The following is a 55,756-nucleotide window of genomic DNA, read 5'->3' on the forward strand; positions in this document are numbered from 1 at the left end:
GCGGCCAGTCTGGCGGCGGGCGGCCGGCTGATCTATGCGGCGGCGGGCAGTTCGGGGCTAATGGCGCTGGCCGATGCGTCGGAACTGCCGGGCACGTTCGGCATTGCGGGCGAGCGGATCGTGGTGCTGCTGGCGGGCGGGCTGGCGAGCCTGCCGGCACTGCCCGGCGGGCCCGAGGACGACGCCGAGGCGGCGCGGGCGGCAATTGCTGCCAGCAATGTCGGCCCGCATGATTGCATCATCGCCCTGACGGCGAGCGGCCATACGCCCTACCCGCTGGCGGCGGCAGCGGCCGGGCGCGCCGCCGGGGCGCGGACCATCGGCATCGCCAACAATGCCGGGGCGGCGCTGTTCGGGCAGGTCGACATCGCCATCTGCCTCGCCACGCCGCCCGAGGTGATTGCCGGCTCGACCCGCATGGGCGCGGGCACGGCGCAAAAGATCGCGCTCAACATGCTTTCCACCATGGTGGCGGTGCATCTGGGCCATGTGCATGACGGCTTCATGGTCAATCTGGTCGCCGACAATGCCAAGCTGCGCGAGCGGGCGCGGCGCATCGTGATGAGCGTGGCCGGGCTGCCCGAGGAACAGGCAGCCCAGTGGCTGGAGCGCGCCGATGGCTCGGTGAAGCTGGCGATCATGCTGGCGGCTGGTGCCGACGACGTGCCGGGCGCCCGGCACCTGCTGGCCACCCACGACAACCGGCTGCGCCCGGCGCTGGAGGCGCTAGGGCGTTAGCAGCGCTTCGGCCACAGCAAGTTCGGCCATGGCCAGGGCAGCGTCCCGGGTCCTGGCGGCGGCGATGAAGCGGCCATTGTGGCAAAAGCTTGCGCCGGCGACGCCGCTGGCGGCCTCCAGGTCATCATTGGTGAGACCGGCCCAGGCGGCCGGCAGGTCGGCGCGCACGGCAAAGCCGTCATCGTCCTGCCGGATAGTGGTCAGGCACCAGTCCTCGCCGCGGGGATGCACGACAAACAGCAGGTGATCGGCACCCGCCTTGACCACTGAGGGCCGGAACGGCATGCCCATGGGCAGTTCCAGCACGCGCCCGGCCCCGGCATTTTCGATGGCCTGGTGCACCAGGCCCTCGGCGCGCACTTTGGCGGCGCTGCGGGCAATCCGCGCCTCAACGAAACTGCGGGCAATGGCAAGCGCGGCGTGAAACCCGCGATTCTCGGCCTCGGGGTCGGTTTCATCGAACACCGGCTTGAGTGTTTCGAGCAGAGCCGGCAGGGTCAGCCCAGCCAGCGGCCCGGCAATCGAGGGGCTGAGCGCACCATTATCCATCAGGTCGATGGGCAGCACAAAGCTGGTGTCAAAGCTGGCATGGATGGTCTCGACAGCGTCCGCCGGCACGCCCGAAGCCGCCAGATAGTCATGGCCGAAGTGCTTCCAGACCAGGCCGAACGAACTGAATGGCTGGCCATCATCGCGCAGCGGCGCGCCGCGCTGGTGGTGATCAAAGATCTGTGCCGCCGCGTCATAGGCGCCGCCCACATCGTAAATGATGCGATCCGCGCCGGGGGTGATCCATTCCGGCGCCCGGCTGCGCATGATGGCAGCCTGGGGGAACAACCGGGTCAGGATCACGCTGGACAGCAATTCATCGGCATGGAAGCCACCCGAATGGGTGACGAGATATTGGACAGTCATGCCGGGATGCGCCTTGTGGTTTGCGGAAGCGCCCCAGATAGCCATTGTGGCGGCTTAGCTCAACCCGCGATTTTCCGCTGGACCAGATAAATGTGGTCGCAGGCCAACACGGTTTCACCGCGCTGGTTGAGCACCCGCACCTGCTCGATGATGCGGCCATGATCGGGGCGCTTGGGGTCGGGCTCAAGCCCGGTAATGGTCAGTTCGGTGTGGATGGTATCGCCGATGAATACCGGCTTGGGAAAGCGCAACCGCTCATAGCCATAGGTGAAGGATAGCGGGTTGATCACGCTGGCCGTCAGGCCGATGCCGATGGCAAAGGTCATGGTGCCATGGGCTATTCGCTGGCCCCAGGGCGACTCCTTCATCGCCTCGGCATCCATGTGGTGGGGGAAGAAGTCCCCGGTATGGCCGGCATGAACCACGAAGTCGGTTTCGGTAATGGTGCGGCCATTGGTCTTGCGGACCTCGCCGAGAACATGATCGTCAAAATAGCGTGGCTGTTCCATCAGAAGCTCTCCTCAAACAGCGTATTGATCGCCGCGACGATGACCGCCGCGTCTTCATGGGCGCGCAGCCCGTGGTTGAGCCGGTGTGACGCGGCATCCTGAAACGCCATATAGCCGTCGTGCCGCGGCCGCAGCCAACCGCCTTCCAGCGTCGCCCGCGTGTCGCGGTAGAAATTGTCGACGGCAGCGTTGACGCCGTCATCCTCCCAGGCAAGGCCATGGCCCGGCTGCCCGCCCGCCGTGGCATAGAGGGAGCGCTGCACCTGCGGGCTGGCCACCCAATAGGCGTAGCCGATGGCCGCCTCGCGATGGGGCGAAAAGGCCGACACGGCAATGCCGGTGCCACCGACGGCCGAGCCGATTGGCCCCTTGCTGCCAGCGGCTGGAATATCGGCAAATTTCAGCCGATGCGGCCGGAAGCTGGCCAGCGCATAGCTGAGATAGCCATAACCCAGCGGCATCAACTGGTACTGATCGGTGCTGGCCATGGCTTCGGACGCCGCAATGGGGTCCATCTCATAGTGTTCGGGCGCGATATGGTCGGTGACCTGGCGCAGCGTCTCGATCACCTGCACGCCTGCGGCGGCAGCAATCAGCTCGGGGCCGCTGGTGGCGCAGGGCGTGCCCAGATTGGCGGCCAGGGTATAAAAACTCATCAGCGAATGGGGCGCCCGCATCGGCAGGATGACTTTGCCTTGCCGCGCCAGGGCCGCCGCCTCGGCCCAGCGCGTCACCGGACCATCGAGCAGGTCTGGCCGAAACGCCTGCACCTGGGCGGCGGCGTCGATCGGGAAGGCCCATTGGTGCCCGGCATAATCGTAGCTGACATAGGATGGCCCGACGCTGTGTGCCGCCAGTTCGGCGCGCTCGGCCTCGCGACCGGGCACATCAAGCGGCGCCAGGCAGTTCTGCGCGGTAATCTGCCCGACATGGGGGTGATCGATGACGATCAGATCATATTGCCGGGCCAGTTCCTCGACCGGAAAGGACTCAAAATCCTGCAGGCTCCGCTTGTCCCAGACGATCTTGACGCCGGTTTCGGTCAACCAGCGCGCCGAGGTCGCCAGCATGGGATCGTAGCCACGGGGGTGGTCCCAGGTCATGCCCTTGAGGGTGATCATAGTCCGAATTCAGCCCTGATTCTGGCACTTTGCTCACCGATCAGAGGCGCGGCACGATAGGTGCGGGCGCGCTGGCCATTGATGCGCAGCGGTGAGCGGGTGGTGGTGATCGACACATTGTCCTCGCGGGTGACGGTCTGCAGCATGTCGAGGGCCTTGAAGCCCTCGCTGGCCAGCAGTTCGGGCCAGTCGAGCACCTTGGCGCACCAGATGTCGGCAGGCTCGAGAATGGCCAGCCAGTGGGCAGTGGGCTGGGTGACCAGCCGGTCGGCAATGATCTGCTTGATGGCGTCACGCTGGGTGAACCAGCTTTTGGGGTCGCTGAACTGGCCGAGTTCTTCAAGCTCCAGCAGCGCCTGCAAGCGGGGCAGCGGCGTCATGGCGATGGCCAGATAGCCGTCCGCCGTCGGATAGGCGCCATAGGGCGCCGAGAGATAGGCATGGGCCGAGCGGAACTGGCTGCGCCTGGGCACGCGGCGGCCATCATTGAGATGGGTGGTGAGCACCTCGAACTGAAAATCCACCAGCACTTCAAGCAGGCTGGTCTCGATATGGGCGCCCTGCCCCTTGAGGCCGCGCCGCACCAGTGCCGCCAGAATACCCTGCGCCACGGCGGCGCCGGCCAGCATGTCGGCAATGGCCAGCCCGAAGGGCACCGGGCCCTGATGCTCATCGCCATTGAGCCACATCACGCCCGAACGGGCCTGTGCCAGCAGATCCTGGCCGGGGCGGTCGACCCAGGGGCCTTCCCCGCCATAGCCGGTGATCGAGGCATAGACGATGCCCGGATTGATCGCCTTGACCGCCTCGTAGTCCAGACCCAGCCGCTCGATGACGCCGGGACGAAAGTTCTGCAGCACCACATCGGCCTTGGCCAGCAGGGTACGCAAGGCGGTCACGTCAGCGGGATTTTTCAAATCCAGCGCCAGGCTTTCCTTGGACCGGTTGATGGCGTGGAAAATCGTCGAATCGCCACCAATTTCGGTGTCGCTGAGATAGAGCTGACGGCTGAGGTCGCCGCCATCGGGGCGTTCGATCTTGATCACCCGTGCCCCCAGATCCTGCAGGCGCAGGCTGGCATAGGGGCCGGAGAGGAACTGGCAGAGGTCGACGACGACAAGGCCGTCAAGCAGGGGCGTTTCGGTCATGGCACATATCTCACGGGAACTGCTCCCCTACCCCTTGCAGGGCGGGGGTGGGATGGGGGTCGTTGCAATATGGCGGCAGGCGGGGCGCGCCCCACCCCGGCCCTCCGCTCAAGGGGGAGGCGACGACGACAACTGGATCAACGTGCATCTGCCACCTCCGCGAAATCCTCGGGCCGGCGGTACTTCACCGTCTGGATATGTTCGCAGTACAGCACCAGTTCGCCCTCGCCCTTGAACACTTCATAGGACGCGCGGCACAGCCCGAGTTCCCGGTATTTCGGGTGTTTTTCGAGATTGGTGCGGATGGTGTAGATGGTGTCGCCGATAAAGGTCGGCTTGATGAAGCGCAGCTTGTCATAGCCATAGCTGAAGGCGTTGACGCAATTGGTCGCCACCAGGCCGAGACCGGCAGAAAACACGAAAGCGCCGGCCACCAGCCGCCGACCGAACTGGCCCTCGGTGGTGGCGAAAATCTCGTCGGCGACATAGGGGTGCATGTCGGTCACCAGCGCATTGAAGGCCATGCTTTCGCCTTCGGAAATGGTGCGGCGCAGCGAGCGGATCTGGTGGCCCACTTCCCAGTCTTCGTAGAACCAGTTCTCGCTGTTCCACACCGGAATCCCGGCATGGGCGGCAGGCATGGTGCTGGGGTGGGTCGAGGAGGTGCCGATGGTGCTCATGGCCTGGCCTTGATCGGGGTTGCCGGGGTGGCGGCTGACTGGAAGGCGGCTTCGACCAGCGCCATGGTGTGCCAGGCATCTTCGACGGAGGTCAGCAGCGTCTGGTCCTCGCCGGCAGCGAAGCGCTGCAGATTGCTCATGGTGCCGATAAAGGCATGGGGGAACCAGCCGCCGGTCAGGGCAATCTGTTGCCAGTCCTCGCCCTTTCTGACGATCCAGAGTTCGTCCGGCTCGCCTTGCGGATAGTTCAGCAGCAGGCCCAGCTTGACCATCGCGGCACCCTCGGTGCCCTCGAAACGGAAGCTGGCGTCCTGGAACCTGCGGCCGAAATCATGGTGGTGATTGATCGACAGCGTCGTGCGCACGCCAGCGGTAAAGTCGAGCAGCGCACTGGTGCGGGTCTGGGCCAGATCGGTCGAAGGATGGCCCATGGTGCGGACGTGCACGCCAGTGGGATTGCCGAGAAAGGCGCGGATCAGGTCGAGATAATGGATGGAATGCACGGCGATTTCGACGCGCGGCGTGCCTTTGAGAAACGGAAACAAATGCCAGGGCGTCACCAGATTGAGGTGCACCTCGGTGTCGATCAGTTCGCCCAGATATCCGCGCTGCAGCGCGTCGCGCACGGCCAGCATCATCGGGGCAAAGCGCAACTGGAAATTAACGGCGGCGACCAGGCGCTTGGCGCGGCACAACTGCAGGATGGCCGTGGCCTGGGCCAGATCGCTGCCCATCGGCTTTTGCAGTAGCACGGTGGCGCCATCGGGCAGTTGGGCCAGCACATCGAGATGGGCCGCCGGGGGCAACGCCAGGTCATAGACAGCGTCCGGCACGGCCAGGGCCGCGTCGAGTGTGGCAAAGGCGGCGATATCCCATTTGGCGGCCAGGGCGCGGGCCTTGGCTCCGTCGATATCGAACACGCCCGCCACCGTGAAACCGGCCAGGCGATAGGCCGGCAAATGGGCGTCGTTGACGATGCCGCCAGCGCCGATGATGACGATCGGACGCGGCGCGCCGGGTATGGGCCAGCTCTGCTGCAGATCGGAAAAATCGCTGGGCACGCCTGCCCTCCCCTCGCGACATGTTTGACATCATTCTTATGTGAATAATCTTTTCACATACGGGCGACGGAAGCAAGGGTGGTGTCGTGTCACAAGTGGCCCTGCACGGACAGGCCAGGGTGCAATGCGATGATTGCAGCGGCAAAGAACAAGAGGCCTGCCAGCAGGCTTGGCCGCATGCCGGCAGCGTGCTGCCCGCTCAGTCGAGGTGGAAAACTTCTTCGGTGGCGGCCCACCATTCGCCCTCGGTCCGGCTGTCGAGCGGCGCCTGCATCGGCATGCACAAGGCCCACCATTGCTGGGTGATCGGGTCGGCGGCCATGGCTGCCATGTCGGCGTCATGGTCAGTGCCGGTGTATTCGTAATAGGCAAACAGCAGGTTTTCCGGCTCGCGCAGGAAGATCGAGTAATTGGTAATGTTGCTGGCCTTAATCTGGGCCAGCACATCCGGCCAGACATCGGCGTGGACGCGCTTGTAGTCGGCGATCTGCTCGGGTTTGAGGCCGATCACGGCACCGTAGCGTTGCATTTGAAGTCCTCCTTGGTTCGTTGCCCCCACCCAACCTCCCCCTGACAGGGGAGGGGCAGATCCGGTGTGGGGCTTGATCTCGCCCAAACCACCGACCGGATTTCTTCCCCTTCAGGGAAGGTCATGCGGGGGTGGCGGATGGGCATTATGTAACTGCTAGACCTTGTAAATCCGCTCGGCATTGGCGTGCAGCAGCCTGGCCTTTTCATCCTCGCTGGCGCCCTGGATGATCTGGTGCGTCGCCTCGACCCAGCGGGTCAGCGAGCCGGTCAGGGTCACCACCGGGTGGTCGGAGCCCCAGACCACCCGGTCCCAGCCGAAACTCTCGATGATATGCTCGACATAGGGGCGGATGGTGTCGACGCTCCAGTCGGGCCCGGCATAGGCGACAATGCCGGAGATTTTGGCCACCATATTGGGCAGTTTGGCGATACTGCTGATGTGCTGGCGCCACGGATCGAGCCCGGCGCCGGTCACATCGGGCACGCCGCAGTGGTCGAGAATGAAGGTCACGTCGGGGGCGCGCTCGGCCAGCATCTGGCCGATGGGCAGCTGATCGGCGCGCACGCAGAGGTCAAAGCTCAGATCGTAATCGGGCAGATGGCGGATGTTTTCGACGAACAGATCGGACTGGCTGAGATCGTCCGGTGCCTGGTGCAGAATGCGGCGCACGCCGGTGATGTGCGGGTGCTGGCTGAGCTGCTCGATATGGTCGACAAAATTCATCGATTCGGGCCGACAGGCGGCGATGGCGCCGGCAATGCGCGGCAGGGTGACCATGAATTCGCTCTCGGCCATCATGTCGGCGTCGGCGACATCGACCTCCATGTGCAGCGCCGATTCAATGCCCAATGGCAGCGCTTCGGCGAAGTAGTTTTCCACCGTCCACGGCTGGTTGATGGCCGGGGCACCCGCCAGCCAGGGATAGGCAAAGCGTTCGGGATAGACCAGGTGGAGATGGGTATCGAGAATGCGCATGGCGAGATTTCCTCCTAGAAATTCAAGGACCTGATGGCGGGCTTGGGCAGGCTCACGATGCGGCCTGGTTGGCGGCAGGGACTGGCTCTCCTCCGGTCAGCGCTGCGAGATTTCCTTACCGGCCTGCTGCAACAGCTTGAGCACGGTGGGCATGGTCGGCGCATCGAGCTTATCGAGGCGCTGCGTATAGGGACAGGTCAGGACGGCAATGACGGTGCCGAGCGGGCCAAAGATCGGCACGGACAGGTTGGAAACCCCCGAGACCTGGGCGCTGGGCATCATTTCATAGCCCTGCTCGCGCACCCCGATCAGTCGCGCGTCGAGGCCCTTGGGCATTTGCTCGATACGGCCAAGATCCTGCTCCTCAAGCATCAGCAGCCGCTCCTCGGGCGTTGCAAAGGCCAGAAAGACGTGGCCGGAACCCGTGTTGACCAGGCTGATGCGGCTGCCGACGCGAATCGAGACGTTCCAGTAGCCGGGGCCATCGACCTGGGCGATGACCACCAGGATATTGCGGTCCTGCACCACCAGATGACAGGCCTGCTCGGCCTTGAGGGCAAAATTGCGCAGCACCGGCATCGCCTGGCTGATCAGCCGGTGCATGGGCGGGCGGGCATGGCCGAGCTCAAAGAGTTTGAGGGTGATTTCGTAGCGGTCTTCAGGGGTTCGGCGCACATAGTCGCGGCGCACCAGCCGGTCGAGCATGCGATAGATTTCATTGGGCGTGCGGTCGAGCGCCTTGGCGATCTCGGCCTGGCTCAGCCCGTCAGCGGAGCCGGCCAGCAGCTCGAGAATGTCGAGCCCCTTGTCCAGCGCCGGCGCCCGATAGCGCTCTGCATCATCATCAATCGTCACGTTCCACCGCCCTCCCGATCTCTCGCCACCACATGGCTTAAATGGCTAACAGACTGCTAACAAAAACCATCACCAGATGCCCGCTGCCGTGCACAATAAACCAGTACCCCAGTCTATTGACGCCGGGTTTACGTTTGTGCTTACCTACAAATAGACTTTTCACATATGGATGATCAAGCCACAATACGGGGCTGCATCGGAAAGGTTTTCTGGAGGAAAATAATGGCAAACAAGATTCTGGTCAGGGCACTCCTGGCATCATGCGCAGTGGTGGCCCTGTCGGGTGCCGCAGCCGCACAAGACTTCGACTATGGCTCGTTCCCCGACTACACCCTCAAGGTGAAGCTGATCGGCGGCACGCAGTATGAAAAGCTCTATACCCGCATTCCCGAATGGGAAGCGCTGACCGGCGCCAAGGTCGAAATCGTCTCGTCAAAGAACCACTTCGATCTCGATCGCGAGATCAAGCAGGACATCGCCACCGGCCAGATCACCTGGTGCGTCGGCTCCAACCACACCAGTTTCGCCCCGCAATATGGCGATCTGTATATCGACCTGGCGGAAGCAATACCGGCAGAAGAGCTGGCCAAATATGTTCCCGGCACGCTCAAGTCGTCGATGGTGGATGGCCGCCTGGTGCAGCTGCCGCGCGTCACCGATGTCTCCAATCTCTACTACCGCAAGGACCTCTATGAGGACCCGGCCAGGATGGAGGCCTACAAGGCCGAGTTCGGCACCGATCTGGCGCCAGCCAAGACCTATGAGGAACTCAAGCAGCAGATCATTTTCTTTGCTGATCCGCCGAACCTGTACGGCACCGCGTTTGCCGGCAAGGACGAAGGCATGTCGGGCCGGTTCATGGAAATCCTGCGCGCCAATGGCGGCGATCTGTTTGACGAGAACTGGAACCCGACCTTCAACTCGCCCGAAGGCGTGGCTGCGTTGAACTGGTTCAAGGAGATCTATGACGCCGGCGCAGTGCCGGCCGGTACGGTGAACTATACCTGGGACGATATCGGCCAGGCCATGGCTGCCGGTCAGTTGGCCGTCGATCTGGATTGGCCGGGCTTTGCCGGCTTCTACAGCGACCCAAGTGCGTCAAAGATCTCGGACGTGCTCGGCTTTGCCGTATCGCCGGTCGGCTCGGCCGGTGTGCGCGGTGGCTGGTCAGGCTCGCACTCGTTCTCGGTGACCGAGGCGTGCGACAACAAGGAAGCGGCAACCTCGTTCGCCGTGTTCCTGACCAATGACGAAAGCGCGATGATGGAAGCGGAAGCCGGCAATCTGCCGACCCGCAGCAAAACCTTCGATGACGTCATCAACTATTTCAACGAGAACGGCAAAACCGCGCTCGCCGAAATGTTCCCGATCTGGCAGGCCAGCCTGGCCGATGCACGGACGCCGCCATTGATCCCGCAGTGGATCGAAGTCAGCAACGTGCTGTGGCCACAGCTGCAGGCTGCCATTGTGGGTGAAAAGACCGCACAGGAAGCGCTCGACAAGGCTGCTGAAGACGCCCGCATCATTCTTGAAGATGCCGGTATTCTGTAAGGCTCAATGCCGCCGCAGTTAATTCGGCGGCACCCCCCGCCGGATGGTCCTGGCAATACGGTGCCGCGACCGCGCTGTTCTCCCTCGCCCCCCCAGGGGAGAGGGAGAACAGCGCATCTGACGGCATTCAGCCCAGGGAACCAAGCTGAGCTAGACCAAGGAATATCGTGACCACAACCACCGAACCACTTTCCCCGCCGGGCTTCATGGAGGGCGTTGCTGCCTTTTTCCGGTCGCCGCGCGCTGTGCCCTATCTGCTGCTGCTGCCGGCCATGATCGTCATTCTGGCGGTGGTGCTGGTGCCGCTGCTGGTGTCGTTCTGGACTAGTTTCACCAGCTACAACCTGACCAAGCCAGCGACGCTGTTCAACTTTGTCGGCCTGCGCAACTATCAGCGCCTGCTGGGCAATGAGGATTTCTGGTGGGCCTTTGGGCGCACCTTCATGTTCGTCACCATTACGCTGAACCTGGAAATGCTGCTGGGCTTGGGCCTGGCGCTGCTGATCAACAAGATCACCTGGGGCCAGCGCACCCTGCGCACCATCATGATGTTCCCGATGATGTTCTCGCCCATTCTGGTGGGCTTCCAGTTCAAATATATCTTCAATGACTCGATCGGCCTGGTGAACAATGCGCTGTTCGATCTCGGGCTGATCTCCCAGCCCATCCCCTGGCTGGTCGATGGCACGCTGGCCAATTTTTCCATCATATTTGCCGAAATCTGGATGTCGACCTCGATCTTCGCCATTCTGCTGCTGGCGGGACTGATGGCCTTGCCCAAGGATCCCATCGAGGCCGCCAAGGTCGATGGCTGCAATCCGCTGCAGGTGTTCCAGCACATCACCCTGCCCTTCCTGATGCCGTTTATCTACATCGCCATGACGATCCGCTCGCTCGATGTCGCCAGGGCCTATGACATGGTGCGCATCATGACCAATGGCGGCCCGGCGGGCCGTACGGAGCTGATCTGGACGCTGATGACCCGCACCGGGTACCAGAACAGCCAGATGGGCATGGCCAATGCCATGGGCTATATTTCGATCCTGCTCTCAATCGCCTTTACCGTGTTCTTCTTCCGCAAGCTCACCGCGGCACGCAGCTTTATGGGAGGCGCACAATGAGCCAGATGAGCATGGAAAAGCCCTGGCAGCGCTGGCTGATCCGGTTTGGCGTGTTTGTCGCCATGGTGATCCTGACCGTGCCGGGCCTGTGGGTGGTGCTGACCGCCTTCCGCCCCAATATCGAAGTGCTGGCGCGCCCTGCCGTCTGGATTCCCCAGCAGTGGACGCTGGACAATTTTGCCCGGCTGTTCGGGCAATCCGACGCCCAGCAGGGCTTGCCGGTGGCACAGTATTTCATCAACTCGCTGGTCATCTCGCTGACCTCGACCGTCATCGCGGTGGTGATCGGCATGGCCGGCGGCTACGCCTTTGCCCGCTACCGCTTCCGCGGCAAGGCGACGCTGTTTCTGGCCTTCATGCTGAGCCGCACCGTGCCGGGTGTGGCGCTGAGCCTGCCACTGTTCATCATCTGGGCGCGGCTGGGGATCATCGACACCAGTTTCGGGCTGATCGTGGTCTATCTGGCGGTCAATATTCCCTTCACCATCTGGCTGACCGACGGGTTCTTCCGGCAGATTCCGGTCGATCTGAGCGAAGCCGCCCAGATCGATGGCTGCACCGCCTGGCAGGCCTTCTGGAAGATCGAATTCCCGTTGGCCCGCTCCGGGCTGGCCTCGGCGGCGATCTTTGCCTTTCTCACCTCGTGGAACGAATATGCGCTGGCCAGCCAGCTGACCCGCACCACAGCGAGCAAGACCATGCCGGTCGGGCTCATGGACTTTACCGCCCAGTTCACCGTGGACTGGACCGGCATGAGCGCCATGGCCGTGCTCATCATCATTCCCGCCCTGGTTCTGACCTTCATCGTGCAAAAGCACCTGATTGCCGGTCTGACCTTTGGCGGCGTCAAATAAGGAAATTTCGGTGGCACAGGTTCGTCTGGACAAAGTCAGCAAGAGCTATGGCAAGCTGGAGACGGTGCATGGCATCGATCTCGAAATCGCCCATAACGAGTTCGTCGTGCTGGTGGGGCCCTCGGGCTGCGGCAAATCCACCACGCTGCGGATGATTGCCGGGCTCGAAGAAATCACCAGCGGCAAGATTTCGATCGGCGACCGCGTGGTCAATGATCTGCCGCCCCGGGCGCGCAATATCTCCATGGTGTTCCAGAGCTATGCGCTCTACCCGCATATGACGGTACGCGACAATCTCGGCTTCGGACTCAAGATCGCCAATATGGCCGAAGCGGAAATCACCAAGCGCGTCGATGAGGCCGCCGAAATCCTGGGGCTCGGGCCGTATATGGAGCGGCTGCCGGCGAACCTGTCGGGCGGGCAACGCCAGCGCGTTGCGATGGGTCGCGCCATAGTGCGCAATCCCGACGTGTTCCTGTTTGACGAGCCACTGTCCAATCTGGACGCCAAGCTGCGCGGCCAGATGCGGGTGGAAATCAAGAAGCTGCACCAGCGGGTCAAGACCACCGTGATCTATGTCACCCACGACCAGGTCGAGGCGATGACGCTGGCCGACCGCATCGTGATCATGCGCGATGGCCATATCGAGCAGATCGGCACGCCCTCGGACGTGTTCGAGCATCCGGTCAATATCTTCGTCGCCGGCTTCATCGGCAGCCCACCGATGAATTTGCTCGACGCCGTGGTCAGCAATGGCAAGGCGCGGCTGAGCGACGGCATTGAGGTGCCGCTGCCCGCCGGGATGGCGGTGCAGGAGAACCAGGAGATCGTGCTGGGGTTCCGGCCGGAGAGCCTGGCCCCCAAGGGCCATGCCCTGCATGGCGATGGCGCGGCGCTGACGCTGGAGCGCACCGTCGTCATCGCCGAGCCGCTGGGCACCGAGACCATTCTGTTTGTGGAAATGGGCGGCATGGATGTGCAGGCCAAAATGCTCAATCCACGCGTTGTGGCCCCCGGCGAAACGCTGGAATTCACCCTCGACCTGAGCCGGCTGCATGTCTTTGACAAGGCATCGGGCAAGCGCGTGACGGTGTAGGCATGGCCAAGATCGTTCGTATCGACCTGCTGATGGTCGACCTGGTACCCAAGGTCAAACGGGTCGACGCGATCCAGAGCTTTGTCTCCCAGGAGACCCCGTTTGTGCGCATCACCGATGCCGATGGCGTGGTTGGCACCGGCTATAGCTATACCATCGGCACAGGTGGGCCTTCGGTGATGGCCCTGCTGGAACGCACGCTGGGGCCGGCGATCATCGGGCGGGATGCCTATGACATCGAGGCGATCTGGCGCGACCTGCTGTTTTTGACCCATGCCACGACGGTGGGCGCGCTGACGGCCATCGCCATGGCGGCGATCGACACGGCGCTGTGGGATTTGAAGTGCCGCAAGCTGGGCCTGCCGCTGCATAAGCTCGCCGGCGGGGCGCAGCGCGAAATCGCGCTCTACACCACCGAGGGCGGCTGGCTGCACATCGAGCAGGCGGCGCTGGTGGAGGACGCCCTGCGGGCCAAGGAAGCCGGGTTTGGCGGCTGCAAGCTCAAGGTCGGGCGACCGATCCATGAGGATGTGGCGCGCATTGCTGCGGTCCGCGACGCCGTGGGGCCGGGCTTTGAGATTTTCACCGACGCCAACCAGGCCTTTGCGGTGGACGAAGCGATCCGCCGGGCCCGCGCCTATGAGTCGCTCGATATTGGCTGGCTGGAAGAGCCCCTGCCCGCCGACGACATTTCGGGCCATGTGCGGCTGAGCGAACATACCAGCCTGCCCATCGCGGTAGGCGAAAGCCTCTATTCGATCAGCCATTTCCGCGAGTATTTGCAGCGCCATGCCGCCAGCGTGATTCAGGTCGATGTCGGCCGGATTGGTGGCATTACCCCCTGGCTGAAGGTGGCGCATATGGCCGAGGCGTTCAATGTCGCGGTCTGCCCGCACTTCCTGATGGAACTGCATGTATCGCTGTGCGCGGCGGTGCCCAATGCCCGCTGGGTGGAGTACATTCCCCAGCTGGACGCCCTGACCACCCAGGGCATGAGCATCCAGAACGGCAAGGCCCGACCATCGGATGCGCCAGGGCTGGGTATTGAATGGGATTTTGACGCCATCAACCGCCTGGCGGTCGAGGGCAGTCGCACAACACTACAGTAGGAAATCAGGCATGGCCGATCTCACCGGGAAAATCGTTCTCATCACCGCTGCGGCGCAGGGCATTGGCCGGGCCTCGGTGGAGGCTTTCGTCAAGGCGGGCGCCAAGGTGATTGCCACCGATATCAATGCCGGCAAGCTGGCCGAACTCGAGGGCATGGCCGGCGTTACCACGCGGGTGCTCGACGTGCTGTCGGCCGAGGCGGTCAAGCAGGCGGTCGCCGAGATCGGCCAGATCGACGTGCTGTTCAACTGCGCCGGCGTGGTGCATTCGGGCAGCGTGCTGGAAATGCGCGATAGCGACCTCGACTTTGCGTTCGATCTCAATGTCAAAGCGCAGATCCGCACCATCCAGGCCGTGCTGCCACAAATGCTGGCGCGCCAGGACGGCGCCATCATCAACATGGCCACGGTCGCTTCTTCGGTGAAGGGCGTGCCCAACCGGGCCGCCTATACCATCTCCAAGGCTGCCGTGGTCGGACTGACCAAGTCGATTGCCGCCGATTTCACCACCCAGGGCATCAGGGTCAACGCCATCTGTCCGGGCACGGTGGATTCGCCCTCGCTGCATGAGCGCTGGCACGCCACAGGCGATTTTGAGGCGGCCAAAAAGGCGTTCATCGCCCGCCAGCCGATCGGCCGTATCGCCCGGCCCGAGGAAGTGGCCGACCTGGCCGTCTATCTGGCCGGGGCAACCTATACCACTGGCCAGGTTCACATCATCGATGGCGGCTGGACCGCCTGATCCCACCAGTACACTCTGGTACCGAGTATGCCATGACCAAGATTACCAGCCTGACCACCCACGATCTGCGCTTTGCCACCTCGGCTGCGCTGGACGGTTCGGACGCGATGAATCCGGACCCCGACTATTCAGCCGCCTATGTCATTGTGGGCACCGATGGCGCCCATGAGGGCCATGGGCTGACCTTCACCATCGGGCGCGGCAATGAAGTGGTGGTTGCGGCCATCGCCGCGCTGACCGAGCGCGTCGTGGGCCTCGATCTGGCATGGATCGTGGAGAATCCCGGCCGTTTCTGGCGGCACATTACCGGCGACAGCCAGCTGCGCTGGATCGGCCCGGACAAGGGGGCGATGCATCTGGCGACCGGGGCGGTGGTCAATGCGGTGTGGGACCTGATGGCCAAGGCGGCGGGCAAGCCGGTCTGGCAATTGGTGGCCGATATGAGCCCCGAACAGCTCGTCTCGATCATCGATTTCCGCTATCTCACCGACGCCATCACGCCCGCAGAGGCGCTGGCCATTTTCCAGCAGGCGGCCGTCGGCAAGGCCGAGCGGGTGGCGACGCTCAAGGCGGAAGGCTATCAGTGCTACACCACCTCGGCAGGCTGGCTGGGCTATTCGACCGACAAGCTGACGCGGCTGGCGAGCGAGGCGGTCGCAGCCGGCTTCCAGCACATCAAGATGAAGGTTGGCCGCGATCTGGATGACGATATCCGACGGCTCGAGATCGTGCGGTCGATCATGGGACCGGACCGCCATCTGCTGATCGACGCCAACCAGGTGTGGGAGGTCGATGAGGCGATCGACTGGGTCAGGCAATTGAGCCGCTTCAACCCCTATTTCATCGAGGAGCCGACCAGTCCGGACGATGTTTCGGGCCACCGGGCGATCCGCACGGCCATTGCGCCGGTCAAGGTGGCGACCGGCGAAATGTGCCAGAACCGCATCATGTTCAAGCAGTTCATCAAGGACGGCGCCATCGACATCGTGCAGATCGATGCCTGCCGGATTGGCGGGCTGAACGAAGTGCTCTCGGTGCTAGTGATGGCGGCGAAATACGGCTTGCCGGTATGGCCGCATGCCGGCGGCGTGGGGCTGTGCGAATATGTGCAGCACCTCAGCATGATCGATTATCTGGTGGTCTCGGGCAGCAAGGAAGGTCGCGTGATCGAATATGTCGATCATCTGCACGAGCACTTCATCGATCCCTGCGAGATCCGCAACGCCGCCTATATGCCGCCGACCCAGCCGGGTTTTTCGATCCAGATGAAGGCGGCCTCGATTGCCGACAACGCCTTCAAGGGCTGATTGCCGCCGGGCTGCCCAGAGCCAGCGTTACGCGATGGTAGCGCTGCGCATCTGACTGGCGTCATTGCCAAGAGCCATGCGGCAATGCTCGTAGTACCGGGTCCGGCTGACGAAGCCGGCGGGGGTGTGGGCCGAGGCGCGAGTGTCGGGGCCGTTTGGGTTTTGGCGGGAGGCGGATATCGCCCTGGCACGGGTCATCCCGGCGAAGGCCGGAATGGCATGGTCTGTGTTGCGCGTCCTTGGCTGGCTTTTCTGAACCCGAGCGCAGCGGCTTGCGGGCGGTGTCGCTGGCAGGATAGCGGCCCGGAATGTCTTCAGTGCGCCGGGTGGAAATGGCGGGCCACTTCCCTGAACAGGTTCAGATCCTCCAGTGAATCGGCTAGCGTGGTGCGGTTGGGTCGGCCCGTGGTGATGCTGTCGTGGAAGGCGTCGAGCTCGATGCGGAAGGGGTCTTCGTAGACCGGGCCGATGATTTCGGTGCCCGTATCGGTATCGCTCGACGATGTGATCTCGAGACGCGTCGGCAGGTTGCGGATATAGGGCGTGTCGTAGTTCAGCTTGAAATGCTGGCACTGGGTCAGCACTTCAATGCCGGCGTCAAAGCGGGAGACGTCGTCGATCACCGCCTCGTAGAGCGCGGTGAAGTGCCCGTAGTCAAACAGCGCGACCACGGTCTCGCCATTATGCTGCACCGCGTAGCGGACACCTTTGGGTGCGCCCAGCAGGTCGCGCATTGCCGAAAAGCTGTGCGAGGAGAGACCGGTCAGCACCTGATAGGCGCGCAAGGCATCGGGCGGGCAATCCTCACCCATGACAGCGCGCAGCATGGCCTGGGTGCGGCTGCGGCCAGCGGCGATGAGTTCGGGCGGAACGTCGCTGGGGCGAAGGATATTGCGGGTCTGGGCGACAAAGAAGGGCGCCTCGCGGATGATGTCGCGGATGCGGACATGGCGGATCTCGTCAAGCGGCGGCAGGCGCTGCTTGAGTTCGAGGAAAGGCCGCGAAAAACGCCGCATATAGCCCACGAACACCACCTGGCCGGAGCGCTGGGGCAGCTCGAGGATGGGGCGCAACTGGTCGGCGCTGAGGCAGGCCGGCTTTTCGATAAAGACATGCTTGCCCGAGGCGATCGCCTGCTCCAGCAATTCGGCATGCAGGTGATCGGGCGTCAGGATGAACACGGCGTCCAGCGCCGGATCAGCGATCAATGCCGCGGCATCGGCGTGGCGCGTCGGTACGCCATAGCGGGTGGCCACGTAATCGACGAGGCTCGGCGACACGTCGGTGACGGCGGCAATGGCAAAACGGCCATCGTCGGCCAGCAGCGGCAGGTGCATGAGCTGGGCGACTTCGCCGAGGCCGATCAGGCCGGTCTTGATGGGATGGGTCATGGAGCGATGGCATTCATGTAAGCGAGGTTGCGGGCGGCCAGTTGCAGCGGCGTTTCGGCCGCATCGGCGGCAATGTCCTGCTCGACAACGATGGGGCCGGTAAAGCCGCACTCGGCCAGCAGGCGCATGACGGCCTGGATATCGACCACCCCGTCGGGCAGCGGGCACATGACGCCGGCGCCATAGGAATCGGCAACCGAGAGCTGCCCGTCGAGCACGCGCTGGCGCACGGCGCCGTCGACGTTTTTCAGGTGCATATAGGCAATGCGGGGATAGACGCGCGCCATATAGGCCAGCGGGTCCTGATCCCAGAAGGCGTGGTGGCCGGTATCAAAGCACAGGTCGATGTCGGTTTGCTGCAGCAGCTGATCGATCTGGCTTTCGCGCTCCACGGCGGTGCCGATATGGGGATGAAAGCTGAGCTTGAGACCAAACCCGCCTTCGACCAAGTCCTGCGCATCGCGCACCATCTGCGTCAGACCATTCCAGCCTGCGGCGTCCAGCACTCCTTCCTGGCCCTTGGGGTACCAATTGCTCTCATCCATGAGGACAAGGTGCTCGGCGCCAAGCGACACCAGCAGCGGCGCCAGATCGCGCAGGGTCTGCATCAAGTGGGGCCCCGAAGCGCTGTCGCCGAAGGTGTGGACATGGGTCGCGCCGACCATGGTCAGGTTGCGCCGGGCCAGTTCGGCCTTGAGCAGGTCCGGATCCCCGGGCAGGAAGCCGAACGGCCCCAGTTCGGTACCGCGATAGCCGGCAGCGGCAACCTCATCGAGATATTGTTGCCAGCTATAGGCATTGCCGGTGGGATAGGTGATGCCCCAGGAGCAGGGTGCGTTGGCGATCAGCATGTGTGGTTCTCGATTCAGTCCAGATAGATCGGATTGCTCAGCGCCCGTCGGATGGGCTGGCTGCTGAGGTCGGCGCCCTTGAGTTGCCAGGGCAGTTCGTGGCCCTCGAGCGCGGCGGTGAAGTCGGCAACGAGCCGGTCGCGGCTGGCTGCGGCGACGATTTCGGCGCGCAGGAATTTCTGCGGGGAAGCCAGCGCGATACTGGCCTGCCAGTCATCCCTGTCGATGGCGAGATCGGCAATGGGGCCGCTGGCGTCAATGAGCACCAGCCGGTCGCCCGCCGCGCCGCGCGCCAGGGCGGTGATTGCGGCAGGATTCGAGACTGTGCCGCCCATCACCACATCGCCGACGGCAAGCTCGAGATGCGGGCCGGACGGGCTTTCGGTGACATAGCCCTGCCCTGCCCGCATTGCCGCGAGAATGGCGTCTTCGCTGAGTTCGCCCAACCACAGGACAGTGGTAGGCCGAGCCAGCACCAGTGGTCCTTCCGGCATGAGGCGGTCGGGCTGGTGAAAATCCGAGCCGCCAATGGCCGACAGGCGCATCCCCGAGGCCAGCCGCTGCTGATAGCGCTCAAGTGCGATCCAGTTCCAGGCCAGCCAGGTGGATTGCCAGACCTCCTGGCAATCGGCAGCGGGAAACTCGTAGTCCCAAGGAATGGTCGGCTTGTCGTGGTTGATCGAGAGCAGCCCGCCCTGATCATGCACCAGCGTGGCCAGGGTATGGGCGTCCGCGGGCCGGGTCATGCGGAAATCGATCCAGGCGTCTACGCCATAGACATTGGCGTGGCCTTCAGCCGTGGTCACTTCCATGGCGCGCACGAAGACCAGTTCGGGCGAGGATTGCGGGTGGAAATAGCGCCTTTGGGTCGTGGTATTGTGGTCGGCGATGGCGAGAAAATCGAGTCCGGCCTGGCGCGCGGCTGCATGCAGCAATTCGGGCGAGCCCTTCGCATCGGAATGGAAGGTGTGGCAGTGCAGATCGCCCCGGTACCAGCCGGCCTCTCGGCGCACCGGAAAAGTGCGGGCGGGCTGCGGCAGGATGGGGCGCGCAGCGCTGTCGAGCGCGATGGTCACGGTGACTTCGGCGCCCGCTTCGGGAAGCTTGTAGAGCCCCAGAATGACATTCCAGCGGCCCGCCGGGATGTCGCCATGGACATAGCCGGGCGTTGCGTCGTCAGTGGCGATGAAAAAGCGGTCGCGGGCGCCGCCGCTCCAGCCCCGAAAGCCCTGGGCGCTGGGATAGCCGGTGTCGCGCGGGTCGAAGGCGCCCAGATCAATGACGCAGTCGTCGGCCTTGGCGTAGGCCAGGGTGACATCGATCCGCGTCGTGCCGGCGGGGACCTCGAAAGGAATGTAGTAATAGGGATTGGCGGCCTGGTCGGCGCGGGTGATGCGGGCGGTGATGGTGTTCATGTCAGCAATGTCTCACAGGTGCCTGGTCCAGACGCTGAACGCCCCCCCTTGACGGGGGAGGCTGGGAGGGGGCGTTGGGAGCCCCGATATGCGGGCCAAACGCCCCCCACCCCTGATCCCTCCCCGCAAGGGGGAGGGTGTCGACTGGGGCAGTCGCGGTCGAGCAATGTTCAGACTGCTATTCCCCATCGGCGGGAATGCGGTTTCCCGCGCCGTCGAACAGGTGCACATGCTCGCGCGAGAAACCCAGCGTTACTGCGTCATTCAGCGCGATGTGGTCATCGGTAAAAATGCGTGCCGTGACGCGCGAGCCGTCCGGCCGCTCAATGGTGACCAGGCTTTCGGGCCCCATATTCTCATTGGCAAAGAGCTGGCCGGAAATGGTGTTGGGTGCGCCCGGCTCGGCAATGGCCAGATGTTCGGGGCGAACGCCCAGCGTCAGGGTCTTGCCGCCGCCAAGCGCCGCGCTGATGGCCGATGACATGGTCAGGCCATCCAGCGTTATGCCAATGGCTGAGAGCTGCAGCTGACCATCGCCGTGCACCGCGTCCACCGGCACCAGGTTCATCGGCGGATTGCCGACGAAATTGGCGACGAAGGTGGTGGCGGGGCGACGATAGATCTCGATGGGCGAGGCATATTGCACGATCTGGCCCTGGTCCATCACCGCGATGCGGGTGGCCAGCGCCATGGCCTCGGCCTGGTCGTGGGTGACGTAGACGGCTGTCATGCCCATGTCGCGCTGCAAATGGTTGAGGAAGCCGCGCGCCTCAAGGCGCAGCTTGGCGTCAAGATTGGAGAGCGGCTCGTCAAACAAATAGACCTGGCTCGGATAGACCAGCGCGCGGGCCAGCGAGGTGCGCTGCTGCTGGCCGCCCGAGATCTGGCTCGGCAGCCGGTCGAGCAGATGGCCGATCTTGAGCACATCGGCAACTTCCCTGGCGCGACCGTGCCGTTCGGTCACCGACTTGCCGCGCACCTTGAGCGGATAGGCGATATTGTCGGCCAGGTTCATGTGCGGATAGAGCGCATAATCCTGAAACACCATCGAGATCTGACGGTCCTTGGGGTGGTAGTGGGTGACGTCATCACCCCCTATCAGCACCTGACCGGCCGTCGGCGTCTCCAGCCCGGCGATCATGCGCAGACTGGTGGTCTTGCCACAGCCCGATGGGCCCAACAGGCAGACGAACTCGCCGTCGCCGATGGAAAAACTCACATCCGACACGGCATTGAAGCTGCCGAAGGTCTTGGTGACGTTGCGGAATTCTACTGATGCCATGAGGTTCAGGCCTTGATGCCGCCAAAGAACCGGAAGCCGAACTTCCAGCTGACGAAGAGATAAAGGGCGATGACGGGAAGCGAATAGATCAATGAATAGGCGGCCAACAGCGTCACGATCGGCGTGCCGGCCTCCGAATAGAACGAGTAGATGGCCACCGAGGCGGGCATGTTGGTGTCGCTGCGCAGCAGGATGAAGGGGATGAGGAAGCTGCCCCAGATATTGACGAAGCTCCACACCACCACGACCACGATGCCCGGCCGGATGACCGGCAGCGCCACATCGAAAAACGCCTGCACCGGCGAGGCGCCGGCCACCATGGCGCTTTCCTCATAGGACTTGGGAATGGAGTCGATGAAGTCGCGCAGGATGAACATGGCGGTGGGCAGCAGGCCGCCCGCAAAGGTGAGGATGACGGCCAGATGGGTATCCATCAGCCCGGCAGCCGAGACGATCAGAAAGATCGGCACCATGGCGGCCGACCCCGAAACCACCGAGGAAAACAGCAGCAGGATATAGGTGACGGCGCGCTTGCCGGGCAGCGCCGAGCGCGACAGTGCGTAAGCCGCCAGGGTTGCCGCCGCGCCCACCAGGATGACCCCGCCCACCGACTGGATCAGGCTGTTCCACAGCGCCCGCACGGCGAAATTGTTGCCAAACACCGTGACGAAATTGGCCAGCGTCCAGGGATCGGGCACGGCCAGACCCAGTTCGGCCCGCGCATTGAACGGCGCGAACAGGAACCACAGCAAGGGGAGCGCGAAGGCCGCGCCAATCAGCGCCGCCAGTGCCGAAAAGGCGATGCGGCCCAGAAAGGCGGAGAGGGTGAGCTTCATCGGGGTCAGCCCTTTCTCTTGCGGCCGAGGCTGAGATAGACCAGCGCGAACGCCAGATTGATCAGCATCATGATGACACCCACCGCGGCGCCCTTGCCGAACTGGAAGTCGTTGAAGGCGACGCGGTAATTGTAGATCGACACCAGCTCGGTGCGGTAGCTGGGCCCGCCATTGGTCAACAGGAACGGGGTGAAGGTATTGAAGGTCCACATGGTGATCAGGATCAGATCGGTGACGATGTGACCGCGGATCAGCGGCAGGCCGATATCGCGGAATTTCTGCCAGGAGGAGGCGCCGGCCACGTCGGCGGCCTGGAAATAGCTGGGCGGAATTGACGAGAAGGCCGAGCCGAACAGCATCATCGAGAAGGCTGCGCCGCGCCAGGTATTGAACACCACGATGACCCAGAAGGGTTGCTCGAGCAGGAAATCACCCTTGGGCAGGCCGACGCTGGTGAGCATGGCATTGAGCGTGCCCTGATCGCGATCAAGGAAAGCGAACCAGGCAAAGCCGATCACCACTTCGGGCAGGATCCAGGCGGCAATGACGAAGGTTTCGGTGATGCGCTTGACCCATGGCGGCACGGTCTGGATCAACCAGGCCAGGAGCAGGCCGAGCAGGGCCTGGCCGAACAGCGCCGAGGCCAGCACGAACTGGGTGGTCAGGATCAGCGAGAAGCCGAATTGGCCGCGTTGCAGGAAATTGGACGGGTCGAACAGCGTGAAATAATTGGCCAGCCCGACAAATTCGGGATTGAGCGCGGTCTTGCCCAGCAGCGTCCGGTTGGTGAAGGAAACAAAGATCACCCAGAAGAACGGCACGATGACGAAAACCGAAACCAGCAGGCCCGCCGGTGTCAGGAAGGCCGCGCCTGCCTTGTTGGACAGGAGCGCAAAGTTCCTGACCTTGCGTTTGGGTTTCGTCTCGATCTGTGTGGTGGTCATGCGCGCTTCCGGGTGGGGTTCCCCTCCCCGTGCGGGGAGAGAGGCGATGGGGCCGCGATTGCGCCCGGCATCCCGAAGGACGCCGGGCGCGGGAGGGAGACGGGCGGTCAGAGCAGGCTGACGGTGTTTTCTTCGCCGACAATGCCGATAACCGAGGCCTTGTACTGGGCCATGGCTTCTTCCGGTGACAGTTCGCCGGACACGACGGCTTCGGTCATGCGCTGGATCTCGGCCGAGACGGTATTGTAGTTTTCGTCATTCGGCCGCGCCGTGGTGAGTGGCAATAGCGTCTGGCTGGCCTCAGTCAGGAACGGATTGTTGGGGATCTCGATATCGGTCCGGGCGGTGATGCGCGGCTGGATCGCCTGGAAGGCGTTCTGCATGTCGGGCTCGTTCATGAACGAGAGCAGGGCCCAGGCTTCCTTGGGGGCGTCGGTGGCCGGATTGAGCACAAAGCCCGTGCCGCCCGAAATGGTCACGAAATCCTGGCCGCGAATGCCGGCGCCCGGCACCTTGGCCGGCACCTTGGCCCAGCCCATGACGGTGTCACGGTCGGCCACGGCGAATTCGGAGCCTTCGGCCGTTACCGAGCGGTAGAAATAGTCACCTTCAAACAGCAGGGACGTCACGCCGTCGCGGAAATTGGCGAAGGAGCGGTTGCGGCCATCAGCCAGCAATTGGGCGCGCTGGTCGCCGAGCTGTTCATCGACATAGATGGTCTTGTAGAGGTTGAGCGTATCGAGAATGCCCTGGCTGGCGACGATGTACTTGCCATTGTCGTCCATCACGGCTTCGCCGGTGCCCAGCAGCGCCAGCCAATAGCCCTGCATGGTGGTGGCTTCGCCCATGGCAACGCCGGCATTGAGCTGGATCGGGAAGCTGTCGGGCCTGACCTTCTTGATGGCGCGCCCAGCGTCCAGCACGTCTTCCCACGAGGTGGGCTGCCAGGTGTCGGCGTCAATGCCGGCTTCGGCCAGAATGTCCTTGCGCGTATGGATCATGCGCACATCGGTACCGAGCGGAATGCCGTAATACTGGCCCTGATACTGCATCAGCGCCCGCGAACCGTCCGACAGGGCCGCCCAGCCGGACCAGCCATCGACTTCGGCGCCGGCAACTTCGTTGAGCGGCTTGAGCAGCCCGCCTTCCACAAAGCTGGGAATCAGGAAGCCGTCAAAGGCGGTGACGTCGGGCCCCGCGCCGGTCGAGAAATCGAGTGCCAGCTGCTGGGTCAGCTGGGCGTCTTCGCCGCCGAACTGGTTGAGATTGACTTTGATGTCGGGATTGGCGGCTTCAAATGCCGGAATGACGTCGTTCTGGATCCATTCGGCGGTACCGGAATTGACGCCGCCAACAACGCAGCGGCAGGTGATGTCGAGATCCACGGCGACAGCAGGACCAACCAGGACAGTGGCGCCGATCAGGCTGAACGCAAGGCTACGCAGACGATTGCTCATCGCAAAACTCCTCCCAAGTGATGGCTCCGAATTCTCCGGTAGCCGCTATTGGCCTCCGCCATTCCGGGGAAGCCTGTGGAGAATGAACACGTTTTCATTTTTCGTCAATGCGGAGAATTCGCTGGCGAAAAACGCACCATTCCGATCGGGCGGAGCTTTGCCAGAGTTTTGCAACAAAGCCATGACAACGCTGGGATATATGGGCATGTGTGCGCATTCTCATTGTGCCCCCTGCCCTCACTATGGCTTGACAGTTCGCCGGTCCGGGGCCAGAGAATTGATCACGATTTCATTCATTGAGTGACGGGAGAGCGTGGTTGAGTGATGCGGGGGGAATGGGACGCGGACGGGCGACGGCCGAGATGGTGGCCCAGCGCGCCAATGTTTCGCGCATTTCGGTATCGCGCGCCTTCAACAGCCACACCTCGCTCAAGCCTGAAAAGCGTGCGCTGATCCTGCGCATCGCCGAGGAGCTCAACTACACGCCGGACCGGGCGGCCCGCGCCCTGGTCAGCGGCCGCTCCCATCTGATCGGGGTGATCGTGCCGGACGTATGCAGCCACTGGGAGAGCCAGGAGGTCGATGCCCTGACCACGGCGTTGCAGAATGAGGGCTTTGCCACGCTGCTGTTCAAGACCCGCACCGACTACAGCATGGACGAAAAGCTGCTGGCCTATATGCGCGGCTTCAACCCCGATTCGGTGATCGCCTTCGTGGAGAACGTCAAGCCGACCACCCTGGCCCAGTTTCTCGACCGCGCCGTGCCGATCTATGTGCACTATCCCCATCCGGGCGAGCCTGAACCCGCCGAGACCGGGCCGCTGCACGACCGGCTCAACGTGTTGCAGCGCCCTGGGATCGAGCAGGCCGTCGCGCTGCTGCAAGGCTATGGCGCCAAGCGGATCGCCTATGTCTCGGGCGTCGAACGATCGCAGGCCAATACGGCGCGTGAGCATATGCTACGTACCGTGATGGCCGAACGGGGCCTGGCGCCCCCGACCATTGCGGTTGGCGATTTCAGTTATGACGCCGCCTATGCGGCAACCATTGACCTGTTCCGGGTCGGGGATGGGGCCGACGCGATCTTTGCCGCCAATGACGTCGGCGCCTTCGGCGTGCTTGACGCGCTTCGTCACGAGCTTGGCCTGCGCGTGCCCGAGGATGTGCAGGTCGTTGGCTTTGACGACATCGCCCAGTCACACTGGAAAAGCTACAACCTGACCACGGTCAAGTTTGACCTCGAAGAGCGGGTGCGCGCGTTGGTGCGCCTGATCCTGCGGCGGCTGAAGACGCCCGACGCGCCGGCGCTGCACGAAACGCTGCAAACCCGGCTCGTCGTCCGCGGCACGGTAGGCTAGCGCTGCCGATGACCAAGCGACGCATTCATCTGGTGTTCAAGACCCATCTCGACATTGGCTTCACCGACCACGCAGCGCGCGTGCGCTCCCAGTATCACGAGCAGTTCATCCCCCAGGCCATCGCCACGGGTGAACATTTCTTTGCCGAAGATCCGGACCATCCCGCCTTCATCTGGACCACCGGCGCCTGGTTGATCTGGGATCATCTGCAGAGCCAGCCCGCTGCGCGGGTGAAGCGGCTGGAACGGGCAATCGAGCGCGGGCTGATCGCCTGGCACGCCCTGCCCTTCACCACCCATACCGAATTGATGTCGCCTGCGCTGTTCCGCGCGGGGCTGAGCTATGCGCAGGAACTCGACCAGCGCTTCGGCAAGATCAGTATCGCCGCCAAGATGACCGACGTGCCCGGCCACACGCTGGGCATGGTGCCGCTGCTGGCCGAAGCCGGGATCAAATTCCTGCATCTGGGCGTCAATACCGCCAGCCCGGTGCCCGATGTGCCGCCCATCTTCCGTTGGCGCGCGCCCGACCAGTCGGAAGTGGTGGTAATGTACCAGGCATCCTATGGCGCGACCGATTTTCCTGCCGGGCCTGATATCGGCCTGAGCTTTGCCCATACCAATGACAATATCGGCCCGCAGAGCGTCGGACAGACCGTTGAAGCCCTGCGCCATCTTCAGAACGCCCATCCCGACGCCAACATCACCGCCTCCACGCTTGATGCTTTCGGCGCACAGATGTGGGACCGGCGTGCCCAGTTCCCGGTACTTGAGCAGGAGATCGGCGACAGTTGGATCCATGGCGCGGCCAGTGATCCGGCCAAGCTGGCGCGCTTCCGCGCCCTGCAACGGCTTCATGATGGATTTGACGCCCCGACCCCGCAGCGTCTGGCCTTCGGGCGCGGGCTGACCATGGTGGCCGAACACACCTGGGGCGTCGACATCAAGACCTATCTGCGCGACGAGACGGCCTGGGACCGGACCGATTTCGACGCCGCGCGTCAGACCGACTATCGCTTTGCCTATACCGAGCAATCTTGGGCCGAGCAGCGCGGCTATCTCGATACGGCGCTGCAAGCCCTGGCGCCGGCAGACCGCTCCAGAGCCGACGCCGCGCTGGCTGAACTCATCCCGCCGGCGCCGGCCGCCCCCCTGCCCGGCACCGTGCTGCGCGACAAGGGCTGGACTGCCGAGCTCGACGCCAGCACCGGCGACATCGCCAGGCTAACCGCACCGGACGGTACCGTTGTCGCGGGCATGGCCGGCAGCCTGCTCGGCTATCGCCACGAAAGCTATGACAGCCATGAATTGCAGCGCCATCTCGACAGCTATCTGCAGCATCGCGAGGACTGGGCCATTCTCGATCACGACAAGCCCGGCCTCGAAACGGCGCGGACCGCGCGAACCGCCGCCTTCACCCCGGCCCATCTCGGTATCGCGCCGGATGGCCGCACCGCCATCGCCGAGTTGCCGGCTGAGGCGCGTGAACGGCTCGGCGGACCGAGCCGGCATGAGCTGGCGATCCGTGGCCTCGACGCCCAGCGCGTGGAAATCACGCTGGTACTGCGCGGCAAACCGGCCAGTCGCCTGCCCGAGGCCGGCTTTGTGTCGCTCACCCCAGCGGGCGCGCAGCACTGGCAATTGCACAAGCTCGGTATCTGGAACGATGGACACAACATTGCCCGTCGCGGCGGCGGTCAATTGCAGGCCGTCGCAGCAGTGCGCGCCCAACTGGGTGACTGGCAGCTGACGGCGACGCCGCTCGACAGCGCCCTGGTGGCGCCGGCCGCGGCGCCCTTCATGCCGTTCCAGCCGGCGGTGCCCGACTATGAGCTGGGTCTGCGGCTCAATCTCTACAACAACAAATGGGGCACCAATTTCCCCATGTGGTGGGAGGGCGAGCTGGTCTGCCGGGTGGTGATTGCACTGACGCGCCCTGAGGCCGAATGATGTTGCCGGTGCGCTAACGCGGTCGTGTTCCGCGCGCACCGAAGGCCCGTCCGCAACGCCCCCCTGGACGCGCTGCCGAGATCAGCTTGCCTGCCGCCGCAGAAAGGCGACGAACTCAGCCAGCCGGGCGGCACCAAAGGTGAGCACGGCTTCGTCGGTAATACGCCCATTGCTGGTTTTGTCGTTGGCGAAGGGTACCACGACCTCAAGCGAAGGGAACACCAGAGCGAGCATGCCATTGAGCATGTACTTCAAATGGCTCTGCGCCCGAACCCCGCCCAGGGCTCCCCCCGATACCGAAATTGCAAAGCACGGCTTGCTGAGGAACACCGAATTATAGGCCGGCCGCGACGCCCAATCGATGGCGTTCTTGAGCACGCCGGGGATGGAATAATTGTATTCCGGCGTTACAAAAACCACCCCGTCGGCCGCTCCGATCGCCGCGATCAGGGCACTGACATGGGGGTCATCGAGCGTATCGGCATTATAGTGAGGAAGGCTGCCGATCTCGGCAAAGCTCACCTCGGCGTCGTTTTCCAGCCGTTCGGCCATGGACTTGGCCATCGCCCTGGAGGCGGAGGCGGCGCGCAGGCTGCCCACCATAAACAGAAGTTTCGGCATCAGGTCTTTCTTCGATGTCATAGTCTGGGCAACCAGGTTGCGATGAGCGGGAAGGCAATGATGATCGCGATGGTGAAGAGCATGGCGATAACGAACGGAAATGCCCCGCGGAAGATCTCGCCGACCTTGAGTTGGGGGTCACTCAGTGCCGCCTTGATGGTGTAGACCGACAACCCGAAAGGCGGGGTCAGCAAGCCAATCTCGATAGCGATAACTGTGATGACGCCGAACCAGATCAGGTCAAAGCCCGCTGCGCCGGCGACGGGCAGAGCGATTGGCAGCATGATCAGCATGATGGAAATCGAATCGATCAGGAACCCCAGGATGATCAGCAGGCCGACATAGGCCAACAGAAACCCCCAGGGGCCGATCGGGCCATCGAGGAAGAACTCGGCCAGCGAACGCGGCATGCCCGACAGCGCCAGCATGCGGGAGAAAAAGCTCGCCGCCAGGATCAGGAACAGCACAGAAACGGTAATCTGGCCTGTTTCAACCAGCAGCTTCCAGAAAGTGCGGCGATTGAGCGAGCGACGCAGAATGGCAATCACCAGGGCACCAAAGGCGCCAGCAGCCCCGGCTTCGGTGGGGTTAAAAAAGCCGCCATACAAGCCGCCCAGCACCAGCGTGATCAAGGCAACGATCGGCGCGGCCATCTGCAGGATTGTCCAGGCGCTGGTTGGCTCCTGGTCAACAATCTCCTGCTCGGAATCAAACACGAATTTGGGCTGGGTCCTGGCCAGGAAAATAATGGTGGCGCAGAAGGCGATGGCCAGCACGATGCCGGGGCCGATGCCTGCGAGGAACATGCGGCCAACCGATTCTTCGGCCTGCACCGCATAGACAATGAACAGCAGCGATGGTGGGATCAGCATCCCCAGCACGGACGAGCCAGCCACGACGCCGGTCGCGAACTTTCTGGTATAGCCGTGCCGCACCATTTCGGGCACGGCAACACGGGCAAAGACCGTGGCCGAGGCGATCGAGATGCCGGTTATGGCCGCAAAAACAGCATTGGCGAATACCGTGGCGATGCCCAGACCGGCAGTAACGCGGTGCAACAGGCGCTGGAAAACATCGAAGGTGTCGCGGCCCACGCCCGATGCGGTGACCAGCAGCCCCATGAGCACGAACAGCGGCACCACGGCGTAGAGATATTCTTCGAGTGAATCGTTGGCGACCTGCCCCAGCATGCGCACCGCAACCATGTCACTGCGGATGAACATTACGCTGACGAATGAGGTGACCAGCATGCTGATGCCAATGGGCATGCCGACAACGATCAGCACGATCAGCGCCCCGATGGACAGCCAGCCAATGTCTATCGGACTCATGAGGGCTCTTTCGTGATGGAGAGTGTTTTGCCGAGATAGCGCACGCCCTTGAACAGAAACTCGGCGGCGGCAACGCTCATGCCGAGCGTGATCAGAGCGCGGAACGGCCAGGTGGGCAGCGTGCCCAGCCCGGGAATGCCGATGAAATCACTTGAGGTCCAATCGCCGTGCAAGATGCCGAAAGAGGCCCATGCCACGACGCCCAGGATCGCACAGCCCAGCAGGCAGAACACGGCATTGAGCAAGGCGGCCATGCGGGGCCGGCGAGCTTCGAGCGCGTCGATAATGATCTCCACCTGAGCAAGGCGACCCGCACTCACGGCGCTGGGCAGTTGCAGTGCGACGATGAGAACCACCATCATGGCGCCAAGCTCTGACACCAGCGGCAGCGAGCCGCCGAAACCGTTGCGCACCACAATGTCGGCACAGATGAGAACCATCAGGACGGCGATCAAGGCCGTGGCCAACACGGACAGCGCTTCCACCATGCGATTCCAGACCTGCTGGAGGCGGCGGTGCCCCCCGACGGGGGCACCCCTTAGTTGCGAGTCTGACATGGTGCCGGACAACCCCTAGAGTTCTTCGTCCCAGGCGCGCGAGGGCTCAACACCCTTGGCACGCAGCGCGGACATGTATTGCTTGACGAACTCGTTGGCAGGCACGCCCTGAGCTTCAAGCGCACCAGCCCACTCACCAGCCAGGTTCGGCAGCATGTCGACCCACTTCTGGCGCTCTTCCGCCGGCATGTTCACGATGGTGACCTTGGGGTCCTGGCCTGCGCCCAGCTCAACCATCGTGTTGAGGGCGACTTCATGCAGGGTGACCATTTCCTCGCCATGACTCTTGGTGTAGTAGCGCCCGGCCTCGATCATGGCGTTCTGCACTTCTTCAGGCAGCGTTTCCCAAACGTCGTTGTTGATGGCGATGGCACCGGAAAAGGCAGCAGCGGCATCAAACCGGTTGATGTAGGGGGCGACCTCGTAGAGCTTGATCGGCATGACACCCAGAGCCAGGCTCAGCGCCCCATCGGAGACGCCCGTCTGCACGTCGGTGTAGAATGTGGTCAATGCGCCATCGACGGCATTGGCGCCCGTGCCCCGCAGCCAGCTGCCGAGCACGCCGGGAGCCGACAATTTCATGCCGTTGATGTCCTCGATGCCCTGCAGCGGCTCTTTGGTGTAGATGTCATAAAGGTCCGTGGCGGTCAGACCGAGCACCTTGAGATTGTGGCCTTCCCATTCCTGTTTGAAGGCTTCGTTGCTGTCGAGCAGACCTTCCATGACTTCGAGAAGTGCGGGGACGTCTGTCACCGAAAACGGCGTGTTGGTGGACACCTGGCTCAGCGGCAATTGGGCCGGCTCGAGGAAGGAGAACACCCAGCCAATATCGGTGATGCCGTCTTCGACCGAAGAAAGCGTCGCGTTGGCCTTGTAGAGCTGGCCGCCAAATGCCTCGTTCCAGTCGAGCTGGTAGTTGCCGGTTTCGGCGAGCAGTTCGTCGGTCCGGGCCATGAAATGGGTTTTGATCATCCCCACCCACGGCACCACCGTGGGATGGCTCGACGCCACCGTCAGGCTGATGTGCTCCTGCGCAAAACTGGTTGTCGGCAGGACCAGTGCCGCTGCGGTCATCATTGCAAGAAACGCTTTCATTTTATTCCTCCCTTGAAGCGATTAGTTGACGTCGAAAGTCTGCGACGAGAAGTTGATGCGCACGGTCATCGACCCCTCATTGACCATCCAGGGCCGTATGCGGAACCTGCGTGCCCCGGCCTTGTGCATGGGATCCTGTTCGGCAATTGCGCGTGCTGCCGCAGCAGAAGCGGCCCGGACAATCACCATTCCTTCGCCTTGCCAGGACTGCTCATCGTCGCTCCACAGCGGGCCGGCGGCGAACATGATGCCCTGCTTTTCAAGGCCGACCTGAAACTCCAGATGCGCGTCCATATTGGCAAACACCGGCTCCAGACCGTCGGTCGGTGTGGTGAAGATGGCGTAGAACTGCTTTTGCAGCATCTGGCTGGAGGCATCGCGCACGGTCTGTGCCGGCACTGATGTCAGTCTATTGTCCTCAGTCATGCCTGCCTCCCATCCGAGCGGCCTGGCCAGCTTTGCCCTGGGCCAGTTCCGCACGAATATCTGTGCCATGTTCATCCAGTGTCGGGGGTGGCAAGACCTCCAGTTCGGCCTGCCCGTCGAAATTGTACGGCGCCCGCACCGTGGTGAAGGTGCCCATCACCGGGTGCTCGGCCGATATCTTGATCTGCAAATGCCGGGCCTGCGGATCCTCAAGGGCCTCGTCGGAGTCGTAAGCGGGCGAATAAGGCACTTCATGAGTTTCGAGCAGATCGCACCATGCGGCGCGGCTCTTTTGCGCGAAGACCGGTGCGAATACCTCGATCAGTTGTTCCTGATGCTCGATACGGGCCAGTCGTTCGGCGAAGCGGGGATCAGCGTTGAGGTGCTGCTGACCGGTTGCCTCGAGCAGGGAGTCCCAGAACTTGGTCGGCGATGACAGATGGAAAGCGATCCATTTCCCGTCGGCGCAGGCGAAGGTGTAGGATTGCGACACTTCCGGCCGGGACAGCGGCCCCATCACTTCGCCCACCGAATAGTAGTGGGTGAAGCTGTCGAGATTGAAATGCGTCATAGCCTCCAGCATGGAGATGTCGATGCGGCGACCGGGGCCGGTTTTGCCTCGTTCCAGCAGCGCCGCCAGGATGGCCATGGCAGCATATTGGCCGGTAATGGAATCGGCGATGGCCGGCCCGATGACCCGGGGTTTGTCTGGTGGCGTCAGCAGGCGCAGATAGCCACTGGCTGCCTGGGCGACCGTGTCATAGACGGGGCGATGGCTCGCCGGCCCGGTATTGCCGAGGCCCGAAATGGCGCAATAGATCAAGGACGGGTTGATCTGGCGGAGGTCATCCTCACCGGCCCCCAGCTTTTCGGCGACACCGGGACGGAAATTCTGGATGAAGACATCGGCGGAGCGGATCAGCTCGTGGAACACGGCGAGATCGTCATCCTGCCGGGTATCGAGCGCGATGGATCGCTTGTTGCGGTTATAGGTCTGATAGTGCGGCGAATAGAGGCCACCCTTGAAGGCCCGGAACGGATCACCGGACCCCGGTCGCTCGACCTTGATGACATCGGCCCCCAGATCGGCCAGATGCATGCCAGCGGCGGGGCCGGTAATGTAGGTGCCCAGCTCAATGACCCGCACGGCCTTCAGAATTTTTACCACGCAAAACTCCCTTGCATGCCCTTAGCGGGTCTTGGCTTCGTGGCCGGACAGCTTGCCGTCATAGGCGATGGCGAGGTCGGCCTGGTTGGACATGATGAAGCCGATCGAGCGCATGGATTCTTCGAACAGATGCGCCGACAGGCCGGCGGTACGGGCCAGCAGCGGCACGGCCTTGAGGGCCTCGAGCGGCCAGCCGGCATCGAGCATGACGGCGGGAATAGCGCCCGAAACATTGATCGGCAGCGGCCGCTGGATAATCCTGGGGGCATGCTCGGCCAGGGTCCGCAATGCCTCGACATATTTGCCGGAGACGCCGAGTTCATCGGCAATCTCGAGCAGCCGGTTTGCCCGGGGATCGCCATCGCTATGCTGGGGATGGCCGAGGCCGGGCACCTTCTTCTTGGCGGCCTTGAGGGTTTCCAGGCTCGCTATGGCTGCGTTCTGCAGATCGGTGCCGTCAGCATCGGCTTTGCGCAGCACCTCATCGAGGTAACGGCCGGACACTTCCGAACTGCCAGCCACGACGCTGCCCATGCCCAGCAGCCCCGCCGCCATGGCGCCCTGCCAGGCCTCGGGACCCGCGGCCAGAGTCATGCGTGCCGCCTGAACCGACGGCACCAGACCGTGTTCAGCAATCGCCACCAGGCAGGCGTCGAGCATGTGACGCTGCGCTGACGTGCACCGTTCGCCCAGCACCAGCAGCCAAAAATAGTCGGTGAAATTGATCTTGCCGATGAGGTCAGCGCACAGATCCTCGCCCCGCACGGTGATGGATTCAGCATCCGAGGTGGCGATTGCGGTCGTCGCATTGTCCTGCTTGCCGATGCGCATTCCTGTCCCTTTTTTTTCGCTAGCCGAAAATGTTTGCTCTTGCCGAAAAGGTAGACCTGACTTAGTCTGGCGTCAAGTTACGATCACGCTCGAGGTGAAGATGGCTCCCGGTCAGGTGATAGATATTAGCGGTCAGGCTGCCGATGAACGCCCGGCCGAGTTTGTCGAGGCGCTGGCAAAGGGCATCGGCATCCTCGAGAGCTTTGATGCAACGCACCCGGAAATGACGCTGAGCGAGGTCGCGCGTCGCGTCGGGTTGAGCCCGGCCGCGGCGCGCCGCAGCCTGATCACGCTGCAAACGCTCGGCTATGTCGGTCAGACCGAGCGGCGCTTTCACCTCCGGCCCAAGGTATTGACCCTGGGGTCCGCGCTGTTCTTCTCGGCGGGGATCGGGGAAGTATTGCAGCCCGATCTGCGCGAACTGGTCGAGCAATTTGGCGACGCATCATCCATCGGCACGCTCGAGGGCGAGGACGTCATCTATGTCGCGCACAGTTCGGTGCAACGGGCGCGCCGCGCCACCGCGACCATCGGCGCGCGCTATCCCGCCTACGCCACCTCGCTCGGCCGGGTACTGCTGGCGGGTCTGGATGACGCCGCGCTCGACGCCTATCTCGCCAAGGTCAGGCCGGTGGCCCTGACATCAAAGACGGTCATTGATGTGGCAGACCTGCGCCAGATCATCCTGGCGGTGCGCGCCGATGGCTATTCCACCACGGTCGATCAGCTCGACTACGGCATCACCGCCCTGGGTGTGGCGATCCGGGGGCCAGATGGCCGCACCGTCGCCGCGCTGAACAGCTCTGGCTATACCGGCATGGTGACGCCCGAAAAACTCATCGAGGAGCGGCTGCCGACCCTGCTCGCTGCCGCGTCGCGCATCGGCAACGCCATCACCCGCTATCCGATCCTGCAATCGGTCATGGGCCCGTAAGGGGTCCGAACATGCCTGTCGATACAGGCAGTTGAACACGCGAAAATGCTTTTGCCCTGCATCACTGGTGGCAGGCAAAACCATATCTGAGGAGGACGCATTGGCTGAACTTGTTGCCACACTGGCATCGACCCATCACCCGTTTTATCTGCGCGCCACGACAGCGCCGCCAGAACAGCAAATTCCGCAGGCGCCGGAGTGGAAGCGCAAGGTCGAAGCCTATCGCGAGACGCTGAGCAAGGCCAAGCCTGACATTCTCGTGATGATCGGCTCGGATCACTTCCACCAGATCTTCCTCGATAATTGCCCGCAGTTTCTGATCGGCAAGGCCGAGCGCTATGACGCGACATTCGGCAATGAAGAGCGCGAATTCGGCATTCCCAAATATGTGCTGGAGGGGGATATGGAAATGTCCCGCTTCATGCACCGCGATCTGATGGACCAGGGTTTCGACCTGGCATTTTCCAATGAACTGAAGATCGATCACTCGATCATCTGTCCGATCATTACCGTCCGGCCGGACAATGATCTGCCCGTGGTGCCGATCTACACCAACATCTTCGCGCCGCCCCTGCCCTCGCCGCGCCGCTTTTACGACCTTGGCCGAGCGATCCGCAAAGCGATCAACGCCTTTCCGTCTGACAAACGTGTCGCGGCCATCGGCACGGGCCATCTCTCGCTTGAGCTGGGCGGCCCCCGTCAGTTCATGGAAACCGGTCCCGACCCGGTGTTCGACCGCCAGGCCCTCGAGTGGTTTCGCAGCGGCGACATCGACGCCATCTTGGCCAATGTAACCCATCAGAGCATGGCCAAGAGCGGCAACGCGACCCATGGCTTCCTCAATTTCATCCTGATGATGGGCGTCGCCGGGCCGCAGGCTGCCGACTATGTCGATTATCTCGATCTCTTCCACACCATGGAAGCCTACGTGACCTGGTACCCCAGAACTGGCGCAGAGGAGCAGGCCGCATGAGCAAATACTACGTCAACAAATTCCTCTATCAGGTCGATCGCAACCCGGACTATCTCCGGCGCTACGCCGAAGACCCCAAGAACTTCGTCGCCACCTGGGAGCAGTCGATCGGCCCGCGCCTGAACGAGGTCGAACTGTCCACCGTCCACAGCCTGACTGATGCCGAGCGCAAGGCGCTGGTGGAGCATGACTTTGTCGCGCTGTTCGAAATGGGCGCGCATTTCTTCCTCAACCTGACGCTGTTCATCGGCATCTATGACGAGCCCTTCATGAAGGAAAACGGCCCACTCGCCTTTCAGCGCGAGTTTGCCAAGAAGGTCGGCCACTGGACGGGCAAGGACTATCCGGGCGTTGAATGCTGACGCCAGCCTGACCGGCATCACCGCGCAGACGGTGAGCCCCGCCTGAACCAACAGGGGCCGAAGGGAGGAGCCTTCGGCCCCTGACAACAATCGAGACGATGCGCATACAGGGAGGAAACCATGTGCAGACTTTGTGACTCAAACAAGCCGGAACTGGCGTGTCCAACACGACGCGACCTGCTCACCGCAACGGCGGTCGGCGGCGTCGCGCTGGCGGCCAGTGTCCTGCTGACCAGTAGTGTGGCAGCGCAACAGACCGCGCTGTCCACGCTGCCCGAGGGGATCGGCGAACAGGGGCGCAAGACGCTGATCAAGGGCGGTATCGTGCTTTCCGTTGACGACGAGGTCGGCAACTTTCCCGTTGGCGATGTACTGATCGAGAATGGTCGCATCGTCGCGGTTGCTGCCAATATTGATGCGGGCGACGCCGCCATCATCGATGCAACCGGCAAGATCGTCATGCCCGGGTTCATCGATACACACCACCATCAGTTCGAGACGGCGCTGCGCAGCCAGCTGGCGCACGGCATTCTGATCAATGACGGGCGCGCGGTGAATGCTGCCAATTACTACGATACCGTGCTGCAGAAGTTCTCCCTGGTTTACCGCCCGCAGGATGTCTACATCAATGAGCTGTTCGGCGGCATTTCTCAGCTTGATGCGGGGGTGACCACGGTGATGGATGTCAGCCAGATCCATCATAGTCCCGAGCACTCGGACGCGGCCATTGAAGGGCTGCGCGATGCGGGGCGGCGCGGCGTGTTCGGGTATTTCGAAGGCTGGGGCGAGGGTGCGCGCTATCCCGATGACGCGCGGCGTATCAAGGAACAGTATTTCTCCTCAAACGACCAGCTCACCACCATGATCATGGGCGGGGAAATTTACCTGCCCGGCTACGAAAAGGCCTGGGAAGTCGGCCGCGACCTGGGCCTGCCGATTGCGCTCCATGTCGTTGGCACCTTCGGCATGCAGCCGACCTTTGATGAACTGGGCGCCGCCGGCCTGTTCAGCGACGACAACATTTTCATCCACATGACCGGCATGTCCGACAATGGCTGGAAATATGCTGCGGACGCCGGCGCGCACATCTCGATGGCCGTGCCGATCGAAATGCACATGCGCCACGGCACCCCGCCGATCCAGCAGGCGATCGACTCGGGCATGGGCCTCTCGCTGTCTTCAGACGTCGAATGCACCATGACGGCGGATATGTTCACCCAGATGCGCGGCCTGATCACCCTGCAACGCATGTTCGCCAATGCCGCGGCGCTGGAGGGCGTGGCGGATTTTCCGACGCTGATGCAGCCCATGGATGCCATTCGTCACGCCACCATTGCCGGGGCTGAGGGCCTCAAGCTGGGCAAGGTGACGGGCAGCCTGACACCCGGCAAGGCCGCCGATATCGTGCTGCTCGATGCGCGGGCAATCAATGTGGCGCCGCTCAACAATGTCGCCGGCGCCGTGGTGACGCTGATGGAGCGGAGCAATGTCGACACCGTGATCGTCGACGGGCAAGTCAAGAAGTGGCAGGGCCAGCTCATCGGCTTCGACATTGACCGCCTGCGCACCGAACTCGAAGCCAGCCGCGACTATATCTTCGCGCAAGCCGGCGTCGCCGTCGACCTGTTCGGCGAGCCGGGATAAAGCACCCACTGGCATTTGCCTGCCATCGCAGGATGGCGGGCAAATGCTGGCCCGCCATCGGTCAGCACGTATAGGCGCCGTTGGCGAAGAAGCGTCACGCATACGATCTGGTGCTGGCACAGGCGAGGATACGTCTGGTTCGCGTATTTGCCGGTGACGAAAGGAACTTACAGTCAACGGCACAGCATCAGCTCTACTTTATGAAATCCTTATGCCGCCCTAGCCAGCCTGGTGGCATTCCTTAAATCCAAGACAGGCATGACAAGTCCGCTTTCAGGAGCGAGATCACAACCCCTAATTGAAGGGCTGCCCACCGCAGTGGCAGCTTGACTACCGAAAGCGGACTGACTAAAGGTTATAGAACTGGTTTTTTAGTTTTATATGTCTGGTGATAGCGCGCGTGGAACTTCTATGGTCTCCAAGATCACCCTTTGTCCGCAAGGTTACGATCCTTCTGCATGAAACAGGGCTGGTGGATCGAGTGCGAAATGTTCGCGCCGTAGCCTCCATGTCAAAGGTCAATCCTGAAATTGTGCGGCACAATCCCCTCGGGAAGATCCCGGTTCTCCTGACCGACGACCTGGGGCCGATCTTTGATTCAACTGTCATTTGCGCGTATCTGGACCGGCTGCATGATGGTCCACGCCTGCATCCTTCAGACGCGAGAGACTGGATCACCGCCCTGCGTCGTCAAGCGCTGGGCGACGGGGTGCTTGACGTTCTGCTTCTGATGCGAAACGAGGTGGCGCGGCCAGATGGCGCTCCATCGCCGACCTATCTGGCGGGCTTTGAGCAAAAGGTGGCCGCCTCCCTTGCCGTGCTTGAGGCGGAAGCGCCGGCCTTGGGCGATAGCGCTTTCAGTATCGGGCACATCGCCATCGGCTGTGCTCTGAGTTATCTCGATTTTCGTTTCAGTGATCGTGATTGGCGCCGCGGCCACCCGGCACTTGCCTCGTGGCATGCCGAGTTCGAGTTCCGCCCCTCCGTGATTGCGACAACTCCCGGCGACGAGAGTGTGGCATGAGTCAATCTCCGCTCTCCCATATCCGGGTTCTCGACCTCAGCCGCATCATGGCCGGCCCCTGGGCCAGCCAGATATTTGCCGATCTGGGTGCCGACGTCATCAAGGTCGAGCGGCAGGGCCGCGGCGACGACACCCGCAGCTGGGGCCCCCCGTTCCTCAAGGACCAGCAAGGCAATGACACAACCGAGGCCGGATATTTCCTCGCCGTCAACCGTGGCAAGCGCTCTATCACCCTCGACATCGCAACGGCCGAGGGGCAGCGCATCGTGCGCGAACTCGTCCAGCACAGCGATATCGTCATAGAGAATTTCAAGGTTGATACCCTGGACCGCTACGGTCTGGGCTATGAGGACCTGAAGGCGATCAAGTCCGATATCATCTATTGCTCAGTGACCGGGTTCGGCCAGACCGGGCCACGCCGCGACCAGCCAGCATATGACTTCATGATCCAGGCCATGGGCGGACTGATGAGCGTCACGGGTGAACCGGACGGCGCGCCTGGAGGCGGGCCGGAAAAAGTTGGCGTGCCTATCGTTGACATCATGACGGGCATGTATGCCGCTATCGCCACGCTGGGTGCGCTTGCCCATCGCAGCGTTACCGGAGCGGGTGACCATGTCGATATCGCCATGCTGGACGTGCAGGTGGGCTTTCTCGCCAATCAGGCGATGAACTATCTCGTTTCGGGCAAGCCGCCCCAGCGGGCAGGCAATGCACACCCCAATATCCAGCCGCAGGACGTGTTCCCCTGTCGCGATGGCCACCTGGTGCTGGTTGTTGGCAATGACGGACAGTTCGCCAAATTCTGCGAGGTCATCGGACAGCCCGAACTTGCGAGCGATGCGCGCTTTGCCGCCAATGCCGATCGCGTGCGCCACCGCATCATTCTGGGCGACATCATCCGCGCGGCGTTTTCCGAATCCGACATGGCCGAATGGCTGGCGCGCCTTGATGCAGCCGGCGTGCCATGCGGGCCGATCAATACGATACCCGCCGTGCTCGAAGACGCCCAGGTGCAGCATCGGGGCATGAAGATGCATATGGATCATCCGCTGGCCGGAGAGATCGATCTCATCGCCAGCCCGATGCGGTTCCGCAATGCGCAATTGCGTCGTGACAGGCCCCCGCCCCTGCTGGGCGAGCATACCGAAGAAATCCTTGCCGAATTTTCGATCCAAGCGCCAACCGTTGCCGGTGGCTCCCCTCACTCTTGACCGGAGCAGCGCCTATGCCGCGTATTCCAATCCTCTCGCCTGAGCAGATGAATTCAGAGCAGCGACGCATTCACGATGCTGTCGTGTCGGGCCCGCGGGGAATGCTGGTCGGCCCCTTGCGCGCCGCCATCCACCGGCCCGAACTGGCCGACAAGTGGCAGCAGTTCGGCGAATTGCTGCGCTACCGCACCAGCCTGCCGAGCCGGCTGAGCGAGCTGGCGATTTTGGTGACGGCACGCCACTGGGATTGCCAGGTGGAATGGCATCTGCACGAGCGCGACGCGATAAAGGCCGGGCTCGAGGCGCCCATCATGGCGGCGGTACAGCTGGGCGAGCGACCGGCGGAGATGGATGCCGACACTGCAGCCGCCCACGATTTCGGGGCTGAACTGCTGCGCGACCGGTTCGTGTCCGAGCCCACATACCAATTGGTTCTCGCGCGTTGGGGCGTGGTGGGCGTTATCGAACTGACGGCCATCATCGGCTATTACTCCATGGTCGCCATGACGCTGAACGCGCATGAACTGCCCCTGCCGGACGGCGTTGCGCCACCGCTCGAGGCAAGGGCGTGATGGAGCGGCTTGCCGTGCCACCGAGCCGGGCGCCGAAACGGGCGCTGCCTGCCAGCGCCTGCGACTGCCACACGCATGTGTTTGGTTCGGCAGAGGACTATCCTGTCGCCGCAACATCGGGATATCCCTTGCCCGATGCCGATGCGGGCAAACACCGGCAGATGCTGGCGGAAACAGGACTGTCGCGCGCTGTTCTGGTGCAGCCGGCGCCTTATGGGGACAATTGCCGCGCCATGACGGATGCCATTACCGAGGCGCCAGACATGCTGCGCGGGATCGGTACGGCATTTGCGGGGGCAAGCCGCGCTCAATTGTTGGATTTGCGGGAGGCTGGCGTGGTGGGCCTGCGTTTCGTCCACCTGCAATTGCCCGAGGGGCGGACGCGTTTTGCCGGTGCAGCAGGTCTCGACGATTTGTGGGCGCTCGCACCGGCGATGGCCGAAGTGGGGCTACACGCTCAGCTCTGGTGCGATGCCGCGACTTTTGCGGCGCACCGGCAGGAACTGGGGCGATTGGGCTTTCCCATAGTGCTCGAACACATGGCCCGTTTCGATATGGAAGAGGGCGTCAAGGGCGCGGCGTTCCAGACTGTTCTCGCCGCGCTTGCTGCCGATGAAATCTGGGTCAAGCTGGCACTCTGCCGCGCGTCACAGCAGTTTCCAGACTATCCCGATGCGCGACCCTTCCATGATGCATTGCTGGGGGCCAATCCAGCCATGCTGTTGTGGGCATCGGACTGGCCGCATGTGCGGCTGGTTGAGACGCGCCCCGATGTCGGGCATCTGCTCGATCTTTTTGCCCAATGGGCGAACGAGGACGACGCGCTCATTCGCCAGATTCTCGTCGACAATCCTGGGGCGCTTTACGGCTTTGAGCCCGCGCGCCTGAGTTAAGGAGCCCATTCATGACCGACATCAAGCTCGACATCGCCGATGGCGTCGCGGTGGTGACCATTGACCGGCCACCAGTCAACGCGCTGACCATGGCGCTCTATGGCCAGATCGCGGACCTGTTCGACAGCTTTGCCAATAGCAGCGACGTCCATTGCGTCGTGCTTGCCGCAGCGGGCAGCAAGGCCTTCTGCGCAGGGCTGGATCTGCACGAGTTCCTTGCGGCGTCGGCAGATGACGACGACGAGCGGGCGACGATTGTGCGCCGCTGCTTTGCGGCAGTCCGCCATTGCGCAGTTCCGGTGGTGGCTGTGGTCAACGGACCGGCCCTTGGGGCCGGATGCGTTCTGGCCTCGGTGGCCGATATTTGTCTGGCCAGTCCCAATGCGCGGTTCAGCCTGCCCGAGATCAATGTCGGGCGTTGTGGCGGGACGGCCCATCTCGGCCGTCACCTGCCGCAGGGTGTATTGCGGCACATGGTGTTCACAGGACTGCCGCTGGGCGTGGAAGATGCCTATCGCTTTGGCTTGGTGCAGGAGATCGTTGCTGCCGAGAGCTTGCATGAACGTGCCATGGAACTGGCGAAATTGATTGCCGGCAAGGCTCCGCTGGGCCTGCGCCTCGGCAAGCAGTCCATGAATGGTGCCGAGTTCCTGCCGGTCGAGGAGGGCTATGCGCTGGAGCAGACGTTCAGCACACGCCTGATGCACACTGCTGATGCGCGCGAGGCCACACGGGCCGTTGTCGAAAAGCGCGCGCCGGTGTGGAGCGGCCAGTGATGGGCGGGCCAGTGCACCTGCGCATGGACGGCGACGTCGCGGTCATCGTCATCGACAATCCACCGGTCAATGCCGGTTCCCTGTCCGTGCGGCAGGGCCTGCTCGCCAGGCTCGATGAAGTGGCGCACGGCAAGGCGCGTGCAACGGTCATCATCGGCGCGGGCAAGACGTTCGTGGCCGGCTCAGACATTCGCGAATTCGGCGCACCGCTGGAGGACCCGCAACTTCCCGCCGTTATCGCCGCCATTGAGGCTCTGCCGATACCTGTAGTTGCGGCCATTCATGGTGCCGCCCTGGGTGGGGGCTTTGAGCTGGCACTGGGCTGCGATGCAAGGGTCGCGACGCGTGGCGCGGTGGTGGGCCTGCCCGAGGTCAAGCTGGGCATGGTGCCGGGTGCCGGCGGTACCCAGCGGCTGGTGCGGCTGGTCGATATTGCGCGCGCTATTGAGCTCGTTTGTAGCGGAAGGCGGGTTCCGGGACCCGAGGCGCTTGAACTGGGGCTGGTCGACGCAATCGCCGAGGGTGATCTGCTCACCGCCGCTATCGCTCACGCCAAAACGCTCGGCGGTTTCAAGCGTCGTCTCAGCGAGACTCCTGTGAAGGCGGCCAGCGCGACCACGATCGATGCGGCGGCCGACAAGGCCATCCGCCGGGGCCGCCGGCGTCCCAACGTTCTTGCTGCCATTGACCTGCTGCGGAGCGCCGACACGGCGCCATTCCAAACCATGCTCGATCGCGAGCGGGCGGTGTTCCAGGAGTTGCGTGGAGGCGAAGACGCCGCAGCATTGCGCCACCTGTTCTTTGCCGAGCGCCAGGCGGGGCGGGTCGATGGACTGGGCGACGTCGTGCCTGGACCTGTCCGGCGGGTCAATGTGGTCGGCGCTGGCACAATGGGTGCTGGCATTGCGGTGTGCCTGCTCAATTCCGGGCTCGCCGTGCGTCTTGTCGAGCAGGACGACCCGGCGCTGGCCCGGGGAATAGAGCGGGTCGAGCAGACGCTTGCGGCCGATGTGGCGAGCGGACGCCTTGATCCCAAGGAAAGCGCCAGTCGGCGCGCAGCGCTTGGGGGCAGTGTTGAGCTGACCGACCTGGGCGATTGCGATGTTATCATCGAAGCCGCCTTTGAGGACCTTGCCGTCAAGCAGAACCTGTTTGCGCGGCTGGATGCCGTGGCGCGCCCCGACGCAATCCTTGCCACAAATACGTCCTATCTCGATATTGCGGCTATTGCCCGGGCGACAGGTCGCCCTGCCTCCGTGCTCGGGCTCCATTTTTTCAGCCCTGCCAATGTGATGAAACTGCTTGAGGTCGTCCGCACGCCGCTCACCTCGGACGAGGCGCTGGTTACCGGACTCAAGCTTGCCCGGCAGATGGGCAAGATTGCGATTGTCTCGGGCCTCGGCGAAGGTTTTATCGGCAACCGCATCTTTTCGGCCTACCGGCAGCAATGCGAGTTCATGGTCGATGAGGGAGCTGCACCCCAAGAGGTGGATGCGGCTCTGGTGGAGTTCGGCTTTGCCATGGGCCCCTTCGCCGTAGCCGATCTATCGGGACTTGATATTGCGTGGCGGACGCGTCAGCGGCTGTCTGCGACGCGCGACCCACGCCAGCGATATGTCACCATTGCCGACCGGTTATGCGAGGCGGGCCGGCTGGGCCGCAAGGTTGGGGCGGGCTGGTATCGCTATGACGAGCAGGGACGACGCATTGTCGATCCGGCAGTGGCAGCCATTATCAGCGCCAGTGCCAGCGTGCGGCCGCCCCGGGCCTTTGACGCGGCAGAAATCCAGAGACGCGCTTTGGCGGCGATGGTCAACGAGGCGCAGCTCGTGGTGCAAGACGGGGTCGCACAGCGGCCGGCGGACGTCGATGTTGCCCTGGTGCATGGCTATGGATTTCCGGCTTGGGAAGGCGGGCCATTGTTCTGGCATTCAAGGCAGGATCCGGACGTGTACGCCAAAGCACTGGGCCAGGTGGAAGCTGCGACGGGCCACGGCTTTCGCCGCGCCGACTAGCGCAATTTGACGTCGAAACGAACCACGTCGCCCCGGTAGACGCCCTCTGCGACCAGTACGGTCGTGCCGGTCTGGTCGACTGCGCGGCGATAGACAAGGGCGACAGGCGCATTGATGGCAATGTCGAGCGCCTTCGCCATATCCATGTCGGCGCTGCGGATGGTGAGCGTCTGCTGAGCATCGACAATCTCGACCCCGGGCACGTCCGTGACCAACCGCAGGGCTGTCTTGGTTTCGAGGTCATTGCGCGTGATGCGATCGGACAGGCGCTCATCGATATAGAGCTCGGTGAGCAGGAACGGCGATCCTTCGCGCCAGTGCCGCCGGTTGAGATGGCGATAGAGGGGCGCGGTCTTGCCGATCATATAGGGAAGGCCGGGAAGCTGGCGGTCCCGCTGGTCGCTGAGGATCTCGATCCGGGCGTCGTGGCTTGGCCGCAAGAGGCCGGACCAGTCAGTCGCCACGGCGCACCAGAGTTCTTCCTGCGGACGGCTGCGCACGAAGGTGCCCTTGGCCCTGAAGCGCTCGATCAGGTTTTCATTTTCGAGCTGGTCGAGAGCCTGGCGGATGGTGGCCCGCGCCACGCCGCATTCCACGGCCAGTTCATCAACGGTCGGGATTTGGCTTCCAACAGCCCACTGGCCGGACTCGATGCGGCGCTTGAACAGGGTCGCCAACTGGATGTAGCGCGCAACGGCGCTCTTACCGAAATCGACTGTGCCAGAGGTCGGCTTGATATGCACTGAACTGCTCATGGTTGCGTCTGGACCCCCTCAATCTAGGTGATCAGCAGATGGGTTACAACCAATAGACTGGTTTTAGAACTTTAAGGGTTGCAGCGTGGCCTGTAGGCAGCGCCGCAACCGCGCCCTATTTCCAGCCTCGTATCAGCCGAGGCTACTCTTCCTTGAACGCTTGCTCGCGACCCTTGCGGATCGCCGGCAGGGTTACTGCGGCGATGGTGACAATCGCGATCACCAGCAGACCGGCGGAGATCGGGCGCTCGATGAAAATGGCCGGCTCCCCGCGCGACACCAGCATGGCCCGCCGGATATTCTCTTCCAGCATGGGGCCCACAACAAAGCCGAGCAGCAGCGGCGCCGGTTCGCAGTCCAGCTTGACCAGCACGTAGCCGATGGCCGCGAAGACCGCCATCAAGATTACATCGAAGGCGGCGTTGTTGACGCTAAACACTCCGATCGAGCAGAAGACGACAATGACAGGGAACAGGAAGTGATATGGCACGCTGAGCAACTTCACCCATATGCCAACCAGAGGCAGGTTCAGCACGACCAGCATCAGGTTGCCCAACCACATAGAGACGATCAGCCCCCAAAACAACACGGGCTGCTCGGTCACCACATTTGGACCGGGCGTGATGCCCTGGATGATCAGTGCACCAATCATCAGCGCCATGACGGGATTGGATGGGATACCCAGGGTCAGCATGGGAATGAACGACGTCTGTGCGCCGGCATTGTTGGCGCTTTCCGGCCCCGCAACGCCAGCCAGCGCGCCCTTGCCGAAGGTCTCGGGGTGCCGCGACAGCTTCTTTTCGAGGGCATAGGCGGCAAAGGACGACAGCATCGCTCCGCCCCCCGGCAAAATGCCGAGCAGCGACCCGAGCGCGGTGCCCCGCAGGATTGGCGCGAACATCTCGCGGAAGTCCGCCCGGCTGGGAAAGAGGTTCTTGAGCTTGGTGGACAGCACCGAACGTGTGCTTTCATCCTCCAGATTGCGGATCACTTCGGCGATGCCGAACATTCCCATCACAATGGCAATGAACTCGACGCCGTCGATCAGTTCGACCATGCCCAGGGTAAACCGCTGGGCGCCGGTGTAGATATCCTGACCGCCCAAGCCCAGCAGCAGACCGATGATCATCATCGCGAAGGCCTTGAGCAGCGATCCGGACGCCAGAGCAATCGAGGCGATCAGCCCCAGCACCATGAGGGACGTATATTCGGCCGGGCCGAATGTCAGCGCGACGGCGGCCAGCGGGGGCGCGAACAATGCGAGTAGTATCGTTGCTACGGTCCCGGCGAAAAAGGAGCCGATGGCCGCGGTGGCCAAGGCCACACCAGCGCGGCCGTTCCGCGCCATCTGGTAGCCATCGACGGCAGTGACCACAGAGGAGCTTTCGCCCGGCAAGTTGATCAGGATCGCGGTGGTCGAGCCGCCATACTGCGCACCGTAATAGATGCCGGACAGCATGATGAGCGAGCCGACCGGCGGCAGTCCGAAGGTGATGGGCAGCAGCATGGCAATGGTAGCCACGGTGCCGATACCGGGCAGCACGCCGATAAGGGTGCCGAGCAGGACACCGGAAAAGCAGTAGAACAGGTTGTCGAGGGAAAAGGCGGCGGAGAGCCCGATCGAAAGGTTGCTCAAAAGGTCCATGCTCATGGCTCAATATCCTCCCAGCCAAGGGCCGATCATGCTGAGTGGCAAGCCAAGTCCCCATATGAATGCTGCCCAGCAGAAAATGGCGACACCGGCGGCGAGAAGAACACTTGGGAGCGGCTGCGCGCGCGTACTGCCAAGGCAGGTCACCAGCACCACGACGAAAACAGTTGGTACGAGGCCGGCGCCGCGGACACAGAAGGCAAAGATCAGCAGCGCCGCGATGACCGCGACCAGCCCGCGCAGCGGGATTTTGGATACCGGGCCAACGCCCCGGATTACGCCGCGCACCAGTATTGCGATGCCGAAGGCGAGCAGCAGCAGGGACAATGCGGTCGGCAGATAGCCCGGTCCCATGGATCGGGCTGATCCCATCGAGAGGTTGAGCGACTGAGCGGTGAACCACACGCCTACGCCGGCAAATATGGCACCGGACAGCACGTCCTTATCCTGCAACTTGCTCCATGCGCTCATGAGACGTTCTTTCGCGATTCAAGCCGGCGGACAAAGGCATCGATGGCCTCAGCAACCTCAGCTGGTTGTTCAGGCAGGAGCGCGTGTCCCGCATTTTCGATGGTGATATTTGTCACCCTGGCGCCAAGTTCTGTTCGCAGTTCCATGGCCTCGGACGCAGGGGCAATCGCGTCCTCAGCGGCCTGGACGTCGAGGATTGGCACCACTCCACCGGCGTGCCACCAGTGCGAGCGGTCACTGCGGGCCGCGGCGGCCCGTTGTCCGGCGGCCATCGACGGGTGCCAGCCGGAGAGCCACGCACGAGCGTCGTTCCCCGGGGCGAAATAGGCGTGCTGCAAGTGCTGCAGTCGCTCGCTATCGCCGAGCGCGGGATTAAAACTGCCATCGATCGATGGCTTAATGTCGGTGGGTATCACCTGCCGAGCAGCGGCCAGCAGCACAACGGCCGCAACGCGCTCGGGGCTCAATACCGCTGCCATGCGGGCAACCCAATTGCCGAATGCATGCCCGATGACAACCAGGCCACTGCCATCCTGCGGCGCGGCGTCAAGCAGGTGTTGTCCAAGGGTTTCGAGAGTTGCGTCTGCCAGGTTGTCGCTCACGTCCATGCCAAAGGGCTCGGGCGTGAGGACGGTATGGCCGAGCATTCGCAGTTTCGCGGCGAGGACCGAGAAGTCTTCGGCGCCCCGGCCAAGCGAGGGTGCGAGAAGCAGGGATAGACCCTGCTTCGTCGCTGTCGTGACGTTGGACACAGTGCTATTCTTCCGCAATGCCAGCAGATTTGATAACGTCGCCAAAGTACGCGAAATCAACCGCGAGACTATCTGCGAATGCGCGTGGGTCCAGGAAGTCGGGATCCACGCCAACAGAACTTAGCCGCTCAATGAAAGCCGGATCGCCATAAAGACCGCTGATTTCAATGCTCAGCATCTCGATGATGTCGGCTGGCGTGTCCTTGGGAGCAAAGAGACCGGTCCAACCGGCACTGCGCAGCTCGGTGAAACCTTCCTCGACCATGGTGGGGACATCCGGCAGTCCGGGAATGCGCGCATTGCCGAAGACGGCGAGGCCGCGCAGGGCGCCGCTTTCCGCCTGCGAAATCACCACGGTGTCGATCATCATCTGCACAGTGCCCGAAAGCAGTCCGTTCAGCGCTGGGCCGGCCCCACCATAGGGGATGTGCTGGACATCAACGCCTGCTGCCGACTTGAAGATTTCCGTCAGGATCTGCGGGGTCGATCCGTTGCCTGACGAGGAGTAGTTCAGCATGCCAGGATTGGCCTTGGCGTAGGCGATGAACTCCTTCATGTTTTGAGCCGGCACCGAGGGATGTACGGCCAGCAAGCGGGTCGAGTCCGCGATCTTTGCAACCGGCACCAGATCGGCATTGGGATCGAAGTCGAGTTCGCGCAGGTGCGGCACGACGGAGAATATGCTGTTTGCACCGAGGAGCAACGTATAGCCATCGGCCTCTGCGCGAGCCACCTGCCCCGCACCGATGGTGCCCGATGCACCGCCCTGATTGTCGACGACGATGGTCGCACCGGTCGTTTTGGTGAGAGCCTCGCTCAGCACTCGGGCGACCGCGTCAGCGGTGCCGCCAGCAGGATAAGCCACGACCAGCCGGATGGGCTTGTCCGGGTATTCCTGTGCCTGGATCACACTCGATGTCATCAGCGCCGATAGCGCCAAAAAGCTTCCGACAGTGACAAGTTTCCTTAAAGTCATGCTGTTCCTCCCAGCTAAAACATAATAAGCTACTTTTATGACCTATATGCGGTTCCGTGATAGGCGTCTAGCCGCTTCTGGGAGAAAATTCGGGGTATCGGTTGGGTAGCCGTGGCCCACGCCTCGACGACGTACCGCCGATGCACAAGCTGCCGAGACCGCGCTCGACGCGCTCTACAACGCAGCCGGCGTTTCGCGGGCGAACATGTTCGACGAGAATAGCGATTGGATCGGCGGGCAAGCGCAAGGTCGCGGGTGCCAAGAGCCCGTCGGGCGAAGGGCGACATGAGGCGAGAGGCGAGAGCGCCGTTGGCACGCGCCGGTAGTAAACCCAGCTATGCCCATCGACGTTTCAGATAGTGGTCGAGGTCATTCAGCTTGCCCAACTGTCCCCAGGGCGGGCAGGAAAACCGCCAGAAAACGCAGCGTTTTCAAGCTGGTAGCTAGAATGATGTCAGAGAAAATGGAGCGGGTAGCGGGAATCGAACCCGCATATTCAGCTTGGAAGGCTGCTGCTCTACCACTGAGCTATACCCGCCCGGTCGGTGACCGATGACAAGCCATTAGCTTGAGAGCGCGTCGCCCGCAACCCCTCCGATGCGCAGCAACGGGCGGTTGGCTACTGCTTGAGCAACAGGTCGCGCGCTTCATTGATCTTGGAAGCCAGATAGCTCGAGCCGCCGAGGTCGGGATGAACGCCCTTCATCAGTTCTCGATGGGCTGCACGAATCTCGTCTGTGGTGGCGCCGGGCTGCAGGCCGAGCACCTCATAGGCTTCCGCCAGCGCGTCGGCGGGGGCTTTCGGTCCCGCTGCCTCGTCAGACGCCGTTTCAGCGAAATACTCGCGCCAGCCGCTCCGATTGGCATCCAGCCAACTCTCCAGCAGGCTGAGACTGTCGGGGTCCCAATCCACCTCGGCCAGCAGTGCCCGCGTATCTGCTTCGCCCAGATCGATCAGATCGGCGCCCTTGAACTGGCCGTCCAGCACCCGGCCCTGCACCGCGCCGGTGTCGTGGTCCAGCGCCATGGCGAAGTAACGGCTTTTGACTTTGGAGGCATTGCCCCCGTCCAGGGTCGCGTCCTCGAAGGAGAACGGTCCCAGCCGCCCGCTACGGATCACCGAAAAAGCCACCGCGCCGACAAATATGGCAATATCGAAGCGCCGCGCCAGCAACAGCAGCACGGCAATCAGCCCGGCAACACCACCGACCGCCCAGCGCAGGCCGAGCATCAACTGGCGGCGCTCAAACCTGCGCAGATATTGATAGGCCGCCAGTGCCCCCAGCAGTCCCGCCGCGCCGATAAAAAAATAGGTCAATGGGGCAACTGCGCCAGAAGCGCCTGCGCCTGGCCGCTGCCCTGCAGCTTCAGCAGGTCTTTGCCGCCGCTGGCATAGGCCGCCACGGCCTTGAGCAGTGCTGCCAGCTCCTGCGGCGCCGACGCGTCGAACCGGGCATAGGCGCCCTTGGTCAGCCGCGCGAATTCACGGAACCCCGCCTCGACCCTGGTGTCTCGCCCCTCCTGGAACACGAACATCGGACACCCCAGCAGACCGAGCTGTCCGGCCTTGGCGGCCAAATCATCGATATTTTCCTCGATGGCGTCGCCGACATAGACCACTGCATTGATCCTGCGCTTGGCGTGTTCGGTGCGCGCGTGGGCAAACACCTTGGAAATCTGGGTATTGCCGCCCTGGCAGGCAATGCCGGTCATCAGCTTGGCCAGCGCATTGGCGTCGACCACCCATTTCGATGCCCGACATTCGCCAAAGCCCCGGAAATACAGTAATTGCACCTGCAACCCGCTATCCTTGGGAATGGCCCGGAACATCTCGGCCTGCAGCGAAACCGCCAGATCCCAGGTCGGCTGACGGCTCATCGTGGCGTCCAGCGCGAACAGCAGCCGGCCATCCTGGGCCCCCATGGGGCGCGCCATCGCGCCGACCTTCCTGGTGAAGGCGGCGACGTCGGCGCTGACCGTGCCCTGCCCGGGCACGCCCGACTTGTTTCGCACTGTAGCGTCTTTTTCTACCATGGCCTCAATATGTGGCCCCGGCCGCCTGCCCGCAAGCCCGGTGACGCCGCGCACGCAGAGGTGACCGAGCTTGCTGACCTATCCAGGGGTCGATGCAAAGGTTCGCGCGCCTCGCCCTCATCGGGCGTAGTCCCCACCAGACGCGCCGCCAACCGGTTTTTTGCGACCTTTGTGGATCGGGAGTTGACACTGTGTCATCAGACCACCATAAACCGCCCCGACGACACGCCTTGGCGTAGCGTCATCCTACCCAAGCGACGTTGTAGTGGAGGGGTGGGAGAGTGGTTAAATCCATCAGACTGTAAATCTGACCGCTTAGCGTACACTGGTTCGAATCCAGTCCCCTCCACCAACCGCCCCGCACCATCCATGCACAAAGCCTGCAAGTTGCCGTCAGCGGTCAGCACGCCGCTTGCTGGCATGCTGCAAAAGCGCTAGGCAAATGCCATGAGCTTCAATAAATTTCCGCCCAAGGCGCGCTACAATCCCGATGAGGGCCCGGTCTATCTTTACGGCATGCACACCGTGCGCGCCGCATTGGACAATCCCAACCGCATCAAGAAGGTGCTGCTGGCCACCCCCAACGCGCTGAACCGACTGAAAGAATCAGGCGAAATCGGCAAGGTTCCGGTCAAGGAAACCACGCCCAAAGAACTCGACAGGCTGCTTGGCGAGGATGCCGTGCATCAGGGCGCTGCGCTGGAGGTTGATCCCGTCAGCCGTTTCGGGCTCGACGACATCCACCCGCTGCAGTTGGTGGTTGTGCTCGATCACATCACCGACCCGCATAATGTCGGCGCGATTCTGCGCACCGCCTGCGCCTTCGGCGCCGACGCCGTCATCACCACCGCCCGGCACTCGCCACGCGAAACCGGCGTGATGGCCAAATCGGCCTCCGGGGCACTGGATCTGGTGCCGATGATCGAGGTGCGCAATCTTGGCGACGCGCTCGAAAAACTCAAAGGCCGCGGCATGTTGGTGCTCGGCTTTGATTCTGAGTCAGAACTTCAACTCAAGCCACGCACCGATAACCGGCCGATGGCCATCGTGATGGGTGCCGAGGGCAAGGGCCTGCGCCAGCGCACCCGCGAGCTGTGCGACGAAGTGGTCAAGCTGGATATGCCCGGCCCCATCAAATCGCTGAACGTTTCCAATGCCGCCGCCATCGCGCTGTTTGCGGCCACTGCCGGACGCGCCTGATGACGTCATTTGCTCCCTTTGCCATAGCGTTGCGGCTGTCAGGCGTCACCCTGCGGCCACCCGCACAGGAGGGCACGCTGAGCGCCCTGTCGGACGCCGACAAGCAGCAGCTTGAGCTCGATGGCGCCCTCAAGCAATTGACCAGCCGCTTTGAGCCCGAGGACGCCGAGGGCAGCTTTTATGCCCAGGTGGACGTGCCGGTGACCAATCCGGTGCGGGCCCTGCTGGAGCTGGCCGAACAGTCCGGCCGGGCCATTGCCGCCATGCTGGACGATCGCCGCATCGGCAAGGCCGTGCTCGATCTGGCCTTCGACTATCCCGAGCATGGCGAGGCAATGTCGACCCGCCTGCCAGCCCATGTCGTGGCCGCCATTGCCGGCTGTGGCATTGATATCGAAGTGTCGGTCTACCTGACCGATGTCGAGGATGACGAAGAAGCCTAGAATACGCGGCTGTTGCGAGCGATACGGATTTTCCAAGGTCAAGCCCAAGGGCCAACCGCTGCTATGACTGGCAGTATCTGTTAGATCTGGTCGCCAGCACCGGCTGTCGCGTCCACATCCCTGCCCAGCGTGACCGCAAGGACCAGCGTTCGGTCGACCCCGAACTCTACCGCCGGCGCAACCTGATCGAGCGCTTCTCAACCAACTCAAACACTTCAGGCGCATCGCATCCCGCTACGACAAGCTCGCACGGAACCTGATCGCAGCCGTCGTGCTCGCCCTCAGTCCGCATCGAAATGCGCGCTCATGAGTCCGCCATCTAGGCCGGAAGCATGAAGCCGTCGAAGAAGCTTGCGAGCTCCCCATGCGCCTCGAATGGCAGAATCTGCGCGACATGTTGATCAGGTCTGACAATCAGCAGGCAACCCTTCTGCCGGTCGATGCCGCGAAGCTCAAAAATATCCCGGCCGTTTTTCAGATCAGGACAGAACATCTTCTCATAGTCGACCAGGCCCAGCTTGCCTCTGCGCGGCAACAAGAAGGCCGGCAGGGTTTGGAGTGACAAGGTGCGATGCGCCTGCTGGAATATGGCGCGCGTATCGATCACTGAGTCGATATCGGCATCCGCGCCCGTGTATCTTCGTACCGGGGAGTTGGGCGCGTTGGCGAGAAAGTCGCACAATTTATTGATTGCCGACCCCTGCACGGATGGATCCTCGTCGGGGCAAAAGGCAAAGATGCGCCAGCGGGCGTCGGCTTGCACCGTGTGGCCAAGCTCCATGGTCCTGGCGTCAGCGAGGCGCACCACCGGCGCAGAGTGGAACCGCGATCCGATCTCAAACCCCGTCGCAAGGTGCTGCCAGAGCGGTTGCCCGGTGAAGACCGAAGGCTCGTATTTGACCGACAGGCCAGCGGTGTAACGCCCATGCTCAATGAAATAGCTTTGGAATTTTGGCGTTTCTTCCAGCGATGATCCCGCCTCGGGCGGTGCACTGATGATCCTGGACCATTCGTGGTCAAAATCAATCAGGTCCTTGGCGACCCTGTGTCGTTCCGCCGCGTAGCTGTGCAAAATGTCGGGCCGCGAGCGCCCCTCCAGAACAGCAATGAGTTTCCAGCCCAGATTGAACGTATCGCCCATCGACACGTTCATGCCCTGGCCTGCCTTGGCGCTATGGGTATGGCACGCATCTCCGGCTATGAAGACCCGGGGCGCTTGGGTGTCGATATTGTCGGCAGGAACATCATCGAACTTGTCCGCCAAGCTGTGTCCAACTTCATAAATCGACCACCAGGCGACTTCCTTGACGTCGATGCTGAAGGGGCTGAGCACGCGGTTGGTCGCATCAATCAGCTTGTCGACGGTCACGGTATTCACCGACACGCGCTGGTTCTCGACGAGTTTGTCCATCTCGATATAGATACGAACCAGATTACCCCCTTCGCGCGGGATGATAATGATATTGCCCTCATCGGCGGATTTGATCAGAGACTTCAATCGATAGTCTGGGAAATCAGTCACGGCCAAAACGTCCATCACCCCCCAGGCCTGATTGGCGCGGTCACCACGCAATTCCTGCCCGATGGCGCCGCGCACCACACTTCGGGCACCATCACACCCGACAACATAGCGAGCGCGGACGGTCTCGGTCTGCCCCACATTTTCTGAATCAACACGCTCCAGCGTCACTGTGACCGGGTATGCCGCACCGTCCTCATCCACCGTCAGGCCGACGAGTTTTCGCGCATAATGCGGCTCGAGGCGCGACGGAGAGTTGCGCATGATTTCCAGATAACGGTCGTGTACCCGGGCCTGATTGAGAATGACGTGAGGCATTTCCGACAGCCCCTCCTCCACGTCCTGAATACGGCCGGTCCGGTGAATTGCCGTTGGATTGTCAGGGTTGGGGTTCCAGAATGTCGTTTCGTTGACCCAGTGGGCTTCGCGCATCACCTTCTCGCCGATCCCGAAGGCCTGAAACATCTCCATCGAGCGACACGAGATACCATCCGCCTGCCCCTTTACCATGGGGCCCGCCTTCTGCTCGACAATGGCCGTGGTGAGATGGGGAAACGCCGATAGCTGCGCGGCGAGTGTAAGGCCAGCGGGACCGCATCCCACGATCAGTACGTCAACTGTTTCGGGAAGGCCGGCACCAGGCTCCGCATGTCCCGGGGCTGCCTCGAAGACATCGGGATCACCCGGTTGAAAACCATTGAGGTGAAACTGCATCAGCCATTCCTTACATCAACAGGACATTTAATAAGTGAACTTACTATACGCACCCCTGTCGAGCACTCGTCAATAAAAAAGTATGTGTACGTTCTATTTTTTTGCTAGTTGTGCCTCACACGAGGCAGCACCGGGGCCGGCCAATGAACAGTTCAACTTCCATGACGATCAGTTCCAGAATGCCGGGGCACCTCATCCGACGGTTGCATCAGGTGTCGACACATGTGTTCTTGCAGCGCGTTCTCGAGGCAGGGTACGATTTGACGCCCGTTCAGTTTGCGGCGCTCGACACGCTCCGCCACCACCCCAAAATTGACCAGGCAAGCCTCGCCCTGGCCATCAGCAAGGATCGCGCAACTGTTGGGGCCGTAGCCGACCGCCTGGAGCAGAAGGGACTTGTGACGCGCGTTATCAGTACGCGCGACAAGCGGGCGCGGGAACTGGCCCTTACCGAGGAGGGCGAGGCCGTCATTGCTGCCCTGTTTCCGATCGTCGAAGACCTGCAGAAAGAAATCCTTCCCGGCCTTGATGATGATGAATACCGTCAGTTCATTGCCTTGGCGTCCAAGGCCGTGAGGTCTGCGGGCTCCCTCGGGGAAAGCTGAGGTCGACACCAGCTTTCCCCGGGAATTCACCCCATGGCCCCCATGATTTCGCGGGCCTTTACCGGAACATCGCTTGCGGGATGAGCAAAGCAATCTGCGGGAATATGACAATCAACAGCAGGCCGACGGCCATTGCGAACCAGAACGGCAGTACACCACGGAAAATGGTCGCCATGGGGACGTCGCCGGCCACACTTTTTACCACGAAGACGTTCAACCCCACCGGGGGCGTAATCATGCCCATCTCAATGACAATCACGGCGATGACGCCAAACCAGATTGGGTCAAAACCCAGTGACATGATGATGGGGAAGAAGATCGGAATCGTCACCACCAGCATCGCCAGCCCATCCATGAACATACCGAGCACCAGATAGGCCACCACGATCAGCAGCAGCACGCC

At 62.6% G+C, this 55,756-nt stretch carries 55 protein-coding genes, 2 tRNA genes and 1 pseudogene (1 of these 58 cut by a window edge); 25 read left to right on the forward strand and 33 right to left on the reverse strand.

Features of this window, described 5'->3' with window-relative positions; all coding sequences use genetic code 11:
- A partial coding sequence (locus ABFY71_RS07135) for an N-acetylmuramic acid 6-phosphate etherase (protein WP_347945334.1) occupies positions 1-738 on the forward strand: 738 nt, incomplete at its 5' end.
- On the opposite strand, the gene ABFY71_RS07140 is transcribed toward ABFY71_RS07135, so the two are convergent.
- From ABFY71_RS07140 to ABFY71_RS07180, 9 genes are all read right to left on the reverse strand, one after another.
- A complete protein-coding gene (locus ABFY71_RS07140) occupies positions 727-1,653 on the reverse strand; it encodes an MYG1 family protein (RefSeq protein ID WP_347945335.1) in 927 nt (308 codons plus the stop codon). The genes ABFY71_RS07135 and ABFY71_RS07140 overlap by 12 nt on opposite strands.
- Positions 1,654-1,712: 59 nt before the next feature.
- Positions 1,713-2,162 (reverse strand): MaoC/PaaZ C-terminal domain-containing protein, encoded by a 450-nt coding sequence (locus ABFY71_RS07145; RefSeq protein ID WP_347945336.1) that lies wholly within the window; start codon positions 2,160-2,162, stop codon positions 1,713-1,715.
- Positions 2,162-3,283, reverse strand: coding sequence for an extracellular solute-binding protein (locus ABFY71_RS07150; protein WP_347945337.1), 1,122 nt, complete (start codon positions 3,281-3,283; stop codon positions 2,162-2,164). Before ABFY71_RS07150 ends, ABFY71_RS07145 begins: the two co-directional genes overlap by 1 nt.
- Positions 3,280-4,431, reverse strand: a complete 1,152-nt coding sequence (locus tag ABFY71_RS07155; protein ID WP_347945338.1) for a CaiB/BaiF CoA transferase family protein — start codon at positions 4,429-4,431, stop codon at positions 3,280-3,282. Before ABFY71_RS07155 ends, ABFY71_RS07150 begins: the two co-directional genes overlap by 4 nt.
- Before the next feature lie 137 nt (positions 4,432-4,568).
- A complete protein-coding gene (locus ABFY71_RS07160; protein ID WP_347945339.1) occupies positions 4,569-5,111 on the reverse strand; it encodes a MaoC family dehydratase in 543 nt (180 codons plus the stop codon).
- Positions 5,108-6,172 carry a Gfo/Idh/MocA family protein gene (locus ABFY71_RS07165; protein WP_347945340.1) on the reverse strand — a complete coding sequence of 355 codons (1,065 nt, stop codon included), beginning with the start codon at positions 6,170-6,172 and terminating at the stop codon, positions 5,108-5,110. The genes ABFY71_RS07160 and ABFY71_RS07165 overlap by 4 nt, the downstream gene beginning before the upstream one ends.
- A gap of 199 nt (positions 6,173-6,371) precedes the next feature.
- On the reverse strand, positions 6,372-6,701 hold the full coding sequence (locus tag ABFY71_RS07170; RefSeq protein WP_305582616.1) for an L-rhamnose mutarotase: 330 nt from the start codon (positions 6,699-6,701) through the stop codon (positions 6,372-6,374).
- Between the two features lie 156 nt (positions 6,702-6,857).
- Positions 6,858-7,679, reverse strand: a complete 822-nt coding sequence (locus ABFY71_RS07175; protein ID WP_347945341.1) for an amidohydrolase family protein — start codon at positions 7,677-7,679, stop codon at positions 6,858-6,860.
- A gap of 96 nt (positions 7,680-7,775) precedes the next feature.
- Entirely contained in the window at positions 7,776-8,534 is a 759-nt protein-coding gene (locus tag ABFY71_RS07180) for an IclR family transcriptional regulator (RefSeq protein WP_305582620.1), read from the reverse strand.
- 222 nt (positions 8,535-8,756) lie between these two features.
- On the opposite strand from ABFY71_RS07180, the gene ABFY71_RS07185 reads away from it, so the two are divergent.
- The 7 genes from ABFY71_RS07185 to ABFY71_RS07215 all read left to right on the forward strand — a co-directional run bounded on the left by ABFY71_RS07185 (position 8,757) and on the right by ABFY71_RS07215 (position 16,314).
- Complete coding sequence (locus tag ABFY71_RS07185) at positions 8,757-10,085, forward strand: extracellular solute-binding protein (RefSeq protein WP_347945342.1); 1,329 nt, start codon at positions 8,757-8,759, stop codon at positions 10,083-10,085.
- Positions 10,086-10,291: 206 nt separating this feature from the next.
- Positions 10,292-11,206 (forward strand): carbohydrate ABC transporter permease, encoded by a 915-nt coding sequence (locus ABFY71_RS07190; protein WP_305582684.1) that lies wholly within the window; start codon positions 10,292-10,294, stop codon positions 11,204-11,206.
- Positions 11,203-12,060 carry a carbohydrate ABC transporter permease gene (locus ABFY71_RS07195; RefSeq protein ID WP_305582624.1) on the forward strand — a complete coding sequence of 286 codons (858 nt, stop codon included), beginning with the start codon at positions 11,203-11,205 and terminating at the stop codon, positions 12,058-12,060. The genes ABFY71_RS07190 and ABFY71_RS07195 overlap by 4 nt, the downstream gene beginning before the upstream one ends.
- Before the next feature lie 10 nt (positions 12,061-12,070).
- Positions 12,071-13,156, forward strand: coding sequence for an ABC transporter ATP-binding protein (locus ABFY71_RS07200; protein WP_347945343.1), 1,086 nt, complete (start codon positions 12,071-12,073; stop codon positions 13,154-13,156).
- 2 nt (positions 13,157-13,158) lie between these two features.
- Positions 13,159-14,265 carry a mandelate racemase/muconate lactonizing enzyme family protein gene (locus tag ABFY71_RS07205; RefSeq protein WP_347945344.1) on the forward strand — a complete coding sequence of 369 codons (1,107 nt, stop codon included), beginning with the start codon at positions 13,159-13,161 and terminating at the stop codon, positions 14,263-14,265.
- 10 nt (positions 14,266-14,275) lie between these two features.
- Complete coding sequence (locus ABFY71_RS07210) at positions 14,276-15,007, forward strand: SDR family oxidoreductase (RefSeq protein ID WP_305582630.1); 732 nt, start codon at positions 14,276-14,278, stop codon at positions 15,005-15,007.
- 32 nt (positions 15,008-15,039) lie between these two features.
- Positions 15,040-16,314: an L-fuconate dehydratase gene (locus ABFY71_RS07215; RefSeq protein ID WP_347945345.1), complete on the forward strand. Its 1,275-nt coding sequence runs from the start codon at positions 15,040-15,042 to the stop codon at positions 16,312-16,314.
- Positions 16,315-16,628: 314 nt separating this feature from the next.
- Here the strand turns inward: ABFY71_RS07215 and ABFY71_RS07220 are convergent, their stop codons facing one another.
- The 7 genes from ABFY71_RS07220 to ABFY71_RS07250 all read right to left on the reverse strand — a co-directional run bounded on the left by ABFY71_RS07220 (position 16,629) and on the right by ABFY71_RS07250 (position 24,490).
- On the reverse strand, positions 16,629-17,705 hold the full coding sequence (locus ABFY71_RS07220; protein ID WP_347945346.1) for a Gfo/Idh/MocA family protein: 1,077 nt from the start codon (positions 17,703-17,705) through the stop codon (positions 16,629-16,631).
- On the reverse strand, positions 17,702-18,556 hold the full coding sequence (locus ABFY71_RS07225; RefSeq protein ID WP_347945347.1) for a sugar phosphate isomerase/epimerase family protein: 855 nt from the start codon (positions 18,554-18,556) through the stop codon (positions 17,702-17,704). The genes ABFY71_RS07220 and ABFY71_RS07225 overlap by 4 nt, the downstream gene beginning before the upstream one ends.
- Positions 18,557-18,570: 14 nt before the next feature.
- Entirely contained in the window at positions 18,571-19,971 is a 1,401-nt protein-coding gene (locus ABFY71_RS07230) for a CehA/McbA family metallohydrolase (protein ID WP_347945348.1), read from the reverse strand.
- A gap of 178 nt (positions 19,972-20,149) precedes the next feature.
- Positions 20,150-21,253 carry an ABC transporter ATP-binding protein gene (locus ABFY71_RS07235; RefSeq protein ID WP_347945349.1) on the reverse strand — a complete coding sequence of 368 codons (1,104 nt, stop codon included), beginning with the start codon at positions 21,251-21,253 and terminating at the stop codon, positions 20,150-20,152.
- A gap of 5 nt (positions 21,254-21,258) precedes the next feature.
- Complete coding sequence (locus tag ABFY71_RS07240; protein WP_305582642.1) at positions 21,259-22,089, reverse strand: carbohydrate ABC transporter permease; 831 nt, start codon at positions 22,087-22,089, stop codon at positions 21,259-21,261.
- Between the two features lie 5 nt (positions 22,090-22,094).
- The gene (locus ABFY71_RS07245) at positions 22,095-23,033 is read right to left on the reverse strand and encodes a carbohydrate ABC transporter permease (protein WP_347945350.1); all 939 of its coding nucleotides are present in this window, start codon (positions 23,031-23,033) and stop codon (positions 22,095-22,097) included.
- A gap of 107 nt (positions 23,034-23,140) precedes the next feature.
- Complete coding sequence (locus ABFY71_RS07250; RefSeq protein WP_347945351.1) at positions 23,141-24,490, reverse strand: extracellular solute-binding protein; 1,350 nt, start codon at positions 24,488-24,490, stop codon at positions 23,141-23,143.
- Positions 24,491-24,807: 317 nt separating this feature from the next.
- Between ABFY71_RS07250 and ABFY71_RS07255 the strand changes: the two genes are divergently transcribed.
- Both ABFY71_RS07255 and ABFY71_RS07260 read left to right on the forward strand, forming a co-directional pair.
- Positions 24,808-25,848, forward strand: coding sequence for a LacI family DNA-binding transcriptional regulator (locus tag ABFY71_RS07255; RefSeq protein WP_347945352.1), 1,041 nt, complete (start codon positions 24,808-24,810; stop codon positions 25,846-25,848).
- A gap of 8 nt (positions 25,849-25,856) precedes the next feature.
- Complete coding sequence (locus tag ABFY71_RS07260; protein WP_347945353.1) at positions 25,857-27,797, forward strand: DUF5054 domain-containing protein; 1,941 nt, start codon at positions 25,857-25,859, stop codon at positions 27,795-27,797.
- Between the two features lie 81 nt (positions 27,798-27,878).
- Here the strand turns inward: ABFY71_RS07260 and ABFY71_RS07265 are convergent, their stop codons facing one another.
- The 7 genes from ABFY71_RS07265 to ABFY71_RS07295 are packed head-to-tail and all read right to left on the reverse strand — an operon-like array spanning position 27,879 to position 33,826.
- Positions 27,879-28,418, reverse strand: coding sequence for an NADPH-dependent FMN reductase (locus tag ABFY71_RS07265; RefSeq protein ID WP_347945354.1), 540 nt, complete (start codon positions 28,416-28,418; stop codon positions 27,879-27,881).
- Positions 28,419-28,435: 17 nt separating this feature from the next.
- Positions 28,436-29,749: a TRAP transporter large permease gene (locus ABFY71_RS07270; protein WP_347945355.1), complete on the reverse strand. Its 1,314-nt coding sequence runs from the start codon at positions 29,747-29,749 to the stop codon at positions 28,436-28,438.
- Positions 29,746-30,318 carry a TRAP transporter small permease gene (locus ABFY71_RS07275; protein WP_347945356.1) on the reverse strand — a complete coding sequence of 191 codons (573 nt, stop codon included), beginning with the start codon at positions 30,316-30,318 and terminating at the stop codon, positions 29,746-29,748. Before ABFY71_RS07275 ends, ABFY71_RS07270 begins: the two co-directional genes overlap by 4 nt.
- Before the next feature lie 3 nt (positions 30,319-30,321).
- Positions 30,322-31,401, reverse strand: a complete 1,080-nt coding sequence (locus ABFY71_RS07280) for a C4-dicarboxylate TRAP transporter substrate-binding protein (RefSeq protein WP_347945357.1) — start codon at positions 31,399-31,401, stop codon at positions 30,322-30,324.
- A gap of 21 nt (positions 31,402-31,422) precedes the next feature.
- Complete coding sequence (locus ABFY71_RS07285; protein WP_347945358.1) at positions 31,423-31,827, reverse strand: YciI family protein; 405 nt, start codon at positions 31,825-31,827, stop codon at positions 31,423-31,425.
- Complete coding sequence (locus ABFY71_RS07290; RefSeq protein WP_347945359.1) at positions 31,820-32,995, reverse strand: CaiB/BaiF CoA transferase family protein; 1,176 nt, start codon at positions 32,993-32,995, stop codon at positions 31,820-31,822. The genes ABFY71_RS07285 and ABFY71_RS07290 overlap by 8 nt, the downstream gene beginning before the upstream one ends.
- A gap of 21 nt (positions 32,996-33,016) precedes the next feature.
- Positions 33,017-33,826 carry a citryl-CoA lyase gene (locus ABFY71_RS07295; RefSeq protein WP_347945360.1) on the reverse strand — a complete coding sequence of 270 codons (810 nt, stop codon included), beginning with the start codon at positions 33,824-33,826 and terminating at the stop codon, positions 33,017-33,019.
- 100 nt (positions 33,827-33,926) lie between these two features.
- On the opposite strand from ABFY71_RS07295, the gene ABFY71_RS07300 reads away from it, so the two are divergent.
- From ABFY71_RS07300 to ABFY71_RS07345, 10 genes are all read left to right on the forward strand, one after another.
- Positions 33,927-34,760, forward strand: coding sequence for an IclR family transcriptional regulator domain-containing protein (locus tag ABFY71_RS07300; protein ID WP_305582664.1), 834 nt, complete (start codon positions 33,927-33,929; stop codon positions 34,758-34,760).
- A gap of 100 nt (positions 34,761-34,860) precedes the next feature.
- Positions 34,861-35,733 (forward strand): DODA-type extradiol aromatic ring-opening family dioxygenase, encoded by an 873-nt coding sequence (locus ABFY71_RS07305; RefSeq protein WP_347945361.1) that lies wholly within the window; start codon positions 34,861-34,863, stop codon positions 35,731-35,733.
- Positions 35,730-36,095 carry a hypothetical protein gene (locus tag ABFY71_RS07310; protein WP_305582669.1) on the forward strand — a complete coding sequence of 122 codons (366 nt, stop codon included), beginning with the start codon at positions 35,730-35,732 and terminating at the stop codon, positions 36,093-36,095. The genes ABFY71_RS07305 and ABFY71_RS07310 overlap by 4 nt, the downstream gene beginning before the upstream one ends.
- Before the next feature lie 120 nt (positions 36,096-36,215).
- Positions 36,216-37,739 (forward strand): amidohydrolase family protein, encoded by a 1,524-nt coding sequence (locus tag ABFY71_RS07315; protein ID WP_347945362.1) that lies wholly within the window; start codon positions 36,216-36,218, stop codon positions 37,737-37,739.
- Between the two features lie 400 nt (positions 37,740-38,139).
- Entirely contained in the window at positions 38,140-38,763 is a 624-nt protein-coding gene (locus tag ABFY71_RS07320; protein WP_347945363.1) for a glutathione S-transferase family protein, read from the forward strand.
- Complete coding sequence (locus ABFY71_RS07325) at positions 38,760-39,977, forward strand: CaiB/BaiF CoA transferase family protein (protein ID WP_347945365.1); 1,218 nt, start codon at positions 38,760-38,762, stop codon at positions 39,975-39,977. Before ABFY71_RS07320 ends, ABFY71_RS07325 begins: the two co-directional genes overlap by 4 nt.
- Positions 39,978-39,991: 14 nt before the next feature.
- The gene (locus ABFY71_RS07330) at positions 39,992-40,549 is read left to right on the forward strand and encodes a carboxymuconolactone decarboxylase family protein (RefSeq protein WP_347945366.1); all 558 of its coding nucleotides are present in this window, start codon (positions 39,992-39,994) and stop codon (positions 40,547-40,549) included.
- Entirely contained in the window at positions 40,549-41,442 is an 894-nt protein-coding gene (locus ABFY71_RS07335) for an amidohydrolase family protein (protein ID WP_347945625.1), read from the forward strand. Before ABFY71_RS07330 ends, ABFY71_RS07335 begins: the two co-directional genes overlap by 1 nt.
- Before the next feature lie 11 nt (positions 41,443-41,453).
- Entirely contained in the window at positions 41,454-42,218 is a 765-nt protein-coding gene (locus ABFY71_RS07340; protein ID WP_347945367.1) for an enoyl-CoA hydratase-related protein, read from the forward strand.
- The gene (locus tag ABFY71_RS07345; RefSeq protein WP_347945627.1) at positions 42,218-44,233 is read left to right on the forward strand and encodes a 3-hydroxyacyl-CoA dehydrogenase NAD-binding domain-containing protein; all 2,016 of its coding nucleotides are present in this window, start codon (positions 42,218-42,220) and stop codon (positions 44,231-44,233) included. The genes ABFY71_RS07340 and ABFY71_RS07345 overlap by 1 nt, the downstream gene beginning before the upstream one ends.
- Here the strand turns inward: ABFY71_RS07345 and ABFY71_RS07350 are convergent.
- The 8 genes from ABFY71_RS07350 to ABFY71_RS07385 form a co-directional block, all read right to left on the reverse strand.
- Positions 44,230-44,988, reverse strand: a complete 759-nt coding sequence (locus ABFY71_RS07350) for a GntR family transcriptional regulator (RefSeq protein WP_347945368.1) — start codon at positions 44,986-44,988, stop codon at positions 44,230-44,232. The genes ABFY71_RS07345 and ABFY71_RS07350 overlap by 4 nt on opposite strands.
- A 142-nt stretch (positions 44,989-45,130) precedes the next feature.
- Positions 45,131-46,633: a tripartite tricarboxylate transporter permease gene (locus ABFY71_RS07355; RefSeq protein WP_347945629.1), complete on the reverse strand. Its 1,503-nt coding sequence runs from the start codon at positions 46,631-46,633 to the stop codon at positions 45,131-45,133.
- 9 nt (positions 46,634-46,642) lie between these two features.
- Entirely contained in the window at positions 46,643-47,110 is a 468-nt protein-coding gene (locus tag ABFY71_RS07360) for a tripartite tricarboxylate transporter TctB family protein (protein WP_347945369.1), read from the reverse strand.
- Positions 47,107-47,862, reverse strand: coding sequence for an alpha/beta fold hydrolase (locus tag ABFY71_RS07365; protein ID WP_347945370.1), 756 nt, complete (start codon positions 47,860-47,862; stop codon positions 47,107-47,109). The genes ABFY71_RS07360 and ABFY71_RS07365 overlap by 4 nt, the downstream gene beginning before the upstream one ends.
- Positions 47,863-47,866: 4 nt before the next feature.
- The gene (locus tag ABFY71_RS07370; RefSeq protein ID WP_347945372.1) at positions 47,867-48,802 is read right to left on the reverse strand and encodes a Bug family tripartite tricarboxylate transporter substrate binding protein; all 936 of its coding nucleotides are present in this window, start codon (positions 48,800-48,802) and stop codon (positions 47,867-47,869) included.
- A gap of 500 nt (positions 48,803-49,302) precedes the next feature.
- Positions 49,303-49,376, reverse strand: a tRNA-Gly gene (locus tag ABFY71_RS07375).
- A gap of 81 nt (positions 49,377-49,457) precedes the next feature.
- Positions 49,458-50,156: a DnaJ domain-containing protein gene (locus tag ABFY71_RS07380; protein ID WP_347945374.1), complete on the reverse strand. Its 699-nt coding sequence runs from the start codon at positions 50,154-50,156 to the stop codon at positions 49,458-49,460.
- On the reverse strand, positions 50,153-50,872 hold the full coding sequence (locus ABFY71_RS07385; protein ID WP_431021514.1) for a VWA domain-containing protein: 720 nt from the start codon (positions 50,870-50,872) through the stop codon (positions 50,153-50,155). Before ABFY71_RS07385 ends, ABFY71_RS07380 begins: the two co-directional genes overlap by 4 nt.
- Before the next feature lie 267 nt (positions 50,873-51,139).
- On the opposite strand from ABFY71_RS07385, the gene ABFY71_RS07390 reads away from it, so the two are divergent.
- The 4 genes and pseudogenes from ABFY71_RS07390 to ABFY71_RS07405 all read left to right on the forward strand — a co-directional run.
- A tRNA-Tyr gene (locus ABFY71_RS07390) sits at positions 51,140-51,224 on the forward strand.
- Between the two features lie 95 nt (positions 51,225-51,319).
- Positions 51,320-52,072 carry a 23S rRNA (guanosine(2251)-2'-O)-methyltransferase RlmB gene (gene rlmB, locus ABFY71_RS07395; protein WP_305576619.1) on the forward strand — a complete coding sequence of 251 codons (753 nt, stop codon included), beginning with the start codon at positions 51,320-51,322 and terminating at the stop codon, positions 52,070-52,072.
- Positions 52,072-52,515 (forward strand): hypothetical protein, encoded by a 444-nt coding sequence (locus tag ABFY71_RS07400; protein ID WP_347945376.1) that lies wholly within the window; start codon positions 52,072-52,074, stop codon positions 52,513-52,515. The genes rlmB and ABFY71_RS07400 overlap by 1 nt, the downstream gene beginning before the upstream one ends.
- 158 nt (positions 52,516-52,673) lie before the next feature.
- Positions 52,674-52,838: pseudogene (locus ABFY71_RS07405) on the forward strand (IS5/IS1182 family transposase); the annotation flags it as partial.
- Here the strand turns inward: ABFY71_RS07405 and ABFY71_RS07410 are convergent.
- Positions 52,835-54,748, reverse strand: a complete 1,914-nt coding sequence (locus tag ABFY71_RS07410) for an FAD-binding monooxygenase (protein ID WP_347945377.1) — start codon at positions 54,746-54,748, stop codon at positions 52,835-52,837. The pseudogene ABFY71_RS07405 and the gene ABFY71_RS07410 overlap by 4 nt on opposite strands.
- 161 nt (positions 54,749-54,909) lie before the next feature.
- On the opposite strand from ABFY71_RS07410, the gene ABFY71_RS07415 reads away from it, so the two are divergent.
- Positions 54,910-55,353 carry a MarR family winged helix-turn-helix transcriptional regulator gene (locus ABFY71_RS07415; protein ID WP_347945378.1) on the forward strand — a complete coding sequence of 148 codons (444 nt, stop codon included), beginning with the start codon at positions 54,910-54,912 and terminating at the stop codon, positions 55,351-55,353.
- A 58-nt stretch (positions 55,354-55,411) separates the two neighbouring features.
- On the opposite strand, the gene ABFY71_RS07420 is transcribed toward ABFY71_RS07415, so the two are convergent.
- Positions 55,412-55,756: the final stretch of a TRAP transporter large permease gene (locus tag ABFY71_RS07420; RefSeq protein ID WP_347945379.1), read on the reverse strand. 960 nt of this gene lie beyond the right edge of the window; the window shows 345 of its 1,305 coding nt (coding positions 961-1,305); its start codon lies off the right edge, out of view; its stop codon occupies positions 55,412-55,414.

Source organism: Devosia alba (genome assembly GCF_039938915.1).
GTDB lineage: Bacteria > Pseudomonadota > Alphaproteobacteria > Rhizobiales > Devosiaceae > Devosia > Devosia alba.

What these genes read in the sequence shown, in the direction of transcription:
- ABFY71_RS07220 (WP_347945346.1), bottom strand. Translation starts at nt 17,705, where the DNA reads ATGACCCATCCCATCAAGACCGGCCTGATCGGCCTCGGCGAAGTCGCC.
- ABFY71_RS07145 (WP_347945336.1), bottom strand. Translation starts at nt 2,162, where the DNA reads ATGGAACAGCCACGCTATTTTGACGATCATGTTCTCGGCGAGGTCCGC.
- ABFY71_RS07310 (WP_305582669.1), top strand. Translation starts at nt 35,730, where the DNA reads ATGAGCAAATACTACGTCAACAAATTCCTCTATCAGGTCGATCGCAAC.
- ABFY71_RS07175 (WP_347945341.1), bottom strand. Translation starts at nt 7,679, where the DNA reads ATGCGCATTCTCGATACCCATCTCCACCTGGTCTATCCCGAACGCTTT.
- ABFY71_RS07410 (WP_347945377.1), bottom strand. Translation starts at nt 54,748, where the DNA reads ATGCAGTTTCACCTCAATGGTTTTCAACCGGGTGATCCCGATGTCTTC.
- ABFY71_RS07225 (WP_347945347.1), bottom strand. Translation starts at nt 18,556, where the DNA reads ATGCTGATCGCCAACGCACCCTGCTCCTGGGGCATCACCTATCCCACC.
- ABFY71_RS07335 (WP_347945625.1), top strand. Translation starts at nt 40,549, where the DNA reads ATGGAGCGGCTTGCCGTGCCACCGAGCCGGGCGCCGAAACGGGCGCTG.
- ABFY71_RS07345 (WP_347945627.1), top strand. Translation starts at nt 42,218, where the DNA reads ATGGGCGGGCCAGTGCACCTGCGCATGGACGGCGACGTCGCGGTCATC.
- ABFY71_RS07385 (WP_431021514.1), bottom strand. Translation starts at nt 50,872, where the DNA reads ATGGTAGAAAAAGACGCTACAGTGCGAAACAAGTCGGGCGTGCCCGGG.
- ABFY71_RS07340 (WP_347945367.1), top strand. Translation starts at nt 41,454, where the DNA reads ATGACCGACATCAAGCTCGACATCGCCGATGGCGTCGCGGTGGTGACC.
- ABFY71_RS07350 (WP_347945368.1), bottom strand. Translation starts at nt 44,988, where the DNA reads ATGAGCAGTTCAGTGCATATCAAGCCGACCTCTGGCACAGTCGATTTC.
- ABFY71_RS07205 (WP_347945344.1), top strand. Translation starts at nt 13,159, where the DNA reads ATGGCCAAGATCGTTCGTATCGACCTGCTGATGGTCGACCTGGTACCC.
- ABFY71_RS07260 (WP_347945353.1), top strand. Translation starts at nt 25,857, where the DNA reads ATGACCAAGCGACGCATTCATCTGGTGTTCAAGACCCATCTCGACATT.
- ABFY71_RS07160 (WP_347945339.1), bottom strand. Translation starts at nt 5,111, where the DNA reads ATGAGCACCATCGGCACCTCCTCGACCCACCCCAGCACCATGCCTGCC.
- ABFY71_RS07195 (WP_305582624.1), top strand. Translation starts at nt 11,203, where the DNA reads ATGAGCCAGATGAGCATGGAAAAGCCCTGGCAGCGCTGGCTGATCCGG.
- ABFY71_RS07355 (WP_347945629.1), bottom strand. Translation starts at nt 46,633, where the DNA reads ATGGACCTTTTGAGCAACCTTTCGATCGGGCTCTCCGCCGCCTTTTCC.
- ABFY71_RS07270 (WP_347945355.1), bottom strand. Translation starts at nt 29,749, where the DNA reads ATGAGTCCGATAGACATTGGCTGGCTGTCCATCGGGGCGCTGATCGTG.
- ABFY71_RS07250 (WP_347945351.1), bottom strand. Translation starts at nt 24,490, where the DNA reads ATGAGCAATCGTCTGCGTAGCCTTGCGTTCAGCCTGATCGGCGCCACT.
- rlmB (WP_305576619.1), top strand. Translation starts at nt 51,320, where the DNA reads ATGAGCTTCAATAAATTTCCGCCCAAGGCGCGCTACAATCCCGATGAG.
- ABFY71_RS07215 (WP_347945345.1), top strand. Translation starts at nt 15,040, where the DNA reads ATGACCAAGATTACCAGCCTGACCACCCACGATCTGCGCTTTGCCACC.
- ABFY71_RS07265 (WP_347945354.1), bottom strand. Translation starts at nt 28,418, where the DNA reads ATGCCGAAACTTCTGTTTATGGTGGGCAGCCTGCGCGCCGCCTCCGCC.
- ABFY71_RS07415 (WP_347945378.1), top strand. Translation starts at nt 54,910, where the DNA reads ATGACGATCAGTTCCAGAATGCCGGGGCACCTCATCCGACGGTTGCAT.
- ABFY71_RS07285 (WP_347945358.1), bottom strand. Translation starts at nt 31,827, where the DNA reads ATGACTGAGGACAATAGACTGACATCAGTGCCGGCACAGACCGTGCGC.
- ABFY71_RS07240 (WP_305582642.1), bottom strand. Translation starts at nt 22,089, where the DNA reads ATGAAGCTCACCCTCTCCGCCTTTCTGGGCCGCATCGCCTTTTCGGCA.
- ABFY71_RS07230 (WP_347945348.1), bottom strand. Translation starts at nt 19,971, where the DNA reads ATGAACACCATCACCGCCCGCATCACCCGCGCCGACCAGGCCGCCAAT.
- ABFY71_RS07150 (WP_347945337.1), bottom strand. Translation starts at nt 3,283, where the DNA reads ATGATCACCCTCAAGGGCATGACCTGGGACCACCCCCGTGGCTACGAT.
- ABFY71_RS07315 (WP_347945362.1), top strand. Translation starts at nt 36,216, where the DNA reads ATGTGCAGACTTTGTGACTCAAACAAGCCGGAACTGGCGTGTCCAACA.
- ABFY71_RS07300 (WP_305582664.1), top strand. Translation starts at nt 33,927, where the DNA reads ATGGCTCCCGGTCAGGTGATAGATATTAGCGGTCAGGCTGCCGATGAA.
- ABFY71_RS07185 (WP_347945342.1), top strand. Translation starts at nt 8,757, where the DNA reads ATGGCAAACAAGATTCTGGTCAGGGCACTCCTGGCATCATGCGCAGTG.
- ABFY71_RS07170 (WP_305582616.1), bottom strand. Translation starts at nt 6,701, where the DNA reads ATGCAACGCTACGGTGCCGTGATCGGCCTCAAACCCGAGCAGATCGCC.
- ABFY71_RS07400 (WP_347945376.1), top strand. Translation starts at nt 52,072, where the DNA reads ATGACGTCATTTGCTCCCTTTGCCATAGCGTTGCGGCTGTCAGGCGTC.
- ABFY71_RS07295 (WP_347945360.1), bottom strand. Translation starts at nt 33,826, where the DNA reads ATGCGCATCGGCAAGCAGGACAATGCGACGACCGCAATCGCCACCTCG.
- ABFY71_RS07190 (WP_305582684.1), top strand. Translation starts at nt 10,292, where the DNA reads ATGGAGGGCGTTGCTGCCTTTTTCCGGTCGCCGCGCGCTGTGCCCTAT.
- ABFY71_RS07245 (WP_347945350.1), bottom strand. Translation starts at nt 23,033, where the DNA reads ATGACCACCACACAGATCGAGACGAAACCCAAACGCAAGGTCAGGAAC.
- ABFY71_RS07330 (WP_347945366.1), top strand. Translation starts at nt 39,992, where the DNA reads ATGCCGCGTATTCCAATCCTCTCGCCTGAGCAGATGAATTCAGAGCAG.
- ABFY71_RS07280 (WP_347945357.1), bottom strand. Translation starts at nt 31,401, where the DNA reads ATGAAAGCGTTTCTTGCAATGATGACCGCAGCGGCACTGGTCCTGCCG.
- ABFY71_RS07140 (WP_347945335.1), bottom strand. Translation starts at nt 1,653, where the DNA reads ATGACTGTCCAATATCTCGTCACCCATTCGGGTGGCTTCCATGCCGAT.
- ABFY71_RS07210 (WP_305582630.1), top strand. Translation starts at nt 14,276, where the DNA reads ATGGCCGATCTCACCGGGAAAATCGTTCTCATCACCGCTGCGGCGCAG.
- ABFY71_RS07235 (WP_347945349.1), bottom strand. Translation starts at nt 21,253, where the DNA reads ATGGCATCAGTAGAATTCCGCAACGTCACCAAGACCTTCGGCAGCTTC.
- ABFY71_RS07360 (WP_347945369.1), bottom strand. Translation starts at nt 47,110, where the DNA reads ATGAGCGCATGGAGCAAGTTGCAGGATAAGGACGTGCTGTCCGGTGCC.
- ABFY71_RS07325 (WP_347945365.1), top strand. Translation starts at nt 38,760, where the DNA reads ATGAGTCAATCTCCGCTCTCCCATATCCGGGTTCTCGACCTCAGCCGC.
- ABFY71_RS07155 (WP_347945338.1), bottom strand. Translation starts at nt 4,431, where the DNA reads ATGACCGAAACGCCCCTGCTTGACGGCCTTGTCGTCGTCGACCTCTGC.